General features: G+C 49.5%; 61 protein-coding genes, 1 pseudogene and 2 riboswitches (1 of these 64 cut by a window edge). Of the genes and pseudogenes, 7 read left to right on the top strand and 55 right to left on the bottom strand.

Going from position 1 to position 56,171, the window contains the following annotated elements; genetic code table 11:
• The 36 genes and pseudogenes from ACTQ52_RS02540 to ACTQ52_RS02365 all read right to left on the bottom strand — a co-directional run.
• Nucleotides 1-1,061: the 5' portion of a hypothetical protein gene (locus ACTQ52_RS02540; RefSeq protein WP_441981700.1), read on the bottom strand. 1,000 nt of this gene lie to the left of the window's left edge; 1,061 of the gene's 2,061 nt are visible here — the first part of the coding sequence; the start codon lies at nt 1,059-1,061; its stop codon lies beyond the left edge, outside the window.
• Nucleotides 1,062-1,430, bottom strand: coding sequence for a hypothetical protein (locus ACTQ52_RS02535; RefSeq protein WP_441981699.1), 369 nt, complete (start codon nt 1,428-1,430; stop codon nt 1,062-1,064).
• The gene (locus tag ACTQ52_RS02530) at nt 1,427-4,495 is read right to left on the bottom strand and encodes a phage tail tape measure protein (RefSeq protein WP_441981698.1); all 3,069 of its coding nucleotides are present in this window, start codon (nt 4,493-4,495) and stop codon (nt 1,427-1,429) included. The genes ACTQ52_RS02535 and ACTQ52_RS02530 overlap by 4 nt, the downstream gene beginning before the upstream one ends.
• Nucleotides 4,496-4,712: 217 nt before the next feature.
• Nucleotides 4,713-5,126, bottom strand: a complete 414-nt coding sequence (locus tag ACTQ52_RS02525) for a hypothetical protein (protein ID WP_441981697.1) — start codon at nt 5,124-5,126, stop codon at nt 4,713-4,715.
• A gap of 216 nt (nt 5,127-5,342) precedes the next feature.
• Nucleotides 5,343-5,690, bottom strand: a pseudogene (locus ACTQ52_RS02520) (flavodoxin family protein); the annotation flags it as partial.
• A gap of 32 nt (nt 5,691-5,722) precedes the next feature.
• The gene (locus ACTQ52_RS02515) at nt 5,723-5,995 is read right to left on the bottom strand and encodes a type II toxin-antitoxin system RelB/DinJ family antitoxin (RefSeq protein WP_441981696.1); all 273 of its coding nucleotides are present in this window, start codon (nt 5,993-5,995) and stop codon (nt 5,723-5,725) included.
• Between the two features lie 85 nt (nt 5,996-6,080).
• Complete coding sequence (locus tag ACTQ52_RS02510) at nt 6,081-6,248, bottom strand: hypothetical protein (protein ID WP_441981695.1); 168 nt, start codon at nt 6,246-6,248, stop codon at nt 6,081-6,083.
• Nucleotides 6,245-6,622, bottom strand: coding sequence for a hypothetical protein (locus ACTQ52_RS02505; protein WP_441981694.1), 378 nt, complete (start codon nt 6,620-6,622; stop codon nt 6,245-6,247). Before ACTQ52_RS02505 ends, ACTQ52_RS02510 begins: the two co-directional genes overlap by 4 nt.
• A 4-nt stretch (nt 6,623-6,626) precedes the next feature.
• Nucleotides 6,627-7,244 (bottom strand): major tail protein, encoded by a 618-nt coding sequence (locus tag ACTQ52_RS02500; protein ID WP_441981693.1) that lies wholly within the window; start codon nt 7,242-7,244, stop codon nt 6,627-6,629.
• The gene (locus tag ACTQ52_RS02495) at nt 7,237-7,560 is read right to left on the bottom strand and encodes a hypothetical protein (protein ID WP_441981692.1); all 324 of its coding nucleotides are present in this window, start codon (nt 7,558-7,560) and stop codon (nt 7,237-7,239) included. Before ACTQ52_RS02495 ends, ACTQ52_RS02500 begins: the two co-directional genes overlap by 8 nt.
• Nucleotides 7,557-7,937, bottom strand: a complete 381-nt coding sequence (locus ACTQ52_RS02490) for an HK97 gp10 family phage protein (RefSeq protein WP_441981691.1) — start codon at nt 7,935-7,937, stop codon at nt 7,557-7,559. The genes ACTQ52_RS02495 and ACTQ52_RS02490 overlap by 4 nt, the downstream gene beginning before the upstream one ends.
• A complete protein-coding gene (locus tag ACTQ52_RS02485; protein ID WP_441981690.1) occupies nt 7,934-8,266 on the bottom strand; it encodes a phage head closure protein in 333 nt (110 codons plus the stop codon). The genes ACTQ52_RS02490 and ACTQ52_RS02485 overlap by 4 nt, the downstream gene beginning before the upstream one ends.
• Nucleotides 8,266-8,535: a head-tail connector protein gene (locus ACTQ52_RS02480; protein ID WP_441981689.1), complete on the bottom strand. Its 270-nt coding sequence runs from the start codon at nt 8,533-8,535 to the stop codon at nt 8,266-8,268. The genes ACTQ52_RS02485 and ACTQ52_RS02480 overlap by 1 nt, the downstream gene beginning before the upstream one ends.
• A 17-nt stretch (nt 8,536-8,552) precedes the next feature.
• Nucleotides 8,553-9,737: a phage major capsid protein gene (locus ACTQ52_RS02475; protein WP_441981734.1), complete on the bottom strand. Its 1,185-nt coding sequence runs from the start codon at nt 9,735-9,737 to the stop codon at nt 8,553-8,555.
• 14 nt (nt 9,738-9,751) lie between these two features.
• Complete coding sequence (locus ACTQ52_RS02470) at nt 9,752-10,498, bottom strand: head maturation protease, ClpP-related (RefSeq protein WP_441981688.1); 747 nt, start codon at nt 10,496-10,498, stop codon at nt 9,752-9,754.
• On the bottom strand, nt 10,495-11,784 hold the full coding sequence (locus ACTQ52_RS02465) for a phage portal protein (protein WP_441981687.1): 1,290 nt from the start codon (nt 11,782-11,784) through the stop codon (nt 10,495-10,497). Before ACTQ52_RS02465 ends, ACTQ52_RS02470 begins: the two co-directional genes overlap by 4 nt.
• Nucleotides 11,785-11,794: 10 nt before the next feature.
• On the bottom strand, nt 11,795-13,381 hold the full coding sequence (locus ACTQ52_RS02460) for a terminase large subunit (RefSeq protein ID WP_441981686.1): 1,587 nt from the start codon (nt 13,379-13,381) through the stop codon (nt 11,795-11,797).
• Nucleotides 13,368-13,871: a phage terminase small subunit P27 family gene (locus tag ACTQ52_RS02455; protein WP_441981685.1), complete on the bottom strand. Its 504-nt coding sequence runs from the start codon at nt 13,869-13,871 to the stop codon at nt 13,368-13,370. The genes ACTQ52_RS02460 and ACTQ52_RS02455 overlap by 14 nt, the downstream gene beginning before the upstream one ends.
• A gap of 131 nt (nt 13,872-14,002) precedes the next feature.
• On the bottom strand, nt 14,003-14,188 hold the full coding sequence (locus ACTQ52_RS02450; protein WP_441981684.1) for a hypothetical protein: 186 nt from the start codon (nt 14,186-14,188) through the stop codon (nt 14,003-14,005).
• A 199-nt stretch (nt 14,189-14,387) separates the two neighbouring features.
• Nucleotides 14,388-14,600 (bottom strand): hypothetical protein, encoded by a 213-nt coding sequence (locus ACTQ52_RS02445; protein ID WP_441981683.1) that lies wholly within the window; start codon nt 14,598-14,600, stop codon nt 14,388-14,390.
• A gap of 456 nt (nt 14,601-15,056) precedes the next feature.
• The gene (locus ACTQ52_RS02440; RefSeq protein WP_441981682.1) at nt 15,057-15,320 is read right to left on the bottom strand and encodes a DUF7678 domain-containing protein; all 264 of its coding nucleotides are present in this window, start codon (nt 15,318-15,320) and stop codon (nt 15,057-15,059) included.
• A 182-nt stretch (nt 15,321-15,502) separates the two neighbouring features.
• Nucleotides 15,503-15,823, bottom strand: coding sequence for a hypothetical protein (locus ACTQ52_RS02435; protein ID WP_441981681.1), 321 nt, complete (start codon nt 15,821-15,823; stop codon nt 15,503-15,505).
• Between the two features lie 232 nt (nt 15,824-16,055).
• Entirely contained in the window at nt 16,056-16,283 is a 228-nt protein-coding gene (locus tag ACTQ52_RS02430) for a DUF7678 domain-containing protein (protein ID WP_441981680.1), read from the bottom strand.
• A 13-nt stretch (nt 16,284-16,296) separates the two neighbouring features.
• Nucleotides 16,297-16,734 carry a DUF7698 family protein gene (locus ACTQ52_RS02425; protein WP_441981679.1) on the bottom strand — a complete coding sequence of 146 codons (438 nt, stop codon included), beginning with the start codon at nt 16,732-16,734 and terminating at the stop codon, nt 16,297-16,299.
• A 126-nt stretch (nt 16,735-16,860) separates the two neighbouring features.
• Nucleotides 16,861-17,079: a DUF4314 domain-containing protein gene (locus tag ACTQ52_RS02420; protein ID WP_441981678.1), complete on the bottom strand. Its 219-nt coding sequence runs from the start codon at nt 17,077-17,079 to the stop codon at nt 16,861-16,863.
• On the bottom strand, nt 17,066-17,812 hold the full coding sequence (locus ACTQ52_RS02415; RefSeq protein ID WP_441981677.1) for a virulence protein: 747 nt from the start codon (nt 17,810-17,812) through the stop codon (nt 17,066-17,068). Before ACTQ52_RS02415 ends, ACTQ52_RS02420 begins: the two co-directional genes overlap by 14 nt.
• 111 nt (nt 17,813-17,923) lie before the next feature.
• A complete protein-coding gene (locus tag ACTQ52_RS02410; RefSeq protein WP_441981676.1) occupies nt 17,924-19,174 on the bottom strand; it encodes a site-specific DNA-methyltransferase in 1,251 nt (416 codons plus the stop codon).
• 593 nt (nt 19,175-19,767) lie between these two features.
• Nucleotides 19,768-20,127, bottom strand: coding sequence for an HNH endonuclease (locus ACTQ52_RS02405; RefSeq protein WP_441981675.1), 360 nt, complete (start codon nt 20,125-20,127; stop codon nt 19,768-19,770).
• A 255-nt stretch (nt 20,128-20,382) separates the two neighbouring features.
• Nucleotides 20,383-20,835 (bottom strand): hypothetical protein, encoded by a 453-nt coding sequence (locus ACTQ52_RS02400; RefSeq protein WP_441981674.1) that lies wholly within the window; start codon nt 20,833-20,835, stop codon nt 20,383-20,385.
• A complete protein-coding gene (locus ACTQ52_RS02395; RefSeq protein WP_441981673.1) occupies nt 20,832-21,068 on the bottom strand; it encodes a hypothetical protein in 237 nt (78 codons plus the stop codon). The genes ACTQ52_RS02400 and ACTQ52_RS02395 overlap by 4 nt, the downstream gene beginning before the upstream one ends.
• Nucleotides 21,065-22,450: an SNF2-related protein gene (locus tag ACTQ52_RS02390; RefSeq protein WP_441981672.1), complete on the bottom strand. Its 1,386-nt coding sequence runs from the start codon at nt 22,448-22,450 to the stop codon at nt 21,065-21,067. Before ACTQ52_RS02390 ends, ACTQ52_RS02395 begins: the two co-directional genes overlap by 4 nt.
• On the bottom strand, nt 22,447-22,689 hold the full coding sequence (locus tag ACTQ52_RS02385; RefSeq protein WP_441981671.1) for a hypothetical protein: 243 nt from the start codon (nt 22,687-22,689) through the stop codon (nt 22,447-22,449). Before ACTQ52_RS02385 ends, ACTQ52_RS02390 begins: the two co-directional genes overlap by 4 nt.
• Nucleotides 22,690-22,700: 11 nt before the next feature.
• Entirely contained in the window at nt 22,701-22,985 is a 285-nt protein-coding gene (locus ACTQ52_RS02380) for a VRR-NUC domain-containing protein (RefSeq protein WP_441981670.1), read from the bottom strand.
• A 182-nt stretch (nt 22,986-23,167) separates the two neighbouring features.
• Nucleotides 23,168-25,438, bottom strand: a complete 2,271-nt coding sequence (locus tag ACTQ52_RS02375; protein WP_441981669.1) for a phage/plasmid primase, P4 family — start codon at nt 25,436-25,438, stop codon at nt 23,168-23,170.
• A complete protein-coding gene (locus tag ACTQ52_RS02370; protein WP_441981668.1) occupies nt 25,435-25,797 on the bottom strand; it encodes a hypothetical protein in 363 nt (120 codons plus the stop codon). Before ACTQ52_RS02370 ends, ACTQ52_RS02375 begins: the two co-directional genes overlap by 4 nt.
• The gene (locus tag ACTQ52_RS02365; RefSeq protein ID WP_441981667.1) at nt 25,782-26,207 is read right to left on the bottom strand and encodes a DUF7768 domain-containing protein; all 426 of its coding nucleotides are present in this window, start codon (nt 26,205-26,207) and stop codon (nt 25,782-25,784) included. The genes ACTQ52_RS02370 and ACTQ52_RS02365 overlap by 16 nt, the downstream gene beginning before the upstream one ends.
• Before the next feature lie 331 nt (nt 26,208-26,538).
• On the opposite strand from ACTQ52_RS02365, the gene ACTQ52_RS02360 reads away from it, so the two are divergent.
• The 4 genes from ACTQ52_RS02360 (at nt 26,539) to ACTQ52_RS02345 (ending at nt 31,949) form a co-directional block, all read left to right on the top strand.
• Nucleotides 26,539-26,937, top strand: a complete 399-nt coding sequence (locus ACTQ52_RS02360) for a hypothetical protein (RefSeq protein WP_441981666.1) — start codon at nt 26,539-26,541, stop codon at nt 26,935-26,937.
• Nucleotides 26,930-28,054 carry a DUF2800 domain-containing protein gene (locus ACTQ52_RS02355; RefSeq protein WP_441981665.1) on the top strand — a complete coding sequence of 375 codons (1,125 nt, stop codon included), beginning with the start codon at nt 26,930-26,932 and terminating at the stop codon, nt 28,052-28,054. Before ACTQ52_RS02360 ends, ACTQ52_RS02355 begins: the two co-directional genes overlap by 8 nt.
• Nucleotides 28,055-28,071: 17 nt before the next feature.
• Nucleotides 28,072-28,626: a DUF2815 family protein gene (locus ACTQ52_RS02350; RefSeq protein ID WP_441981664.1), complete on the top strand. Its 555-nt coding sequence runs from the start codon at nt 28,072-28,074 to the stop codon at nt 28,624-28,626.
• Nucleotides 28,627-28,694: 68 nt separating this feature from the next.
• Nucleotides 28,695-31,949, top strand: coding sequence for a DNA polymerase (locus ACTQ52_RS02345; protein WP_441981663.1), 3,255 nt, complete (start codon nt 28,695-28,697; stop codon nt 31,947-31,949).
• A gap of 83 nt (nt 31,950-32,032) precedes the next feature.
• Here the strand turns inward: ACTQ52_RS02345 and ACTQ52_RS02340 are convergent, their stop codons facing one another.
• From ACTQ52_RS02340 to ACTQ52_RS02325, 4 genes are all read right to left on the bottom strand, one after another.
• Nucleotides 32,033-32,242: a hypothetical protein gene (locus ACTQ52_RS02340; protein WP_441981662.1), complete on the bottom strand. Its 210-nt coding sequence runs from the start codon at nt 32,240-32,242 to the stop codon at nt 32,033-32,035.
• A 15-nt stretch (nt 32,243-32,257) separates the two neighbouring features.
• Nucleotides 32,258-32,602, bottom strand: a complete 345-nt coding sequence (locus tag ACTQ52_RS02335; RefSeq protein WP_441981661.1) for a hypothetical protein — start codon at nt 32,600-32,602, stop codon at nt 32,258-32,260.
• A gap of 1 nt (nt 32,603) precedes the next feature.
• On the bottom strand, nt 32,604-33,077 hold the full coding sequence (locus tag ACTQ52_RS02330; RefSeq protein ID WP_441981660.1) for a helix-turn-helix domain-containing protein: 474 nt from the start codon (nt 33,075-33,077) through the stop codon (nt 32,604-32,606).
• Between the two features lie 156 nt (nt 33,078-33,233).
• Nucleotides 33,234-33,899: a helix-turn-helix transcriptional regulator gene (locus ACTQ52_RS02325; RefSeq protein ID WP_441981659.1), complete on the bottom strand. Its 666-nt coding sequence runs from the start codon at nt 33,897-33,899 to the stop codon at nt 33,234-33,236.
• Between the two features lie 380 nt (nt 33,900-34,279).
• Between ACTQ52_RS02325 and ACTQ52_RS02320 the strand changes: the two genes are divergently transcribed.
• Nucleotides 34,280-34,915 (top strand): hypothetical protein, encoded by a 636-nt coding sequence (locus tag ACTQ52_RS02320; protein WP_441981658.1) that lies wholly within the window; start codon nt 34,280-34,282, stop codon nt 34,913-34,915.
• Nucleotides 34,916-35,169: 254 nt separating this feature from the next.
• On the opposite strand, the gene ACTQ52_RS02315 is transcribed toward ACTQ52_RS02320, so the two are convergent.
• The 6 genes from ACTQ52_RS02315 to ACTQ52_RS02290 form a co-directional block, all read right to left on the bottom strand.
• Complete coding sequence (locus tag ACTQ52_RS02315) at nt 35,170-35,349, bottom strand: hypothetical protein (RefSeq protein WP_441981657.1); 180 nt, start codon at nt 35,347-35,349, stop codon at nt 35,170-35,172.
• 247 nt (nt 35,350-35,596) lie between these two features.
• The gene (locus ACTQ52_RS02310; protein ID WP_441981656.1) at nt 35,597-35,860 is read right to left on the bottom strand and encodes a hypothetical protein; all 264 of its coding nucleotides are present in this window, start codon (nt 35,858-35,860) and stop codon (nt 35,597-35,599) included.
• A gap of 235 nt (nt 35,861-36,095) precedes the next feature.
• Nucleotides 36,096-39,230 carry a type I restriction endonuclease subunit R gene (locus tag ACTQ52_RS02305; RefSeq protein WP_441981655.1) on the bottom strand — a complete coding sequence of 1,045 codons (3,135 nt, stop codon included), beginning with the start codon at nt 39,228-39,230 and terminating at the stop codon, nt 36,096-36,098.
• 15 nt (nt 39,231-39,245) lie between these two features.
• Nucleotides 39,246-40,475: a restriction endonuclease subunit S gene (locus tag ACTQ52_RS02300; protein WP_441981654.1), complete on the bottom strand. Its 1,230-nt coding sequence runs from the start codon at nt 40,473-40,475 to the stop codon at nt 39,246-39,248.
• Nucleotides 40,472-42,331, bottom strand: a complete 1,860-nt coding sequence (locus tag ACTQ52_RS02295; RefSeq protein WP_441981653.1) for an N-6 DNA methylase — start codon at nt 42,329-42,331, stop codon at nt 40,472-40,474. Before ACTQ52_RS02295 ends, ACTQ52_RS02300 begins: the two co-directional genes overlap by 4 nt.
• 328 nt (nt 42,332-42,659) lie before the next feature.
• Nucleotides 42,660-43,487, bottom strand: coding sequence for a type II secretion system protein (locus ACTQ52_RS02290; RefSeq protein WP_441981652.1), 828 nt, complete (start codon nt 43,485-43,487; stop codon nt 42,660-42,662).
• A gap of 280 nt (nt 43,488-43,767) precedes the next feature.
• Here ACTQ52_RS02290 and ACTQ52_RS02285 point away from each other — a divergent pair, with 280 nt between their 5' ends.
• A complete protein-coding gene (locus tag ACTQ52_RS02285; RefSeq protein WP_441981651.1) occupies nt 43,768-44,118 on the top strand; it encodes a hypothetical protein in 351 nt (116 codons plus the stop codon).
• Between the two features lie 105 nt (nt 44,119-44,223).
• On the opposite strand, the gene ACTQ52_RS02280 is transcribed toward ACTQ52_RS02285, so the two are convergent.
• From ACTQ52_RS02280 to ACTQ52_RS02270, 3 genes are all read right to left on the bottom strand, one after another.
• Nucleotides 44,224-44,649, bottom strand: coding sequence for a type IV pilin protein (locus tag ACTQ52_RS02280; RefSeq protein ID WP_441981650.1), 426 nt, complete (start codon nt 44,647-44,649; stop codon nt 44,224-44,226).
• 241 nt (nt 44,650-44,890) lie between these two features.
• Complete coding sequence (locus ACTQ52_RS02275) at nt 44,891-46,108, bottom strand: type II secretion system F family protein (protein WP_441981649.1); 1,218 nt, start codon at nt 46,106-46,108, stop codon at nt 44,891-44,893.
• Between the two features lie 296 nt (nt 46,109-46,404).
• The gene (locus tag ACTQ52_RS02270) at nt 46,405-47,460 is read right to left on the bottom strand and encodes a type IV pilus twitching motility protein PilT (RefSeq protein WP_441981648.1); all 1,056 of its coding nucleotides are present in this window, start codon (nt 47,458-47,460) and stop codon (nt 46,405-46,407) included.
• Between the two features lie 318 nt (nt 47,461-47,778).
• On the opposite strand from ACTQ52_RS02270, the gene ACTQ52_RS02265 reads away from it, so the two are divergent.
• The gene (locus ACTQ52_RS02265) at nt 47,779-48,576 is read left to right on the top strand and encodes a TraX family protein (protein ID WP_441981647.1); all 798 of its coding nucleotides are present in this window, start codon (nt 47,779-47,781) and stop codon (nt 48,574-48,576) included.
• Between the two features lie 175 nt (nt 48,577-48,751).
• Here the strand turns inward: ACTQ52_RS02265 and ACTQ52_RS02260 are convergent, their stop codons facing one another.
• From ACTQ52_RS02260 to ACTQ52_RS02235, 6 genes are all read right to left on the bottom strand, one after another.
• Entirely contained in the window at nt 48,752-50,443 is a 1,692-nt protein-coding gene (locus tag ACTQ52_RS02260; RefSeq protein WP_441981646.1) for a GspE/PulE family protein, read from the bottom strand.
• A gap of 69 nt (nt 50,444-50,512) precedes the next feature.
• Nucleotides 50,513-52,747 carry an EAL domain-containing protein gene (locus ACTQ52_RS02255; protein WP_441981645.1) on the bottom strand — a complete coding sequence of 745 codons (2,235 nt, stop codon included), beginning with the start codon at nt 52,745-52,747 and terminating at the stop codon, nt 50,513-50,515.
• A gap of 136 nt (nt 52,748-52,883) precedes the next feature.
• Nucleotides 52,884-53,336 carry a hypothetical protein gene (locus ACTQ52_RS02250; RefSeq protein WP_441226067.1) on the bottom strand — a complete coding sequence of 151 codons (453 nt, stop codon included), beginning with the start codon at nt 53,334-53,336 and terminating at the stop codon, nt 52,884-52,886.
• Between the two features lie 289 nt (nt 53,337-53,625).
• The gene (locus ACTQ52_RS02245) at nt 53,626-53,823 is read right to left on the bottom strand and encodes a hypothetical protein (RefSeq protein ID WP_410042579.1); all 198 of its coding nucleotides are present in this window, start codon (nt 53,821-53,823) and stop codon (nt 53,626-53,628) included.
• 372 nt (nt 53,824-54,195) lie between these two features.
• On the bottom strand, nt 54,196-54,633 hold the full coding sequence (locus ACTQ52_RS02240) for a CAP domain-containing protein (protein ID WP_410042578.1): 438 nt from the start codon (nt 54,631-54,633) through the stop codon (nt 54,196-54,198).
• Between the two features lie 11 nt (nt 54,634-54,644).
• Nucleotides 54,645-54,719: riboswitch (cyclic di-GMP riboswitch) on the bottom strand.
• A 107-nt stretch (nt 54,720-54,826) separates the two neighbouring features.
• A riboswitch (cyclic di-GMP riboswitch) is annotated at nt 54,827-54,903 on the bottom strand.
• Between the two features lie 258 nt (nt 54,904-55,161).
• Entirely contained in the window at nt 55,162-56,040 is an 879-nt protein-coding gene (locus tag ACTQ52_RS02235; RefSeq protein ID WP_441981644.1) for a class B sortase, read from the bottom strand.
• Between the last annotated feature and the right edge of the window lie 131 nt (nt 56,041-56,171).

The raw sequence follows: 56,171 nt of genomic DNA, 5'->3' as shown, positions 1-56,171 counted from the left end.
CTACGTGCATTCGATAGCGCTGGGTCCTGCCCGACACCCGTCATCTCATAGGTTCCATGGAAATTGAAAACGTACTTTGTGATGCAGTACTTCTTCGTCCCATCTGCAAGGCCATTTGAAAAGACTAAAACGTCCCCTAGATCATAGGCCGGGTTTCCGATCGCCTTCACCTTAAATGGCACATAGTTAATCTTCTGGATGCCTTCGAGGATCGCATTCCGCATCTCTTCCTTCGTAGAATCAAGGCCGTACTGAAGAAACGGGTTCGATCCTAGATTCATGGTGAGTCCGTCATCTGGCTCGATGCCGTAGTAGTTCGTCATACTGTCTGCCATATTGACGACGGAAATACCGGTATAGCGGGTGACGAAATCAGAGAATGAAGCGCCGGTAAATCGGTGCCGATCATCGATCGTGTCTGAGACTTCATCCGTGTACATACGAAATACGATCTTCCCCTCCCGGTCTGCAGTTGCAAACGCACAGATCGTCTGCGCGAGCCATGCGACCAGGTCTCGCCAAGTTTCTACATCATTTGTCGTGGTCTCAGAGATTAAGTGCGTGCCATTCGGGAAGTGCTCGAAGTCCTCTTCCGTATTTGCAAAAAGCACACCGGTCTCTTCCTCGATTTTCTTAACGAGTGTATACGGTGTCACTTCCGTCATCGTCTTGTTGCACTGCTCATCAAGGAGTGCCATGTGATCGTATGCCTTCACAACCACACCACTTGAGGTCCACTCTGCCGTATCGACGGTAAACACACCGAGTGGAATAAACTCGCGGGTTCCATCCTCAAGCTCCATCCCGAAGAATGGCGTGATCGTCGACCCTTTCCACTGATAGCGCTCAAGAGGAATATTTAAGAAGGTCGCGCTAAGCTCCCCGACATACACCTGTCCGATCTGGACATTCTCATTTCCAGAGCACTGATTCGTGATTGAAAACGATCCAGCTAAGATGTTCTCTTCCGTAAAATCATTTTCTCCGATCGTACCCTTTAGGAAGTGCCGCTGTACCGGACGCTTCATCGCCTTCTTATATTCCTCTGAAACGCTGTACATTTATAGCTCCTCCATCTTCACACTGATCTTATAGAGACCATTCACTTTAAGTAGATCTCTTGAATATCGAATGTGCTCCTCCTTTTCGATCGACAGCTGACACTCATGATCGGACAGTTCCGTCTCGGAGGGATAAAAGCAAGCGACCGTTACGGTCGATGCTCTCTCCCATGCGCGAAACTTTGCGAGCCATTCGCCCGTCACCGTCCAATCTCCACTTACCGTGATCTTTGAAACACGCGTAACGGAGACCTGGGTGGTCCCGGCCTCCGTTTCATACTCTTCTTTCTTTTTCGCATTCTTGAAACTTAGGTCATCATCCGGTCGCGGCAGGACGATGCCATTTACTTTAAGTTCCTGAAACATCATCTACCTCCTGAGCGATAATCTGCTCTCTTAGATGCGGTCACGACGATCTCATCAATCCGGTCCTGCCCGATGTAGACAGGGATCATGATGTCCCCGGTCTGGCCGGTCACTCCGGAAAGCGCTTCCTTAATCGCTGTAGTGACTGCTGATAAACCGCTGGCGCTTCCGGATGCCCCAAGGACGGTCTCCGTCTGAGACAGCTGTGGGCTAAGGATCAGATCCGAAGTAACGCCATCCATCGCCTTCGATACAAGACCACGGCTCTCTTCGATGCCCTTCGCAAGTCCCTTCATGAAGTCCGGCATCCAGGATTCATAATCCGTAAGCGGTCCTTCATCAGGAACTGAGAAGTGAAGTACCGATCGAATCTTATCGGCTACCCCGTTTACGGCATCCGTCACGGCGCCGACCGCCGACTTAATACCATTAACGATCCCCATGATGAGGTCACGGCCCCACGAGAACGCCTGGGATGCGAGTCCCTTGATGTAGGAAACCGCATTATCAAAGCCAGACTTAATCGTGTTGTAGATCTCCGTGATTGTCGTAGAAACGGACTGCTTCACACTGTTCCAAATATTTGAAACCGTGTTCTTTATGGTATTCATCACCGACGTGATAAAGCCGCTGATCGAGTTCCAGATGGAGCTCACCACTCCCTGGATCGCCGTAAGCACGGTACTGATCACCGAGTAGATCGCATTCCAGATCGTCGTGAAGATTCCCTGCAGCGTGGTGAGCGCTGCCGTAAAGAAATTGGTGACCGCCGTCCAGATCGTTTCAATGAAACTCTGAAGGGCTGTAAGAAGCGGTGTCAGGAAGGCGACGATCCCGTTCCATATTTCCTGGATCTTTGTGCTGATCGCTTCCATCGCCATCCCGATAAGGATCTGAACGGCCTGGAAGATCGTCTCAAAGAGATACCGGAAAGCTTCAAGTAGCGGTCCGAATACAGAAATGAATCCGTTCCAAACCGCTAGAATCTTATCGACGATACCTTGAACGATGCCACCAACCGTCGTGCTGATCGCGGACCAGATGGTAGACGCGGTCGTAGAAATGTTCGTCCAGATGCCGGATAAAAACGATCCTATTCCGGAGACGATGCCCCCGATCGTATCTGAGATCGCCTGCCAAACGGAGCCAGCGAGTGCCTTGAGGTTCTCCCAAAGGCCACTAAGAAAAGAACCGATTTCTGTCCAGTGCTCTTTGATGACGATCACTAGATTTGCGACGGCATAGACGATCGTAGCAATGACGCCGGCAACCGCCGCAGGGGCGCCAAGGATGACGGCTCCAACCGCTGCAATCGCAATCCCGATACCCATCAAAATATCTTTGACGACCGAGAATCCATTCGTGAACATATCGATGAAGTTCTTTACCGCAGTTACAACACCGGCGATCACAAGACCAATCCCGGAGAATGCCTTCAGCACAGCGCCAACACCAGAGGTGGCAGCTCCAATGCCCTTCACCGCGCCCGTGATTCCATTCACAGCGCCTGCAAGCTTCGGCGCCATCGTCATGATCGTACCGACCGAGCTCATGATCTTACCTACAAAAATGAGGACTGGACCAAGCGCTGCAACAAGAAGCGCCACCACCAGGATGATCTCCTTCACAGGCCCTGGGAGCTTATTTAAGAAATCGACAAGCCCCTGCAGCATGGATACGAGTTGTCGGATGGCCGGCATCATGAGGTCTGCAAAAGAAATGGCCAGCTCCTGTAACTGAGACATCAGTATCGTGAGCTGACCTTGTAAGTTATCCTGCATGGTTTCCGCCATTTTCTCAGCGGTACCATCGCAGTTCTTGATGGCGGTATCTAGTTTTGAAATGTCACCCGGCGCCGCATTCATGAGCGCAAGGAAACCAGACATTGCATTCTTACCAACAAGTGCTTCTGCATTATTCGCCTTCTCAGATTCTGAGAGCTGTCCGAATGCCGTCCGGCAATCTGCAAGAATGTCATTTAGGTTTCGCATCGATCCGTCGGCATTTGTCGTCGCAATCGTCACATCACCAATCGCATCACCGGAGAGTTTCACTTCACCGGTAAGATTATTCATGATGGTACGAAGGGAGGTGCCGGCCTGAGTCGACTTGATACCTGCGTTAGCCATGAGGCCGATCGCTTCTGCGGTGTCCTCTGCTGAGAAGCCAAGGGCGCCGGCGATCGGTGCGCAGTACTTAAAAGTTTCGCCCATCAAAGCGACGTTCGTATTGGCATTCGAGCTTGCAGCGGCAAGGATGTCTGCAAAGTGACCAGAGTCTGCAGCTGTTAAACCAAAGGCGGTCAGTGCATCGGTCACGATATCCGATGTCGTCGCGAGGTCCTCACCGGAAGCCGCTGCAAGGTTCATGATGCCTTCAATACCAGAAAGCATGTCATCCGTCTTCCAGCCGGCCATTGCCATATAGGTCATGGCGTCGGCAGCTTCCGATGCAGAGAACTTCGTCTTCGCGCCCATCTCTCTCGCCTTATCCCGGAGTTTATCGAAGTCATCTCCGGTTGCGCCGGAAACGGCTGCGACCTGGCTCATGGAAGCATCGAAGTCGGAAGCGGTCTTCACAGCAGCAACTCCTACGGCCGTCACCGCTGCGCTAACTGGAAGAAGCTTCTGGCCAGCCGATGAAACTGTATCACCCGCGGACTTTAACTTCTCACCGCTTGATGCGATCTTCTGCACCGCCGTCGCGGACTGGTTTGCCTGCTCTTCAAGCTTCTTTAAATCCTGCTCGGTTTCGATAATCTCTCGCTGAAGTGCATCGTACTGTTCCTTCGAGATGTCACCATTCTGAAGCGCTTGATTTGCCTGCTCGGCTGCGGTCTTCAGTGTTTCAAGCTTCTCTTTTGTTTCACTGACGGCACTGGAAAGGAGCTTCTGCTTCTGACAGAGAAGTTCCGTATTTCCAGGATCAAGTTTTAAAAGTTTCTCGACATCCTTTAACTGCGCCTCAGTGTTCTTCACTTCTGAATTTACCTTCTTTAGCGCAGTCTGTAGTTTTGTGGTATCGCCGCCGATTTCGACGGTAATACCTTTAATACGGCTTCCTGCCATGAGGGCCTCCTTTCCTTAAAAATGGGTATAAAAATTGCCCGACATTTCTGCCGAGCATAAAGAAAGCACCGATCAGATTTCTCCGACCGATGCTAATAAACTGCTATTCTATTGAGATTTACAAACTGAAGATTGTAGTGAAAAAGCAGTTATTAACAAATGTAAAAAATGGTCACCATATGCCACTACTGCTAATGAACACCCCTACTAAACTGCTTTATTTTGGAACACATCCTCCACCATTAACACTATGAACATAACCAGAGACTCCTGCATGATTGGCTACTCCCGTAAAACCTCCTCTCTGTGCCTTCGGCGGTCTTAATCCTTTCATAACATAGCTAGGTTTATCATCCCTTGGTATTCTAACACCAAGTTTCCGTGCCACTTTATAATACTTTTCATATTTCATATAATCATATCCGTTCGTTTCTCTATATGAAATAATCCTGATCCAATCCTCCTTAGGGATTCCTTCAAGATTCAATGGCTGTTTCCTTAATACACTAGTTAGGCATTTTGTACAGCCGCATTTTGCACAACTTCTCTTTATACTGTAATGGTAATCCATACATCTTGGACATACATATAATTTCTTTTGAGGTGCATATGTTTGTTTCTTTTTTTTCATAGCTTCAACCTTCCATATTATGCTTGAAACTAGTCATCATGCTATTCCAATTAAATTTATTCTTTTGAGGACAAGTAATCATAGTACTCATCCGTGCAGTATAACTTCTCGTGGTTTGTAGTAAATACTCTTATTTGCCCTGTTTCTACTAAAACATCCAGCATATGTTCTAATTCTTCCAGACTTAACTCTGCAAACTGGAATTTGGAACGTGCTTTATAAATTTTTTCCGATCCCCTCAAGTTCGTTCATGGAATCCTTGTTTTTTTCAAGTTCATCTCTGGCTGTTGCGTAATATGATTTTTTGAAAAGCATATCCCATGAAAGATATTTTGCCATACAGTCAAACTGCTTATCAATCAGCTCATACTGGATACTGTCTACGGGAGAACCGCCTACAACAATCGTGCCAACTTTTTTATTTTTTAACTGCAATCCACGGCAGTAGCACTTATCAATGATAAGTTTCAATTGTGCTGACATTCCCCACCAATAAACTGGTGTAGCAAAAAGAATCCTATCTGCGGCAGCAATTTTATCAATTGTAGGATTTGTATCATCCTTTTTAAACTGATTGGTAAACTGAATGTCGTATTTCATACGTCGAGAGCTGCCTTAAGCGCATCCATACTGGAATAACGCGGAGCAGAAGGATCCTTCATCATTTTTCTGCCTCCCTCAATGGCAGCGGCTGTCGTATCATTCGGTACTTCCAGTTTTAATTCAAAAGGAATACCATGCTCCCGGATAGCGGTTCTCAGGAACATATTTACAGCAGTTGTCATATTCAGACCAAGCTCATTGAAGATTTCCTCCGCCTGGTCCTTGATTGCCTTGTCTGTACGAATATTTAAATTAGTTGTTGCCATACAGAACACCTCCATTCAAGTATAGTATACTCAAATGTGTGTCTAATATCAACACACTGTCATTATATAAGACGCATAAATTCAGTTAAAATGCGTCAAAATCTTCCTGAGTCGCAAGCTGCTGATAACCCTTGTAGTCATCATTACTACTCTCTGCGTACATATCGTTCACCATCCCGATCGTGAGAAGATCAAGGTCTCGGATGGAGATGCCGAGCTGCACGCAGCGGAGCAGAAATAATGGGGTCGTCATCTCGCGGTCAGTTCCATGAAGTTTTTTTTAGACTCAACCTGTGTTTCCACGTTAAGTCCCCAGAGCTTGATGATCTCTGGAAGAACCTGGTAGATGGAGAATGTGCTAAACTCGTCAAGCCACTCCTCTGGTGTGTCCGGGATGGAAGGATCAGCATGCTTTGCCATGATATAGGCGATGTTCTCGAACATCTCAAGCGAAAACATATCGAGGTGGGAGCTCTCTTCGTTTCCATCACCAACGGCCTTACTCAGGGTATCGAGGTCCTTATAAATATCACGGTGGAACTTGATGCGGTAGATTCTAGGAATCGCCGCGGATGCCTTAAACGGCACTTCCTTTCCATCGATCATGATCTTCGTTGTCATACTCATCGCTTTACTCCTTTACTGCCTTCACTGCTTTCACGGACTGTGTCTCCACGGTATTTGCTACCGGCGGCATATACACAGCCTTATACCAATCCGCGTAAGTCGTCGCATCCGTGGTGTTACCGGTCTTCGCCTTCACCATACCGTTTGGAAGCGGCACCGCATTGATGGTAAGCTTCTCCGTCTGTACTTCCTTCTTGTCCTCATTCGTCTTACCCTCGATACCCGGGCGGGATGCGGAGCAGTTGTACATGACGTGACGGATATGCTTCTGGTCACCATCAAACTCAAAAAGAAGCGCAAAGGTGCCAAGCTCGACTTCCGAATTCTCGATAAGCACACCCTTCTCATCAAGCTCTTCCTTCAGGATATCTGTACGGAAGGACTCCGGGATAAGCGCAAGCTCAAGGTCGCCCTCGTATCCTGTGTTGTTATTGATTACGTAGTACACACCACCATCGGCGTAGAAGTTCTCTGGCTCGCCATTTGCGTCGAGAGAAAGCGATACGGAACCTGGCATCGGAACCGGCGTTCCATACTTTACGGCGCCATCCTCTCCGACCGTGATCACCGCGTAGTGTGCGTTTTTAAGGTTATACTTTACCTTATTTTCCTTATCAGCCATTGTTAGCCTCCATTTCAAACGTGTATAGGACCTCATAGAGCTTCTCGCTCTCGATCCATGTTTCTGACTTCTCATAAAAAATGGAGGCAGCATCTAGGCTGTCCTCCAGTCTTTCCTCTAGTTCCGGATCTTTATAGTCCGTATAGAGCTCGATATGAAACTCATTTATTTTGTAATAGACCTTTCCATCGGCAGCGAAGTTGTCGCTACCAGGGGAAAGATAACAAATAAACGGTGTTTCTGGACTTTCGCCTTCCGCGAAGTGATCGTAGGCGAAAGGAAGTCCAAGCTCCTCTAAAATCTTTGTCACCATCATTTCCTTAGCGCCCTCTCGATCTCATCTTCTAACTCCTTCACACCGACCTCTTCTGCAGGTGCGATATGTGGGATCGCCCGTACTCTTCCACCACCGCGCTTTGCATGGCCGAACTCTAAGAGGTGGGCGAGCTGATACCGGTTCCGAGAATGAACGGTGAGCTCGATCGAGTTTGCATCCTCTTTTGTGGTTTTCACCGCCCAGCTCTTCTTATACTTCCCGGTTCTCTTCGGCGCATTCTTTTCGATTTCCTGCTTTACGATTTTCCCTGATTTCTTGACAGACTTCTTCATTTCATCGGTCGCAAGGTCTTTATATTCTTCGAGCCCTTCCATGATCGCATCTGCAAGTTCTCCGATCTTCACCTTCTCCATCATCGATCGACCTTCCTGCACCAAAGTTTCAGCGCCTTCCGTTTATTATTCATATGATCTACGCGGAGGATATTGTAGAGGTCATCCTCTATGCGAATGCGATACCCAGTTGGCGTGATCCTTGCCGTCTCACTTGACCAGCGGACCGTGAAGGCACAGGACGCACGATCATGCGTCGCGCCGGCGTCTTCTGTTTCTTCACCACCCTCATTACTGATCGTTGCAAAGCACCGAAAATACTCCGCCCACTCGGTCTTATGGTTTCCGATTTCATCCGTCGCAACCGAACTTTTCTCGATCGTGATCCGCATGTTTAAAAGTGAAACTTCCATCAGAACTTCGCCTCCCGGACACCAAATAAAAGAGCCCGAAGCGTAAGCATCAATTCATTATGATCCGCTTCCTCTCGGTGCTCATATAAATAGGCGACCGCGTACATCGCGGCCACCTTCATGATGGGTGTGATCGCATCCTCTGTATTCGGGCGACGGCTTACGTCAAAGACGAGGGACTCCGCAGAATCAATAAGACCTTTTAAAAGCTCATCCTCATCCGAGCTATCTACCCGTAGATACTGCTTCACCTCGTCTAGGCTAAGCATCGCGTCACCTTCTCCCTTTAGGCGCCGGCCTTCATGATCTGAACCGCCTCCGGCAGGATCAGAAGACCATCGACTCTCTCCTTCGCCACATAGCCGATCATACCGTTACCGGCGAACAGCTCACGAAGCGGCTGGAAAGAACGGCTACCGCGGTCACCGATGTTGTAGTAGCTATAGTCGCCAAACGCCATCACCGGCTTACCTGCCTCGACGGTCGGTGCAAACGCGGAGGTGTGGATGCCATAGCCACAGAGTCTATCCGGCTCTCCCGCCTGGTAGGACGGCTGCCAGAGGTAGGCGCCATTGTTGTCCTTCAGCTTACGAAGATCCGCCAGGGTCTGGTCGTTCATGATAAAGGATGCCTTCTGGCGGTACGGACGCTTCAGCTTATAGATGAGGTTAAGAACATCATCGCTTACGATCTTCGTACCGCTAAGAGTGATCGCGGTCTCGCCGCCCTTCGTCTCATGGAAAAGACCGACCGGCTTTCCGGTACCATCACCATTCAGGAATGCATCCTCCTCCGCGTTTGCGAGCGCCTTACCAAACTGAGTGGTGATGTACGCCTCAAGGTTAAATGCATTGTCATAGAGGAGCTCCTCGGTGATCTTGATCGCTACATGAAGCTTATGGGCATCAAGGATCTTCTGACCAAACTTTGCATCGGTAAACTGAAGCTCTCCACCCTCCTCGATCCAGGCCGCGGTCGGCTTGGTGGCTGCGATATTGATCTTATGCTCACCAGAGGTCTTAAGCTTCGTCGCAAGACCTCGCATGATGTTCTCCTCATTCAGCACATCGATAAGGCGCTTATCCCACTCCTCCGGAACAAGATATCCACCATCGGTGTCAACGCCCTCCTGCAGGATATCACTCACCTGATGGAAGCCGGTACGCATCGCCTGAATAGCCGCCTTACGGTAGGCATCCGAAGCACGACCAGTCTTCGCCGGCTCCGCACCCGCGCCTGGGCGCTCTGTAAGCGGGGAAGCCATCGGCTTATTAAGCTCGTCATCGATCTCCTTCTGACGGGTTAAGCGCTCGATCTCCCTGGTATAATCGGTCACCTCCTTCTCCATACGATCGTAGGTCTCGCTATCCTCTCTGGACATGAGTCCATTCTCGCCCTGGTGAGCATCAAGGAAGGTCTTTGCTGCCTCCCATGCGGTGGCACGCTTTGTAATTAAATCCTTTAAATTCATCATTGGTATCTCCTTTACATCATGGTTTTAAGAAGGTTTAAACGCTCATAGCAGTCGCTTGCCTTCCTCGTGTTTTCCGGTGTTTCTACCGGAGGTTTCTTATAATGATCGATCACCTTATTGGTGACCGCTTCATCCATACGGCGGCTCTTAAAGAGGGTGCCCTTTGGCGCGGCACCCGTTCCTTCATTCTTAGTTCGCTCGATCATGGCATCTGCAAAGTGAAGCTCGACCGCCATCTTTGCATCCATCCAGGTCTCATCCTCCATAAGCTGTGAAAGCTTATTTCGGGAAAGCCCAGTCTTTACCGCGTAGGCATTAATGATCGAATCCTTCACCGACTCGAGCATCTCGGCCGCCTTCTGCATGTCGTTATGGTCCCCCATCGCGACCGTAGACGGATTATGGATCATGAGCATCGAGACCGGACTTACCAGTACCCGGTCACCGGCCATCGCGATCACGGATGCTGCCGATGCAGCGATGCCGTCAATCTTTACGGTGACGCGGCCCTTATAGTCTCGAAGCATGTTGTAGATCTGCGCGGCTGCAAAGCAATCACCGCCCGGGGAGTTTATCCACACCGTAATGTCTCCTGTCCCCGCATTTAACTCGTCCTTAAAAAGAACCGGCGTGACATCATCGTCAAACCAGCTCTCTGCACCAATCGGTCCATCTAATGTAAGGACGCGCTCTTCTATGGTTTTCTCCGGATCATCCGGAGCGGGTGCCTGATTCGTCACAAAATCCCAGAACTTCATCTTCGTTTCCTCCTCATCGTTTTCTCTTTATCATCCGTTTCCTCTTTGCTTTCGCTTGGCTCCGCCTTATCCCGGTATGCAGCACCGACTTCGGAAAGTTTCTGCATGGTGCCATTTACCATGAAGGTATTTCCACCATCCTCCTCCGGTACAAGATCTAAGTTTTCAAGCATCCGGACATCATTTACACACATGAAGCCGTTATTGATGCCGGTCGCATAGCCCTGCATTCTTGACGCATAATCCCCTCGGAGAAGGCCGTCCACATTAAAGCGTGCGTAGTACTTTCCCTTTTCATCTTCACGAAGAAGGGATTTCCCGATCGCAGACTCAATTCGTACAAGCCATGGTGCCAAGGTGTAGGTCACGAATTCAAGTGACTGCTCCTCAATGTTACTAAAGGTCGCATGATCAAGATCATTGATAAGGTGGCATGGGCAGCGAAAGGCACGCGCGACTTCCTCAAGCTGAAACTTACGGGTTTCCAGAAACTGGCTATCCTGCGGGTTAATGGAAATCGGTGCGTACTTCATGCCTTCCTCAAGGACAACCGTCTTATGCGCGTTCTGGCTACCAGAGAATGCCTGGTTCCAACTTTCTCGTACCTTTTCCGGATTCTTTAAGATCCCAGGGTGCTCTAAAACACCGGATGGTGACGCTCCGTTCGCGAAGAACTTTGATGCGTACTCATCACACGCAATCGAGGTGCCTAGGGCGTTCTTCATCATGGCGATCGGGCTGTATCCGATGAGGCCATCAAAGCCGAGGCCCGGGATATGCATGAGCTCGTCCTGATGAAGGATCACGGTTTCATTTCGCATGGTACCAGCTTCATCGGACTGATGCTGATAGCTATAGTAGAGGCGCCCCTTCTCATCACGATCAACCGTCATTCGATTAGGCATCAAAGGATACAGCCCGACCACTTCCCCCTTACCATTTCGGATAATCTGACAGTAGAAATTTCCCCAGAGGAGAAGATGCGTCATCATGGTCTCCTTAAAGATGAAGCTCGTCATCTCCGGGTTTGGCTCATCATGAAGCAAAAAATAAAGAGGATGCTTCAGGGCTTTTTCCTTACTACCATCCTCTTTATAGTGATAGAAATGAAGCGGAAGACTCGCAACCGCTTCCGATAACACGCGCACGCAGGCATACACCGCAGTGATCTGCATGGAGCTTCTCTCCGTCACCACTTTTTCTGCGGTGGAGTAGCCCATATAGAAACGGTACTGATCGCCTGGGAGGCTGTTCTTCGGTCGATTCTTAGAAAAAGGCCAGTTCATATTTCTCCTTTCAAAATGTGATGAGTCCACGGCTGTTGTAGACACTATCCGGATTTTCATGCCGGACGCAGCGGTCGAGGGCCATGATACTTGCGACGATGCCATCGATCTTCTCTGGTGACTTCGCCTTCGTCGGCTTAATATTGTCTGCAGCATCCCGATCGACGACGACATTTAATGCCATCCACCTTAGGACTGGATTTCCTGCATGCACAATCTTTCCCTCCATCATGAGTTTATAAAACTCCTTTGTCGGTGGGCTCATGCTCGAAAACCCCTGGCCGAAAGGAACCATGGTGAATCCATCATTTTCAAGATTCTGGATAAGCATGGTCGCATTCCATCGATCGACGGCGATTTCTTTAATGTCATAGATCTCATGAAGGTCATTGATGAAGGCCTCGATGAAATTGTAATCAATGACATTTCCTTCGGTCGCCATCATGTACCCTTGTCTTACCCAAGTGTCATACGGGACTGATGCGCGCCTAACTCTTAAAGGAATCGTGTCCCTCGGCACCCAGAAGAACGGGAGACACACATAGCTCTCCTCCTCTTGTCTTGGTGGAAACATGAGTACAAGTGCCGTAATATCCCCTGTACTCGATAGATCGAGGCCGCCATAGCACTCGCGTCCGCGAAGGGATTCTAGGTCAATCGGCTGATTTCCTTTATCGAATACCTGCTCCGGGATAAAGGCGGTCGTAGAGGATACCCACATGTTTAATCGAAGCTGCTTAAAGATCGCCTCCTCTGCAGGATTCTCTAACGCCTGCCGGTAATGCTCACGCACACGCTCTGGATCGATCGTCACCCCGAGGCTCGGGTTTGCCTTATACCAGTTCTTTTCATCATGCCAGTCGTCTTCCTCCGTAAGGCCATACACCACAGGAAAAAACGAAGGGTCCACCTTCTGACCGGAAAGAATGTCACGTGCCTTCTGATGGAGCTCATAACAGATCGAATTCTTATCGGTTCCCGCGGTCGTGATGAGGAAGAAGAGCGGCTGCTCTCTCGCATCACCAGAGCCCTGGGTAAGAACATCGTAGAGTTTACGGTTTGGCTGTGCATGCACCTCATCAAGAACGAGGCCAGAAACATTTAGTCCATGCTTCGTACCAACTTCTGCAGAGAGGACCTGGTAGAATCCTGCATTTTGATAGTTTACGATTCGCTTTGTCGCTGCCATGATCTTTGACCGCTTCATAAGCGCCGGCGACATACTGACCATCTGATGCGCAACATCAAAAACAATCGATGCCTGCTGACGATCCGCTGCCGCGCCATACACTTCGGCCGATGGCTCGTGATCTGCATAGAGAAGATAGAGCGCGACCGCTGCCGCAAGCTCAGACTTACCATTCTTCTTTCCGATCTCGATGTAGGCTGTACGAAACTGCCGGCAGCCGTCTTCCTTCACCACCCCAAAGAGGTTACAAATGATCTCCCGCTGCCATGGGAGAAGGATGAATCGCTTTCCGGCCCATTTACCTTTCGTGTGTCTTAGCTGCTCAATAAAGCGCACGGCACGCTCAGCTTTTTCAGGATCATAGTGCGAGGTTGGCAGCATAAATCTTGTTGGCTTAAACTCCTCCATCAATTACCTTCCCCCATCGATCACCGTCACCAAGTAGCTTATCCATCTCATCCATCGATCCGTTTGCAGGATCGTCTGCAATAAGACGAGACCGTGATGCCGGCGTCAAACCAAACTGCTCTGCAAACCGTCCCATCTGTTTTAAATACTGTTGTGCGATCGATACCTGCGGTACCTGCTGCCAGTATCCAGATGGTGTACGCACAAGCGATCCATTCTTTGTGATGAACTCCTCGTTCTCCTTCCACCTTGAATACGACTGGCAATAACCTGCAAAGGCCGCCATATCGACTTCGGTGAGAATGCCTAAGCGCTCCATTTTGGAAGCAAGGCGCTTCCACTCCTTCTTCGCATCCGGATCAAGCCACTTCGGGCACAGCGGCGCCTTCTTTATAGGCTTCGGTTCCTTCTTGTTTAATGGTCTCTTACCAGGATTTCCTTCGAGGACCTTTAGTTCTGTCGGGACCGGCTTTCTTCCTCGTACGGCCATGAGGCCCTCCTTTCTCGTAACAAAAAAGACAGCTCCTCGCTGCCTTTAAACTTATATGTGAACGGGAATTCCTTCCCGGGATTTTCATACTACTATGGTATCAAAGCCATGGGCCTTATGTGTCCATGATATTACTTCATGAGGCGCCGGTTCAGTTCCCGAATTCTTCTTGACTCCTCATCCTCGATGGAGAATCGATTCTCGCCTGTCTTCATGCCAGCTGCCCAGATGGCGATCGCCTGCTCCTCATCGATCTCCTTAAAAATAAGTGTCCATCTTCCGTCCTCGCCGCGTGCGTATAAATCAACCTTCTTCATTTTGCTTCCTCCTTCATAGGTTCTTTTTCTTTTGTGACTGTAGTATCGCTCTACCGGAAGGATGTAGCAATACACTTACTATACAAGATACAGTGGTGCTAATTGTGTAGTTTACAGTTTCATCTGCATCTAGTGCTCACCTGTCAATTAGAAAAGCGCCGGGGATCTTCTCCCTGACGCTTCATGGTGTTTGTTCCTCTTAGATGTATTCCACCGCAATGTCCTCTCGGATGTTGAAATCCCGGATGTCAAGGTGCCGGCTTCTCACGTAGTCGCATAACCAATCGTCTGCCTCGTTGAAGTCTTCGAAGAATTTGAAATCCACCCATCCTTCAAGTCCCCGGTAGGCTCTCACCATGTAGAATTTATGTTCCTTCCGCTGCAGTTCCTTTTTCTCGGTATTCTTTCTCATGCTCTTTCCTCCTTGGCCGTATGGCTTTTCCTTTTGTTGTGTACATATTCGCTCTACCAGAGCTCTATATCCAGTTCATTCGAGCCCATATATGTACCAAAGATTCGGAGGACGCTTCGTGTACTTCTATTAATCTATGGCATCAAAAAAGCCATCCGTTTCCGGGTGGCTATTGATACGCTAATCTCTATTTTTCTTAAGGTACCCACTAGAAAGAAGATGGTCCAGCTCTTCGTCTTCTAGAACACTAAACGGATTTTCACGTCTGTCATCTTCCGTTCCGCTAAACGTCGGATTATACGTTCTAGGGTCAAACCCGAGCTTGTCGCAAATGGCTTTAATGCGCTCGTCCATATAAATACCTCATTCAACTCTTTGCTTAAATGAATAGTAGGTCTCATCAAATCATTTTGTCAAGGTGGTTCCTACGAGAAAAAGCCCTTTCGGGCTTCCCTCTTAGTTATAATCTTTCATGCAGATCATGATGGCAAGTTTCGTAGCTTCATCTTCCGGCTCAGTGGCCCAGGTGCCTTCGTTGTATTCAGCGGTGCATTCACCGTTTATCTTGATCTGGAGCTTCATGATCCGGCCTCCGTCAAGCCCGCGGGTTTTTGATGACCTCTTATTGTGTCTCACAATGTAATGGCAAATGCTCTGCTTTTCTCCTGTAACCGGGATTCCAATAACTCCTTTACTCCACATTTTTCTTTCCTCCTTCATGGGTTCTTTTTCTTTTGTGACTGTAGTATCGCTCTACACGGAGGATGTAGCAATACGATCAGTACACAAGATGTACGGCGTTTTCTTGTGTACATCTACCGCACACGGATGGCTTCACAAGTGACGTCTGAGGGCCCCCGTACCGTAGGTACAAAGGCCCTCAGACGTCCGTTTCTTTTCTCTTAGGCTCTTTCGACATCCATGATCCATCCGGCTTCCGGGTGTGCCTCGCCGGTTGCCTTCTCGATGATCATGGACTCTTCATCGATGTAGCAGAGGGCCTTTCCAACCTTGATGAATCGAACCTCTTCGTATCCCGGTATGCTCGTGCGGTAAACCTTCGCGTTCCGGCTTTCACCGTTGTAGCTCTTGCCATCCCAGCCGTTAAATGTGAATCTGACCGATTCCTTCGTCTTCGTGAAGGATTCTTCGAATTCCTTTCTTGTAATGCTTGTGTTGTAGTTTCCAAGGATAAAATGGTTTCTGATGAAGTATGGGTGCATGGTGTTTCCTCCGTTTGTTCTTTCCTTTTGTTACTGTATTAATCACTCTACGGGACATACATAGCAACCAATATGTGTTTCATATATGTAAAAAAAAACCGACGGAGATGTTGTGTGGATTTGACTCTGCATGGGAGGCTCACAAGACACACAAAAAAAAGGAGCCGTTCCATCACGACTTCGAAACATGCCCCTAACGAGGAACACGCCCTTTCGGGCGCTCCTCCGGTCTTTATTTGTATTCCTTCAAAAGGATAGAAAATGCAAGCGCGGTTTCCTCATCAACCGGCTCAATGTCCGGTCCCCGGTCATAGTTGTAGGCGATCTCGCCGTTTCTCTTCAGCATGAGTTTTGAAATCCTGCCGCCGTCAATGCCGTAGTCCCCGCTCGGCTCTTCGTAGTGCTTCACCCAGTAATGGAAAATGCTGTCTCCCACCTTAATGCTTCCTTCTGTCCACATGGCCCTGCCCTCCTTAGTTCAGCTTGAAAAGGTATCCATGTGCCTTTTCATACTCGTCGCTCATAAAGGCTTTGTGCTGGCTGTTGATCTCGATGAGTCCTGACAAGGTGCATCCGGCTTTCTGGAAAAGCCATGCAGTTTCAACTGCGCTGCTCCAGGTGGAGGAGAATGTGAAGGCTTCAATGCCGCATTCCTTCATGCAGGCTACCAGGTCTTCGACTGTGTCATCGCGGATGGTGTCGTTCAGGTCGAGGTACTCGTTGCCGCAGTCCTTGGCGGTTTCATAAGCGCTCCAGATGCGCTTCTCTGTGTTGCTTAAGCCATCAAGCTTTGCGGTTGCCTGCTTGTAAATGGCTCTTGCTGCATCCTGCTCAGCCTCGCTGGTAGCTGCGGCGTAAGCCTTCTTTGCTTCCTGGATTCCTCTGTAAGCTTCTTCAAAAATGTTCATCATGGTGTGTGCCTCCTTGTTTTCTTTTGGTAGTACATATATCACTCTGAAAGCACATAATAGCAAGCGAAGTAAGGACGATATCTGTACCAAAGATCGGGTACCATGTGGTGGAGAAAATTGTGTATATTACAGCTTTTTCACTCGGTCTACACCGTAGATTACATTGAGTCCGGAGCCATTATCCCAGTCCACCAGGAGGGAGCCAGTATCATCTACACCGATGACCGTTCCCAGTGTGCCGATGGGCGGTGCCTGAGCATCGTCCATCTTTACAAGCTCCACTCTGGTTCCGATGGGATAGCGGAGGCGCAGGCGTTCAACCTGCGCTCTGTTAGCGAGCTTCATTTCTCTCCTTCTTCATCCCGTTCTTGAACGCGGCGGAACCCGAAAGGTTCTTCATGAGGATCTTACGGATCTTCTTTGTGTCATCTCCGATCATGCCGAGCCGAAGAAGGAAGCAGCGGAATTCGTACTTCTCATTTGTGATCGGCTTCTCCTTTGCAGAAATCCGTTTCCGGTCGATCGCCATCTCACCGATGGCCCGCACGAAGGCCATGTAAGCTTCGGTCTCATCCGCGGTTCCGAGCCGGAACCAAGGGAAGATCACCTGCTCGTCCGTCACCTTAAGCGGAAGCTCGTCTACCTGGAAGGCGCGCTTCATGAGCGTGCCCTTTCCTGAAATAAGGTCCTTCAGGTTTTGAATGGCGGCCTCGCTAAAGCGAGCTCTTGGAAGGCTGATGCATAAGGTATGTTCTTCCGAATCCGCCGGTCCCGAAATGGCAGTTTCTTCAAGATGCTCGCCGGTTTCTTCTGGGCGGGATGCCGGCTCCGGAAGGTTAAGCTCATCGGCATGAAAGCCTGCTTCCTGAAGATTCGCGATCAGGGTTCTCGTTTCTTCGAGCAGCTCCTCTCCCACGTCTTCAAAGGAAAGGGCGCCGTCCTTTGAAACCGTATAGCTTCCAACTTTAAAAGCGCAGCTCGGAACACCGAGGTACTTTGCACCAACTCCGAGATGCTCGCTTATAACCTTTACTAAAGCCTTCCGCTCCGGGCCTGTTACGTTAAAATGATATGTCATGGAAATGTCCTCCTCTTCTTTTGTATGGACATATTCGCTCTACAGCACATTTATATCCACTAAATTCTTCGGTGTAATACCACCAAAGATGACTGGAATACGCTGTACACTTTACGGTTCCTGCACGAGCCTTGCGGCCTCCTCGAAGGTAAGCTTCTGGCCGTCCCGGATAAGATAGACATCGTCTGCCTTTCCTTCCTTAAGCTCGATATAGCGCTTCACGATGACATCCACAAACTTTGGATCAAGTTCTACGCCGCGGCACACACGATCGGTCTCTTCACAGGCGACGAGCGTTGAGCCAGATCCTAAAAATGGATCAAGCACGATCCCGTTTGTCATCGATGAGTTCCGGATCGGGTACGCCATCAGCTGCACCGGCTTCATGGTCGGATGGTCCTTCGACGCCTTCGGACGATCATATTCCCAAATGGTCGTCTGCTTCCGATCGGAGTACCACTCATGCTTTCCGTTTGCCTTCCACCCGAAAAGGCATGGCTCATGCTGCCACTGGTACGGGCTCCGTCCAAGAACGAGGGCGTTCTTCTTCCAGATGCAGCATCCGGATAAATAGAAGCCGGCATCTTTAAATGCCTTACGGAAGTTAAGGCCCTCGGTATCCGCATGGAAAACATAGATGGAACCATCATCCGCAAGGTTCTCATGCATACGGGTATAAGCCGCAAGCAGGAACTTATAGAAATCCTGATCGGCCATGTTGTCATTCATGATCTTCCCGGCGGTCTCTTCGACGTCTACATTGTATGGAGGGTCCGTCACAATCACATTTGCCTTGACGCCTTCCATCAAAACTTTGTAGGTCTCCTCTCCGGTCGAGTCTCCGCAGATCACCCTGTGTCTTCCAAGATGCCAAAGGTCTCCAAGTTTTGAAATGGTCGGCTTTTTAAGTTCCGACTCCACATCAAACTCATCCTCGCTCACTTCCCTCGAAGCAACCTTATTAAAGAGCTGCTCCATCTCTGGCGGCTCAAATCCGGTCATCATCGGGCTAAGGCCGCTTGCTTCAATATCCTTTAAGAGCTCTGCAAGAAGCGCCTCATCCCATGCGCCCGTGATCTTATTGAGCGCGATGTTTAATGCCTTCTCTCTTGCCTTATCGATATCCACAACCGTACACGGTACTTCCGTATAGCCAAGTTCCATCGCGACCGTTAAGCGCTGGTGGCCACCGATGATCGTCATATCTTTATTGACGACGAGCGCATCTGCAAAGCCAAACTCCTCGATACTCTTTTTGATCTTCTCATACTCGCTATCCCCGGGCTTCAGTTTCTTTCTCGGGTTATAGGCTGCTGGCTTCAGATCCTGTACGGGAATCACTCGTAACTCTGGTGTCTTCATTTTTTAAATCCTCCTTCATCTTCTTTAGCTCTTTTCGCTCTTTTCGCTTTTTCCGTTTATCAAAGGCCCATCTACACTTTTCAGAGCAGAAGGTCCGGCGCCGCCCAGGCGATGCACGCGTATCCGCAATCGGTGCACCGCATTCTGGGCAGAACTTTTTCGAGCATGCTTTTAAAAATTCTTCGATGCCTTCCTGCATGTTTCCTCCATGAAATCTTTGAAATTCCGTATTTTTTGTCCACGAAATGAAATGAAACATTGTTTCAAAAGTGATCTCTGTATCCGGAAATTAATTCTTTTTCATCATCCACCATGGAAATCCTGCTCCCCATTTCGCGGACATAAAAAAGCCGTAGAACACGCGGGTTTCTGCGCACTTCTACGGTTTTATGGGTTATCATTTTGCAACCTAGGTATTTCGTGGACACCCCGGGCCTCGAATTTCGCGATTTTTTACGGAAAAGGGGGCACCGGTCTACGCAGATAAGCGTATAGGGATTAGGACCCGCCCCGGTTCCCGGGCTTTTTCCTATTTCGACCTGTCCACGAAATGGGGGGTCTATCGTTTTTTTCGCAAAATAATTCATTTTCAGTTAATAGTGGTACGTCGGTCTCGAGTCCTCTCGGCCAGTCTTCACATCATGGTGACGCTTACATAAAGGGCGCCAGTTGCTCCGGTCCCAGAAGAGCTTTGGATCACCGCGGTGTGGCACGATATGGTCTACGACCGTCGCTCGAACGTAGCGTCCTTCTTTAAGACACTCTACGCAGAGCGGATTCGCCTCGAGAAATGCTTTCGATGCCTTCTGCCACTGCCTGCCGTATCCACGCCTTGCTGCAGACCTTGACTCCTCCGGATGCATCACCTTATGCACCGCACAGTACTTCTCACCTGCTGGTACGAGCTCTGGGCATCCTGGATGCTTACAAGGGATCATTGATTTTACTGGCATGGTGTGCACCGCTTTCTTGTAAGCCGGAGAAATCCCTTCCGGGCGCCTTCCTCGTTTCCGCTTAAATACTGTCCCTTTAAAGTCCGGTACTGTTGCCTTGTAAACGTATGCTTATGGTTCTTTAATAAACGCATGAAATCGTCCTGCTCTTTCATATGACCTCCTAAAAAATAAGCACCAGAGGGGTTTGTCCTCTGGTGCTCTACTCTCATGCTCCCATCGTAGCAGCTCTTCACATCTAATGTGTCCACGAAATTATTCCTTCCCGAAGAGAAGCACCGTCAGGTGATGAAGCGCTTTTCCCTTCTTGTTGTAGGCACTCGACCGCTCGATATGGAAGTGCTCACAGATCTCGTACACGGCGCCTTCCGCATCCGGATCGTAGAAGGTCTCAAGCACATAGCGTTCATCATCACTAAGCTGCTGCCATGCTGGTACAAACCAGTTCATGTATTCCACCGCCTGGCGATACCGCTCCTTCAGGATATCGATCTCCTCGATCCCATTCACGATCCGATCTTCGCCGGCTTTCGGATTATGCATGTGCGGCATGCCATCCATGTTCGGGGAGGCGAGTCCCTCCATCTTTGACTGCTCCTGCTTGATTCTCGTATCGGTGCTCTCGATGATAAACTGCATGCTCCCATAGTCCTTCAGCGCTTCAATCGCAGCGTTTGTCTTATCTAAATATTTCCACAGGATACTCATACTCCTGCCTCCTTCCGTAATTTCTTGATTAAATACTCTCCGTCCACATCGGTTAAAACCTCGTACCACGAGGAGCGAAAGAATTTCTCGCACCGGACCATTTCTTCACTCACTTCAAACGTCCTCCGATACCTCCGAAGGGCTGCCTGGTAATCCCACACTGCCCGAAGAATGATGGCGTTTGCGAGGTTCTCGTATGGATCACCGTGTACTTCCTTTTTTCGATTACTCATTCTCTACCCTCTGTAATATTTGCTTTCACTGCAGCAATTAGTTTCTCCTGCGTCAGATCCTTTTCGTCTAAGGCCTTCATCACTTCTTCATCCACCGTACCTTTCGTGATGATGTGATGGATGCTCACGACCTCTTTCTGTCCCTGGCGATCAAGACGATGATTCGTCTGCTGGTACATCTCTAAGGACCAGATCATCGAATACCAGATGAGGATGTGGCCACCTTCCTGAAGGTTTAATCCGTGACCTGCCGAAGCCGGAGAAATGAGACCGACTTCGATGTCTCCCTTATTCCAGTCCTCGATATCCTTTGAGGTCTTAAGATCCCTTGGGTGATACCCATCATCCGTTAGCCGCTTCATGATTCTTTCATGATCATGCTTAAACCAATACGCGACGAGGACCGGCTTCCCATTTGCCTGCTCTACGAGGTCGGATAACATGTCGAGCTTCTTCTCATGGATATTCATGATCTTTCCGTCATCGGAATAGATTGCTCCACTCGCAAGCTGCAGTAACTTCCCGGACAGGACCGCTGCATTCGAAGCCGTAATCTCCTCACCCTTCACCGTGGTGACGAGCTCTTCCCTAAGCTTTTCGTACACACTTTTCTCCACCTTATCCATCGTGACCTCATGCTTTACCATCACAGCCTCTGGCATGTGGAGGTAATCTTTCGCCTTCATCGAGATCGTAATATCCGAAATCCGGTCGTAGATTTCTTCCTCGGCGCCAGGCCGTAAGCTGTAGCTATAGACGATCCCGGTATATGGATTCATGCGATCCGGGGTAAAGTACGTCGCTCGGTAGTTTCCGATGAATCGTCCGAGACGCTTTCCACCATCCACCGCAGCGACCTCCGCCCAGAGGTCCATAAGACCATTAGATGCAGGGGTTCCGGTAAGGCCGACGATCCGCTTAATATATGGTCTCACTCTTCGAAGTGCTTTAAACCGGAGACTCTTCGCATTCTTAAACGAGGAAAGCTCATCTAAGATCACCATATCGAAAGGCCATTTCTTACGGTGCGATTCTAAGTAATCCACAAGCCACTTTAGGTTTTCCCGATTGATGGTGTAGATATCTGCATTTCTCTGAAGGGCCGCTTCCCGCTCTTTACTTGTTCCGATCAGCACCGATACCCGAAGGCCGGAGACTTCTTCCCACTTTCGTACCTCGGCTGGCCAGGTGTCTCTTGCGACTCGGAGGGGAGCTACGACAAGCACTTTCGTGATTGAAAACTCCCGGTACATGAGTTCCTTGATGGCCATCAAACAGATGCTTGTTTTCCCGAGTCCCATGTCGAGAAATAAGAGTGCGATCAAATGCGTTTTAATGAACTCGATCGCATACGCTTGATAGCTATGGGGCGTATATTTCATTCCATCTCCTCCTGTATCTTTCTAAGCTTTCGCTTCGTTTCCTTTAGCTCTTCCTCTGTCTCATCGATTTGACTTTCTAGGTCCTTCACATATTCCTGCAAGGATTCGATCTCCTCGTCATATTCCTCCTGCATCCGGAGGACGCCGGATAAGACCTCTTCGCCCATGTAGATACCTATGAGCTCTAAGAGGTCCTCCTCCCGGATGATCGTATGGAGGCTTCCATCCTTTAGTCTCATGACGTGCCCTCTCATTCTGCCCTCCTTATCTCCGCTAAGATTTCTTCGATTTTCTCTGGATCATCAAGGACAAAAACCGGAAAGCCTAAGGCCTTAAGCCTTTGATGCTGCCGTACCTGAAGCGGCCGTGGCTTCTTCTTCGGTGCCTTCACTTCGATGAATCCCATCCTTCCGCCTGGAAGAAGGGCGATCCGGTCTGGCATCCCATTTGTCCCAGGGGACACGAACTTAGGACACATACCGCCTACTTTCTTTACTGCCTGAACGAGCGCTTGCTCGACATCTTTCTCTCGCATATTCCCTCTCTTTTCCATCACGCATTTATAGCGGGTGTGAAGGTCATGAAACTCTCCCCATAAACTCTCTTATAGCTATTTTTTAAGGCCAATTTTCCCCTATAGGAAAGTTATAGAAATGACATTCATGACCTTCACACCTTGGCTATAAGTGCAGATCGTGTAAGCCGTTCCTGTATGGATTACTCCATGAAATCGTTCTTCAGCTTAATCCCTCTTACAAAAACACCGTGCCGATTTCGATGACGGACAAACCCTGCCTGCGTGAGAACAGCATAGAACTCGCCCGTACTTCTCGTAAACTCACCCATCCTGTTGCAGTAGTTCCGATATTCCTGGTAGAGCTCCCCGGACTTCTCTTCGATGGATGGGTCATCGAGATGCACTTCACAGCAATCCATCAAAAACTGCTGGAACCAGTTATTCTGATCCCGATACTCAGAAATTGCCTGCTTCACACATGGCGGCTCTTCGATTTTATAGTTCTTCTCGATCACCTTCTTTGCGCCTTCGATGATCCACGTAAGGACTGCCGGCGCCGCCTTCTCATAAAGGACCGCAGCGAAGTTCTTCGTATCATCCCGCTTTTCGAACACTGCCTTAAACGGGATCACGATAAGTCGTCTCCAGGTACCTTCGTCCGTAGCGCCTACGCGCGGCAGGTGGTTGGTGTAGAGAATCACGGTATGTGATGGAGTGAAGAAAAATGGTGCCTTATACTTCTTTTCGGCAAAGATGTCATCCGTACTACAAAGCTGCTTTACCACGGAGGTATTAAGCCTCGTGCCTTCCTCAAGCTCTGCTGCGATGATGATTCTTTTACCGAATGTTTCTGCGAGCTCCGGCTTCACATTTCGCTTACAGCCTACGGTCAGGGTGTCCGCCGATAATCTGCCTGCATACGATCCAAGCACACGACTTACCGTGTTCCAGAACGTACTCTTTCCATTCCGTCCGCCACCATAGGCAATGATCAGCGCTTCCTGATACACCTTTCCGATCGCGGCAAGGCCGACCACCTGCTGCACATAATCGATAAGCTCCTGATCCCCAAGGAAGGTCTTCTCTAAGGTTTCTCTCCAAAGCTCCGCGCCCTCATCTCCTGGATCAACATCCGTCACCTTCGTAATGTGATCCTCTGCTGCATGCTCCCGACGTCCCGCGATACCCTCTCGAAGATCGTAGGTGGCACTCGGAGTGTTTAAGAGAAACTCATTCGAGTCGAGTGCGCTTAAGTCAATCGTGACGAATGGCTTACAGGTATCCATGGCAGCCTTGATATACTTCCAGTTCCGGCGCTGCATGACAAACGCTTCGTAGTTCTTGGCAGAGAGGTAGTCCATATAGAGGCTCATCTGATCCTCTGAGACATCGCTCTCCTCTGCGCCCTTCGCCTTCTTCTTAGCTGCTTCCTTGCAGTCATCCGGATTCGTGCCTGCGTTTAGGAGTGCGTTCATCGTCTTAAACGAAAGGCGCTTTGCATCCGCAAGCTGCAGATCCGTAAACTCTACGGTTGCACCGAGGGCAGCTTCCTTCGACTCCCGCCAGCAGATACCGTCAAATCTCAGGTAGTCTGTGGCAGGATTAAACCGAAGCTCATCGCTATACTCCTTTGCCAGCGCTTTTGCCTGGCCGACATCCGAGTAATCCTCCGGCATTAGTGATCCAGCAGGGCCCTTTGGCATGGCGCCGTTATAGTTTTCTGGCGGAATGTACCCAGGCTGTGCAGCGACCTCTTTTGCAAACTTCGCTGCGCTATGCCAGATCGTATCGAGCTCTTCATCCGGAAGTGGCGGATCACACTTATTGGCTTCCTCGAGAAAGATATCTCTCGCTTCATCGTTATAGCCGAAGCGCTTCACTACCCTGCCGGCAAAGCGGCTCATGGTAGAGTTCCGGCTACCCTGGCGGATGATGCGCGTAACCGATAAGCGCTTCTTTTCGATGAATACATCAATCGGTGTGAAGCCATCATGCCAAAGGGCCTCTTTATTCTCGGTTCCATAAATGAAGCGGCCGGCGTCGAGTGCGTTTTTATCGAAGAACGGGTACTCCTCCTGGATCTGCTCCTTCATCTCCTTATAGCGATCAGCGTTATCGATCGGCGCGATCATGAAGTAGACATGGAACTTTGGGCGCGCTGCCTTTCCATCCTTTGGGATCATATGGTGACGACTAAAGGTCACCGCATACGGCACATCTTCGAACTCTTCCGCGAGTGCCTCCGGGGTGATCCAATCCTCCGGATCATCCAAATCATCGTTATCGCAGTCCATCACGATGGTGTCTGACGAAATGAAGTTCTTAATGCTACGCCGGTTACCGACGTACTCGGCACATACGTGATCTTTCTTCACGGCTTCAAGAAGATCGTCCTTTGAGTTCACGATCACCTTGTTTGGATACAGGGTGTTCTTCGCATCCCCGGTCACATTAGAAACATAGAGTGTCATTCCTCATCCTCCTTCTCGCATCCCTCGTACCAGTCACAGTTTTCCACCGTGTCCGCTGCCTTATCCATGAGCGTTCTAAAAGTAAACACGAGCGCGCAGATAAAGTTCGTGAGTGCATCATCGCCAGACATCACGATGTCGACACCATTGATGCGGCCCTTCGCATCCTTTGTAGGCTGTGCGTAAAAGTCCGATGCGTACTCGTTTCCGATATGGATATATGTGCGACCTCCCTCCTTACGCTCACCGCCTAAGAAGCCAGTGGTTCCAACCTCCACGTTCATTGCGGAGCACTCCCCGAAAATCTTCTTTGCCTCTACGTCCACAACCACACCATTGATTCTTACTTTCTTATCCATACTTCCTCCTTGAGAAGTTTCTTCTCCTCTGAAAAATGCTTCACCGTTAAGTTTCTCTTTCTTGCTAAGTCGAGCTCCTCCTGCATCCCGCTCGTGATGTTTTCCCCAAACACCCAGAGCTCCTTGCAGTGCTTAAGGATCACAAGATCCATATGCATCGCTAGCTCTCGCTCCGTCCGCTCATTCATAAACTGCGGATACATGAGATGCGGGGTAAGCGGAATGTACCCTTCATCCACCGCAAACCGGCTGTAGGCTCTCGCCCGCTCTAAATTCTTCTCTTTGTCCCCTGAAAATGGTGAGCAGATATAGACGAGCGGTCGAAAGCCGAAGGTCGATGCATGCCGGATCGCTTCCGATGCGGTCGGGTCATAATAGCCTTCGATGTTTCGATTCTTTTTCTCCTCCATGCGTTTTCTCCTTTCTCGAAAGGCTTTCCTGCCCTTCTACATAGAAGCCGACACAATTCAGGTGTTTTTGTTTCGAGAATTGAAAATTTTTTGATTTTTTATGCGTGACTCGTTTTGCTAAATTTTCCGACAGGTACACGTTCGGACCTTTTTCGATTGCATTTAATAGGAAGCTAAAAATTTTTTTTGATTTTTTAAACAAAAACAGCCGATTTGTGTCGGCTACTTAGTGAAGGCGATAAACGATCATGAGAAAGAGGTAACGAAATGAAAAACACGAGAAGCCCGTAGAACAGAGAGACTGAGCATGACTATTAAGAAAGGAGAACAAATGAGTAAAACAGAAAATGCTATCCTCGCGGATAGTTTAAGAAAGATTGCTACTGCCCTTACAGCGATCGCAGATGTTTTAGATGCGCCGGCTAAGGGAAGTGCGAAGAAAGGAAAGAAGGTAGAGGCGCTAGAGGATACAGCACCTACCGAGGAAGCATCCGCTCCGCTTCCGGACACTAAGGAAGTCCCGGAGGAAGCCGCCATAGAGGAGGCGCAGGCTGCAGTTCCTACCTATACAAAGGAAGAGGTCCGGAAGATTCTCGCTGCGAAGGCTGGTGAGAACTTAGGCCCAGCGGTAAAGGCGATCATCAAGAAGCATGGTGCTGACAACTTAACCGGGCTCGACCCGAAGGAATATGCTGCGGTCGTTAAGGAAGTGGAGGCACTCCATGCCTAACGTACATGCTTTCCTCTCCGCATCGAGTGCGGCTCGCTGGACCAACTGTCCACCCTCCGCGAAGCTCTGTGCTACGATGCCGGATAGCTCAAGCCCCTACGCGCAGCAGGGAACCGATGCACATAGTCTCTGTGAGCATCTTCTTTTAAAGGCGCTGCACCGTCCGACGAAAGATCCTACCGAGGACCTTCAGTTCTATGACGATGAGATGCAGTCCGCTGCAGAGGGATACCGGGATTTCTGCTTAGAGCAGATCGAAGACGCGAAAGATGGAGATGAGGCACCCTTCGTTTCTGTCGAGCAGCGGCTTAATTTCTCCCGGTGGGTCCCGGATGGCTTTGGCACCGGTGACTGTGTGATCGTAGGTTCCTGCCTTCACATCGTCGATTTTAAATACGGCGTCGGCGTCCTCGTAAGTGCAGAGAAGAATCCGCAGCTCATGTGTTATGCGCTCGGTGCGTATGACGCCTTCGAAGCCCTGTATCCGATCGAGCGCGTGAAGCTTAGCATCTACCAGCCGCGGCGTGAACATGTCGACACCTATGAGATGCCGATAAGTGAACTCCTCTCCTGGGCGGAAAACATCCTCGCGCCTGCTGCCGTACTTGCGAAAGAAGGCCGCGGAGAATTTAAGGCAGGAAGCCACTGCCAGTTCTGTAAGGTGAAGGCCAACTGCCGTGAACGGGCCCGCTACAATATGGAGCTCGCGAAATACGACTTCATGAATCCAGATCTTCTGAGCACGGAAGACATCGCGGAAATCCTCCCGCAGATTGATTCCCTGGTATCCTGGGCATCCGACGTGAAAGACTTCGCGCTCGAGCATGCGTTAAGTGGTACACACTACGCGGGCTTTAAGCTCGTAGAGGGCCGGAGCACTCGGAAGTACACAGATGATCAGGCCGTGATCGAAGCGGTTGAGAAGGCCGGCTTTGATCCATACGAAAAGAAGCTTAAAGGCGTCACCGCGATGACCTCCGAGCTTGGTAAGAAGAAGTTTAATGAACTCTTAGGTGGTCTTATTTGTAAGCCACCTGGAAAACCCGTCCTCGTTCCTGAAAGCGATAAACGTAAAGAACTTACGACGAATGATTTTATGACAGCCGATGAAGGCTAAAGAAAAGGAGAATATCTATGAGTACAAAAGTAATTACTGGAAAGAACACCCGCTTCAGCTACCTCCATGTAACGGAGCCAAAGGCAATCAATGACAGCACCCCGAAGTATTCCGTTTCACTGATCGTTCCAAAGTCCGACAAGGTGACGGTCGAGAAGCTTAAGAAGGCGATCGATGAGGCGTACATGGAGGGCGAGTCAAAGCTTCGCGGCAATGCAAAGTCCGTGCCTCCTCTTAAGGCCATCAAGACCCCGCTTCGCGATGGCGATCTCGAGCGCCCGGATGATCCAGTCTACCAGAATGCCTACTTCCTGAACGCAAACAGCACAACGAAGCCTGGCGTGGTAGACGGAAACAACCAGCCGATCCTCGATGCCTCTGAGCTTTACTCCGGAATCTATGGCAGAGCATCCATCTCGTTCTACGCATTCAACACGAACGGCAACCGCGGTATCGCCTGTGGCCTTAACGCCCTCCAGAAGCTTCGTGACGGCGATCCTCTTGGCGCTCACATCGATGCGGAGACGGAGTTCGCTGGCCTCGATGATTCTGACGACGACTTCCTCGCGTAATCATACCTTTCCTTCCATCAGGGCGGCAGGAGGAAACTCCTGCTGTCCTACATTTTTAAGGAGCATTTATGGAACAAATCAAAACGTTATCGATCGACCTTGAGACGAGAAGCGCCTGCGATCTTAAGAAAACGGGTGCCTACCGCTATAGTGAAGACGAAAGCTTCCGCATTCTCCTCTTCGGTGTCAGCATCAATGGTGCGTCGCCGGTCGTCTATGATCTTTCATCCGGTGAGCATCTTCCGGACGATCTCCTGCATGCCCTGGTAGACGATAAGGTCATCAAGTGGGCATTCAATGCGTCCTTCGAGCGAGTTTGTATCTCGAGGTGGCTTAAGAAAAACTATCCGGAGATTTTCCGAGGGTATGGAGATAAGGATACGGTCCTTCACGATTACCTGAATCCGGCATCCTGGCGCTGCTCTCTCGTACTCTCTGCCTATAATGGTCTCCCGCTTTCCCTCGAGATGGCGGGTGCTGTACTTGGCTTTGATAAGCAGAAGTTAAAAGAGGGACACGACCTTATCCGGTACTTCTGTAAGCCAGATAAAGATGGATACTTTCATACGCCGGAGGATGATCCAGCTAAATGGGCGCTCTTTAAATCGTATAACCTTCGAGATGTAGAAGTAGAACTCAAGATTCATGAGCGCCTTAAAAACTACAGTGTCCAAGATTCCGTCTGGGAGGAATACGCCGTAGATCAGGCCATCAATGATCGCGGCATCATGATCGATGAGAAGCTCGTAAAGAACGGAATCGCCATTGACAAAATGGCAAAGGATCAGCTCATGATCTCTATGCAGAATCTGACTGGGCTCGATAATCCGAACAGCGGCGTACAGTTGAAAGGCTGGCTCGATGAACAGGGGCATCCCATGGATTCACTCGGTAAAAAGGAAGTGATGGCTGCGATCCCGGATGCGCCAGAAAAGATCGGAGAAGTACTCTCCCTTCGCCTTCAGGCTGCAAAGAGCTCGGTAAAGAAGTACCAGGCGATGGAGGACACCGTCTGTAAGGATGGGCGCTGCCATGGCATGTTCTTCTTTTATGGGGCAAACCGGACTGGGCGCTGGTGCCTTACGGGGGATCACGAAGTCCTGACACGGGATGGATGGGTCCGTCTTGATGAGTGGCAAGGTGGCGCCATCGCTTGCTGGAATGCATCCAGTGAAGCGGCTTCCTTCCAGGTATCGGAAGCACTACAGTTCCCGTACATCGGCCCCATGTACACCTATACCGATGCCCGCATTGACCAGTGCTCCACTCCGGATCACAAGATGCGTGCGAAGAGAAGGTACACGGCGGAATGGTCAGACATGACCGTTGAAGAAATGGCGCTGTGCCGGCCATCCATTCCAATCACGGGATATCACTACCACACCCATTCAAAGAACCAAATCTGGCTACGCGTACTCATCATGACGCAAGCTGACGGATACTATACGGCAGATGGTCAGATCAAGTATCACTTCAAGAAGCTCCGGAAGGTGGAGCGCTGCAAGCACCTCCTCCGGCAGGCTGAGATCAGTTTCCTTTGCAAGCAGCATGGAGATGCCTTTATCATCACCATTCCAACTCGGTCGGTTCCTTTATGGCTTCGAGAATTCCGGTCCAAAACATTCGGCTACTGGCTCTTTGAAGAGAACCCTGACGTCATTTTTGATGAGCTGCCGCATTGGGACGGATACCACGCTGGACCAAACAGCATTCAGTATTCGACCGTCAACAAGCAGAATGCGGATATACTGCAGGGGCTTGCCCACATGTCTGGGCGCTGCGCAGTGCTAAAGAAAAAGCATCACGCGAATCCAAAGTGGCAGGATAACTACATCCTTGACATCTGGATGGAGCCTACAAACGCACACGAAATAAGAGTGAAGCCAGTCATCACGAACTTTTCTGGCACCGTCTACTGTGCATCTACTCCGACCGGATATTTTCTGGTACGGAGAAACGGACGAGTATGGGTTACCGGGAACTCAGGGCGCAATATTCAATTGCAAAATCTACCCCAGAATCATATGCCTGATCTGGAAGAAGCCCGCACCCTTGTGAAACAAGGGAACTACGATCTTCTCTCTACACTCTACGACAATATCCCAAACGTCCTGTCTGAGCTTATCCGTACAGCTTTCATCCCGCGGCCCGGGTACAAGTTTATCGTGAGCGACTACAGCAGTATCGAAGCCAGGGTCCTTGCGTACCTCTCGAATGAAACGCACGTGATGAAATCGTTCCAGGAAGGGAAAGATCTTTACTGTGCGACCGCTTCTGCCATGTTCGGAGTTCCGGTCGTAAAGCACGGCGTGAATGGTGAATTAAGGCAGAAAGGTAAGATCGCGACACTCGCCTGCATTGCAGCCGGCCAGCTCGTGCTTACAGATCACGGCCTTGTTCCTATCGAAAATGTGACTATGGAAATGAAGGTCTGGGACGGAGAAAACTATGTATCCCATGAAGGCGTTATTTATAAAGGTGAGAAGGAGGTTATAACCTACGATGGACTTACAGCAACAAAAGACCATCTCGTGTTCACAGAAGCACGAAGCGATCCCATCCCCTTTGCCATGGCCAAAAGGTGCGGTGAGAAGCTAAGGAAAACCGGAGATGCTAAGATGTGTGAAAATCAAGCGGAACCGTCACTTCCGAGCACACCTCCGGTCTATGACATACGAAATGCCGGCCCGCATCACCGTTTTACCGTATCGGGCGTCCTCGTCCACAACTGCGGATATGGCGGCTCGGTCGGTGCCTTAAAGGCGATGGGGGCTCTCGACATGGGTCTTAAGGAAGAGGAGCTTCAGTCCATCGTCGATCGATGGCGCGATGCAAATCCTCACATTGTCGCCTTCTGGTGGGCGGTCGATCGCGCCGTAAAAGATGTCGTGAAGTACCGGACAACTACCACGGTTGGATGCCTTAAGTTCTACTGGAAGTCTGGAATGCTCATGATCGATCTTCCATCCGGCCGGCGCCTATCTTATGTGAAGCCTGCGATCGGTGAGAACAAATTCGGTGGTGAGTCCGTCACCTACATGGGGATCGATGCGAAGAAGAAATGGTCCCGTCTTGAAAGCTATGGTCCCAAGTTTGTAGAGAATATCACCCAGGCGATTGCTCGTGACGTCTTATGCTATGCGATGCGGAACCTACGCGATCTCTCGATCGTAGGGCATGTCCATGATGAGCTCATCATCGAAGTCCCGGAAAGCACAGACCTTAAAACCGTCTGCGATATCATGGGAAAGACACCACCCTGGGCGCCGGGCCTCCTGCTCCGTGCAGACGGGTACGAATGTGCATTTTATAAGAAGGATTAAGGAAAGCGGCACCGGATCACCAGTGCACATAAAAAGGAGGCCTTTCGCGGTCTCCTTTTACACCAATACTGAATATGAATGATTTACTCTTGATAAATTCTGTACCCAGTGATCGTTGCAGAACTATAGTCTTCATCATCAAGCTGTCTCATCATTTCCTGGCCAACTGGATAACTCTCCTTCCAGTCGAGATACTCTTCATATGCATCTTCTTCTGTTTCAAAGCTCTCTTCTTCTAGCTCAACACTACCATCGCTAAAAAGAACTTCAAGCCTATACATTTTCTTACTCATTTGTCATTCCTCCTACTATTTAAAAAGTATAGCTACTTTTGTATCCTGATCTTTATTCGACTCATCCGGATGAGTTTTATCGTATTCTTTAATCCCTTCGATAAGCTCCTTTTTAGCGTCTTCAATTTCTTCTGGCGTATACTTATTATTAAAGAGCTTATGCACTAGCTTATCGCCATACGGTCTTATTACTGCTCCGACTAAGAAGCTCATTGCAGAAGCCCCTGCCACTATTGGAAGCATTGACTTTCTTCCTTTTATGACCCCACTATTAATTAATTTCTCCACTAATACTTCTGGCCCACCATTTAATTTGGCCATATGCGATAGTATTGCGTAATTCCAATGTATCTTACCCATATCATATCTCCTCCCGATTCCGTCTAATTATGGCTATGGATCTATTCAGTGCTTCAATTTGTGCCGTCTCATCCTTAATCTCAGACTCTAGCTGCGTAATTGTGGTTCGTTTCTTTTGTATATTCTTTTCAAGAGCCACAATGTTATTCTCTAACTTAGTAATTATTGACTGCGGATTTACTTTTGCATTCTCTGCCTCAACATGCTCTATAAAAGCTTTGCTTAGTAATCCTCCAGCAGCCAATGGAAGTCCTAGTAGTGGTAACGGTAAGCCAGCAATCAAACCACTTATCGCAATAGCCGCATACTTAGGCGTATTTTTTAAAAACTGATTCAGTTCCTCTTCTGTGACCGTATTGCCGCCTTTTCTAGATTCCTGCGTTGCCTTTAATTTACCATCCCGAATCCACCTTCGAACAGTTTCTGGATTCGTTTTCAATAGCTCTGCTATTTCCTTTACCGAATATGTCTTCATATCATCCTCTCTTTTAATACTACATTAGCGCATTTTTGTAGCATTATCAATAAATATTTAGTAGCATTAATATAGCCTTAAAAATCGATCTTTCTTATATTGAGAGCATCAGATCAAGTTCTAAAAGCGGCACCGGATCACCAGTGCCGCTTTTTACTAGTTATTGTTATAATTGATGACCGTCTCTCTGATCCGGCGCATGTCAGTGCCGATGGTATTCGAGTTCAGATGAAGCATCTGTCCGATCTCATCATTGGTATAGCCCGCAAGTTTAAGCCGACAAATGTCTGCGAGCTTCGGCGCCTTCTTTGCGAGCATGTCAAGAATCTCATCATACTCGGCCTTGCCGAGCGCGTCCTGGCTCGTCCGATCCTCACCCGTCACCTCATCGAGCTCTTCGATATAGGTCACCTGCTGAGGAGCCATAGCGGTACCATTCATGTATGGACACCGTCCCTCAGCCTGGGCCTTCCTGCAGGACGACTCTCTACACATGATGAGTCCACCACGCTTTCCTGGAACCTGGCACTTTCCAGCGCGTTCATCTCGCTTATCCGCTGCCTTCTCTGATAAAAGCATCGCGTGGTACATCGCCTCTGGTACTGGAACCAGGTATGACTTACGGCTACTTCTTCCAACCAAACGGTTTACAATTAGCTCTCGATCATACTCGCTCGCGGCCGGATCATTTTCGTCATCAACCTCCATCGGGTAAAGAACGTAACCCTCCGGCGCCTGAAACTCCTTCTCTCCTTCCTCATTAGTGATGATGGTGACTGTGATGACTGTGGCCTGCTGGTAGAACTTAACTTCCTTCTTCATTTCTCTCTCGCTTTCAAAAATGAAGCGGAGAGCCCATGACGAACGAATGCAAAACCAGCGAAAAGCAGTGCGCACTAATTCATCCGAACAAGAGCTTTTATGCCCCGCTTCGGTTTGTTAGTGGCTGCCTTTCGCTGGAAGCCAGATACCTATTCAGTTGTCGCCTTCGCAGTCGGCTACGAAAATCCCTTCATGATCACTCGGGAAGTCGAGGCTCTGGCGGGAGCAGTTTTACGTCATGCTCCGGGACATGGTTTATGACAGCAAATCCTCCATAAGAGAACTTCTGTTGTAATCAGTCTATATTTCGTAGTAAGATATATTCAAATATTGAATAAACATGCTTATTTGATATATTTTTTCCAAAGGAGAATATGCGTATGCCAAATTTTGATAGGGCAATTCTGATTCAGAATATTAATAAGCTCATGGATTCCAAGAAGATGACGCAGAAGCAATTAGGTGATGTTCTTCATATGTCTCAGCCTAATGTTTGCAAAGCCCTGAATCCAAAAGAGAAAAAATGCTTTACTCTTGAGCAAGTCGTAAATATTGCCGCATATTTTCATGTCAGTATTGACAGTCTAATAGCAGGAGACGGTGGGCATTCTTCCATCAAATTAACGCCGAGGAGCATTGCTAGATTCATAGTCAATCTAGTAGAACACCAATACGCCAAGGTCGAGCGTGTAGAAGTTGAGGAAGAGATGTTTAAGCCGTTTATTGACCATGAGGGCATTCCAGATTTTCATCACAAAAAGGCAATCAATAATTATGCTGCATTTTATCTCCCCAGCTATACTCAGATTGAGGATTATGACGATGTCCCAGAAGAAGCCATTGGTTCCATCTATAACATGTTTGAAATGGCTGGAAACGATACAGCAATGCGTCCAGTGAATTCATTTCTGAAAGATTATCTTCGTGTTCGAAAACTATATTTAGAGCACAAACTACCAGAGGATACCTATACAGAAATCATTAACAACTTTCTTAACAAACTCTACGACAAATAAATCCTTACATTGATTCCACTGCCTGCAAATAAATCTGCACTTCATTTTTCACCATTTCTCTTCTTACAGCATTTATTGAATCGCATACGCAAGATAAATGCCACCGACCTATCGATCGCTATCACTGTCTACAGAGAGGGGATTTGCCACTTAAACTGGGACACAAATTTTCTGCAAAAAAAAGCCGGACACGAAGGTCCGGTATGAGATACTCTCTACCAAACCTTCGTGCCCGGCCTTGCTCGCTACTCCGCCTATCCCGCGTGTGCGGCTATTTGCTCGGTGCATTTAATTTTTCTATTCATGATGCTGACTGCCATCACAGCTTTACATCGTGGGCATTTTGTAGTGATGATCCCTTTCGTCATTGGATCAAAATCAAACAACCTTTGTCCACATCTGCATCTAACTACAATCTCTTCTGATTCTGCCATATAAGCCTTCCTTTCTGCCTTCCAATGTTCCGCTGAAAAGGTAGACTTTATGACACACTACAATAATCGGAAATGCGACGACTCTTTAAACGACCACTTTTCATATTCGACTCTGCCCTCCCAAAAGGCTCTGTTCTAACCAATAATCAGAAACATACGTTTGCTCTTGTGATTAAAAATATACCCCGGCTTAACCGGGGTGTCAATAGCGTTTTATAAAACATTCGTTCTTTTTTACATTCTGTTTTTACAGTAGCTCGCTGTCTCCAAAAGGATCATCATCGCCTAAGAAGTCATCATCCATATCCTCGTCTTCGTCCTCATCTTCGGCGTCATAGTCTGAAAGGTCAAACGTTCTTTCCTCTGGCTTCTTCCGATATGTATCGTACTCCTCTACATAATCATCATTGTCATCATCATGATGCCTTGCCTCATACGCAAGTCTGGTCATAAATTCAAGTTCCGGAATATCCAATTTGCCGTTATTGTTGAAATCAAAAGGGTTCTTCATAGTGTTCACCTCCATGCAATTATGTTGTAGCATGGCGAGCATACATATTTTTGTACATCAAAGCGTGTATACAATAATCAAAGTTCTTTGATTCCGATTTCCGAGAATACCTCTGTGACCGCATCGAGCTCCTCTTCCTTCGGTATGAATAAAAGCGATAGATTTTTTGCGACCACAATGGCCTGTCGTGGGGGCCTTCTTATGCCGCCCATATTGCTGCATTTGAAAATACCAGTTACGCTACGCTTCTGTATCTAGTGAAAACATACTCATAAATCTGCATCCGGTACTTGCTGATCGCGTGCTCATCATAGGACTCCGGTAATTCTTCCCACAATGTATCCCGGATCAAATTATCTACGACCGCCTTCGTTTCCGGCTTATCCGTCCAGTGGTCTAGCTGTGAAATCTTATCTTTGATCTTCCGTAAAAGATCAACCGCTACTTTCTTAAGCTCCTTAATTTCATCCTTCGAGAGGTCGTCCTTAAACAGTAGATCATAAAGGGACAGCTCCTCATCGCTATCAAACCCCTCTCGTACATAGCGCTGCTCTTCCTTCGTCATCTGATTCGCGAGGTCCATCAAATCCATGAAGGTCTTCTCTATGGTCGCTCTGTTTTGCTCCCTGTTGTATTCGTCAATAATCGTCATGTAGCGATCATAGTAGTTCACGCGATTCGGATTGTTGCTTAGCATTGACGCAAGACGCGCGGATACCAGATCCTGAATATCATGAAGGACGAGGTTCTTCCGCTTTGCACGTACAAATTCCTTTCGGAGCAGGTCAAAGTCGATCTTACTGATATCAAACTGCTTTGATTCTACGAGTCCAGGTTTCTGCTCCTCGACAAATATGTAGTCTCCAAGAATCCCATTGATTTCCACCATGAGATCCGTATTATCCACATGCTTCCGCTTCTTCTGGAGCTCAGCGTAAATGGCCTCAATCGCTTCTTTCTTCTTATTGTCGTCATCACTAAGATCACTCTTGTTGATGAGTTTTGTAAGACGAATGATCTCGGAGGCATACGTAGTGAATTGCTTCTTAGTTTCCTGGCTCTCCGAAACAATGTTTGCAGCATCCTGCAGCAGCGCGAGCTTTGCAAAATCCTTTGCTTCCATCAGTTTGCGAAGTTCAAAATCCCGGCCTTTTAGGAATGCCTCCGCTTCTCTTATGGCATCCACTACTTTCCGAATCAACTCATCCTTATCAAACGTAGGATCGCAGCCGCCTGCCTTATTTGCTGTGTAATCTGCCAGGGCCTTTCGTAATGCTTTGACGATACCGATATAGTCGATGATCAGACCATTGCTCTTCCCTTCCGCCACTCGGTTTGCTCTCGCGATGGTCTGCATGAGCGTATGCGCCTTTAGTGGTTTATCCAGATAAAGACAGGACAGGCATTTCACATCAAAGCCGGTCAGCCACATAGCGCAAACAAAGACCACCCTGAGCGGATTATCCTTATCTTTAAATTCTTTATCGAGCTCGCGCTTTTCCATCTTTGCGCGATGCGGCAGAATATCGAGGCCCCACTTCTTAAAGGTCTGAATTTCATTCTGCTCCTGGCTGATAACGACCGCCATCTCGGTCTGCTCCATCCACGCGATCTTTCTTTGAAGCTCGAGCGATTCCTGCTGCGACGTTATGGATTTCAGTTTTTCCTTTAAGGTAGCGATTTCTGCTTTCCAGTATTTCTGTACGTAGTCGTACATACGAACGCAAGTGACCTTATTCAGGCACACAAACATCGCCTTGCCACTCGTCCATAGATCTGAATAATGACCAACAAAGTCCTTCGCGATCGCTTCGAGTCTTCCAGGCGCTGTTAAGAGGTGTATTTCTTTTTCGAACTCGTGCTCCAGCTTTTCCTGCTGGGACGGATCAAGATCGGCTGCTTCAATCGCATCGAGGATCTTTTGCGTGATGTCTGGGTTCTTAATCTCCTTGATACGCTCACCCCGGTTTTCATAGTAAAGCGGAACCGTAGCACCATCTTCTACTGCACGCTTAAAGTCATAGATCGAAATATAGCCACCGAAGGTACGCTCGGTGATATTGTCGTTTGACAGTAATGGCGTACCCGTAAAACCGATTCTCGAGGCCGTCGGCAGCAGCGCCATCATGTTACTTGCGAACACACCATACTGGCTGCGATGCGCTTCATCCGACATGATGACAATGTCGTGGTCCGGGTAGATCGGCTCTTGATTTGGCTTATTAAATTTCTGAATCAGGGTGAAGATGAAGCTCGGGTTTCCATGAAGCTTCTGCACCAGGTCCTCACCGCTGGTTGCAATGAAGCGACTTGCTTTTGCTTTACCGAGTAAGCCGCAGCTTTCAAAGGTATCCGAAATCTGCGTATTTAATTCATCACGATCTGTAAGCACAACAATCGTCGGAGAACCCGTAAACTTCCTCCGAATCTTCTGTGCGAGAAACAGCATAGAATAGCTCTTGCCTGATCCCTGGGTATGCCAGAACACACCGAGCTTTCCATTTCTAAGCTTTCTCTCTTCGTATGCTTTTACGGCTTCATTCACGCCCAGGTATTGATGATTACGGGCAAGGATTTTTGCTGTATGACCGCCGCTATGGTCGTAAAGGATAAAGTTCTCAAATAGGTCGAGAAAGTTCTCCTTCTTACAAATGCCGCGCAGCATCGTTTCAAGCGCAACACTTCCCTCTTCGTCCTCTTTCAGTCGCTTCCACTCATGGAAGAATTCGAACTTACTCCCCAGTGTACCGACCTTTGCCTCAAGGCCGTTCGAGAGCATAAGGAGCGCATTGAAATAAAAGAGCTGTGGAATGGTATCCTGGTAATCCGTATAATTGTCCGTATACGCATTCTGGACATCCACCGTATTCTTTTTTAATTCCACAAAAAGAAGCGGGATGCCATTCACAAACCCGACAATATCCGTTCTCCGACGATACAGGTCACCATGAATTTTCAGTTCCTTTATCGCGAGAAAATAGTTATTGTCTACATTATGAAAATCTATGATCGAAGCTTTCTTTTCATCGATCTGCCCGTTTGGCTTCTTAACCGTAACCGGGATACCATCACGGATCAAAAAATACTTCTCTTCATTGATCTGGAGGGCCGATGCCGTCGATAGATGGCTTTCCAGTTTCTTCTGTGCTTCATCCATCTGGACCGGCGTGATCCATGGGTTTAATCGCTTTAAGGCTTCCCGGAAATATCGTGTTAACAGTATTTCCTTATAGCTTTTCCGGCCGAAGGTGCCATTTTCGCCCAATACTTCCGTGTTGTATGCAAACTTAACATCCCAGCCAAGTTCATCGTGAAGCAGATTTCCTGCACTCTCTTGCACGAGGATATTCTCGGAATAATCGTAGCTCACAACAGCACCTCCTTCTTATACTTCTATTTCTCCGCTCATGAGCTTTGGCAATAAACGGTCACGGGCCTCTGTAAGTACTACAATTTCTTTCTGTAGCAACTTTGCTTTGTTGATATACGGTGTGATATACAAATCAAATTGTTTTCTTGTTTGCTTATCAGGCAGATTAAATTTGTACTTCTTTAAATCGGCCATTCGTATACCTCTTTGTGCAACACCATGAGCATTTTGATCACAATATGTTTGCATATCATTAGAAAGTAAAATCATGTATAGTAGCTCTTTTGATATTTGCTCATTTGCGCGAATAGTAAATACAGATTCACTGACATTCCAGTTATCAGTAGAAATATCAATCAAGTAGACTCTACCAATTGTTCCGATACCCGAAAAAAGGATATCTCCAATTTGCAAGTCTGAACGCTTATTGATTTTTTCTAGGGCGTCATCATCTACTCGATCACATCTGGAATCAAGATAAATTGTATTTTCACCCATATTCTTTATGGTTACATAGTAATTACTACCATTACCGAGCACAAAGTTTTTTCTAGGATTCAATCCAGTTGTTATCTTGGATATAACATCCTGCAGTTCAACTTTCTTCCATCCTTCCGGCACACCATCAACAATCTCCACATCCTCATACCCAGGGAACCGCAAATCTACAAACCATTCCTTGTACAGGCGCTGTGCCGCTTCTTCCAGAAGTTTAATCTGCTTCTGGTTGTTTTCGATGAGGTCGTCATAAGCCGAAAGAGCTGACGCTATTTTTCTTTGAGTTTCTAACGGCGGCAGGGATATTGAAAAATCCGGAAACTTTGCAATCGGTATCCTGTCAACTGTCGCTCCTACAATGGTATTACTTGCTACTGTTGCTCTCCATTCTTCTGAAAAGAAATAGTAAAACAAGAACTTTCCGATAGCCTTTCTTTCATCTGGTCGTATAAGAGCCATTCTTCTACCCAGGCATCCCCAAAAGCCATCCGGAATCATAGCGTATAAATTCAATGTAGCCTCATAGGAGAAGACTATATCACCAGCTTGGGGCGTAACTCTTTTGGTCCATTTAGGTAGGTCCTGTTCAGCAATATACTTAATATCATCTAAATTCAAATGCCCATCAGGTGTAACATTTGATATCCCTAAAAAAATGGCACCTCTTTCACTTCTGGGCGGAGTGGCATGTGGTCCATCATATAGACCTTCATATATGTCGCCAATTCGTCTTTTCTCCCAACTCATAACCCCATCTCCTTCATGTTCCGTGAGATGGCATCCATCAGATCGTTTGATTCAGCCTGCAGTTCTATAAGTTCCCTATGGATTTCAGTCATGCGCGTTTCAAAATCCACTCCGTCATCTTCCACTGGCGCAACTCCTACATACGCACCAGGTGTTAAAGACCAGCCTTTTTCTTCGATACTGATACCGTCTTTATCATTACCTTTGGCTTCATCGGTCGTATACGCGACCTTGCAAAGTCCGAGAATATCGTGGTATTCACCGTCACCAAACTTCTCGTATAACCAGTTTGCTTCCTTTGCTACTGTCTGTAGATCGGAAAGCTCTGCAATCTTAGACTCGTATTCCGTCTGAACCTTTTTCTTATCTCGCTTTTCGGCGTCGTCAACTGCTTTCTTTGCTTCCGCTCTGAGTGCCGTTTCTTTTTCAGAAAGTTTCTTCACCTGATCCGCAAACGGCTCGTCACAGCTAAGCGCACTACGGTACTCTTCCAATAATGCAGCGTACTTTTCAGTTTCTCCGCGATAGAGCCATACGATCGCATTCAGATTTTTAAGCTGCCAGTCCGACCACTCATTCAGCGTACGGTCAACCACTGTGTAGTAGTTACGAGCATCGATAAAGAGAACCTTATTCTTAATATCCTCTGCTTTTCCCTTATTAAAGAACCAGAGCGAGCAAGGCAATGATTTTGTGTAGAAGAAGTTATTACCCACACTAATCATCACATCAACATGTCCGGTCTTTACAAGGTTCTCACGAATGTCTTTATCCTTCCCCTGGCTGTCGGTAGCAGATGAAGCCATGACGAATCCAGCACGGCCGTTTTCATTCAGATAGCTATAGAAATATGAAATCCAGAGGTAGTTCGCGTTACCAATTTCCTTGTTCTTATTTACAGCCGGAAGTCCAAATGGTAATCTGCCAGCATCTTGAGCGTCTCCTGCTTTTACCTTATCCACATTGAATGGAGGATTCGCCATCACATAGTCGCAGCAACCATTTAAGTTATGTGCATCATAATAAAAGCTATTTGCTTCGTCCCCTGATTTGATGACGCCAGTAAGTCCATGCACGGCCATATTCATCAAACAAAGCTTCGCATTATACTCAACCTTTTCCTGTCCATAGAAGGTCATAGTGCTGTTTGCATTGGCCCCTGCTGCGTTCACAAAATCGCCGGACTGAATAAACATACCACCCGATCCACATGCCGGATCCAGAAGTATGCCGCTTTTAGGCTCAATGATATTTACGATCATTTTTACCAGGGATTTCGGTGTGAAGAAGACGCCATCGTCAGAAGCGATGTTCTTCGCAAATTTATTCAGGAAATACTCGTATATTCTACCCATGATGTCACCACCGACATCATCGATCGCCTTATTATTAAAAATGCGAAGCAGCTCACCGAGAAGCTCATCAGAAAACGAGGTGTAGTCTTTCGGCAGAACACCCACAAGCTGTTCACTCTGAATCTCTACCAATTCCATCGCATTATTTACAGCTTCACCAAGGCTATTCACCGGCTGGCCATTGATTCCGGTCAATCCAAGTTTCTTAACGTCCTCCGGTAAATTCACAAGATATTCATACTGAGCCTCTTTCGGTAAAAAGAGCGCAGACTTCTCCTTGAAATCACTCGCCTCCACCGGCATTACAACCCCTCTACGCATAGGGCGGTCTTTCAGAATCTCTGCCTCCACCATCTTGAATCGGCTATACGCATATCTAAGAAACAAAAGGCCTAATACTGGCATGCAGTACTGATTCGAAGTAAGTTTCGATCCAGCCCTTAAAAGATCCGCTGACTCCCATAAATCAGCCTCCAACTTTTTTAACGCTTTGTTATCCATTTATTCTTTCAACCCTTTCTAGGCTATTCAGCAGTGCAAGTGGCACATTTCCGGAGCATATAATCTGCTCACATTCACCTAAGATTTTACCATAAATTGACGTCACATTATATCGGAAGATCGCTCCCTTCCCTATAGGCAGACTACCATGTAGACCAGACAAAATATTGTACACAAAAAGGCTGCCATCACTGGCCGGTACCTTTATGTATGCCGGAAAGTGGGCGATCTTCTCAGACAAACGTAAAAAAGCGATGCAGGAATGATCCCACACCGCTCAACCATATTTGCCGCTGATGGCATCCAGAAGATCCCGACTGCTATGTTGTCAGCTCTTTTTCTTATAGATTGTCTGCCCATTCTGACTTTTGCTTATTCTGGTTCCATTTCCATTACCATAGTACAGAGAATGATTCCAACTTCCATCTGCTGTATACCATTTTCCCTGGATATCGTAGCCACCTTTATCAGTACTTGGAAGAACAATCTCCTCGACAGAATCCGGCATATTGGCATACATATCATAGCTTGAATTCGTCAGTGTTGCCTTGGACAAATCCACCTTTTTCAGATTAGTAAAGCCGCTAAATAGGCTCGTGGTATTATCACTGATGCTTGAGCCAGCTGGAGCCACAATCTTCTTAACATCGGTTGCAGAAACACCGATTCTGGCTAACTCATCTTTGATGGACTGATTGTTGAGATTCTTTTCCGAGAATGTCAGTGTTTGCGTTTCTGAATCATAAGACATAAGCCCCTGGACCCAGCTGGCAGAAATGTTAGAGCCATTGATCGTCACTTCTACAACAGAGTCCCTAGGTGTACCAGTCGCACCGGTAATCGATCCATCATTATCTTCCTTGGTGGACTTCCCATATCCAGAGTTTGCCGCAACTTTATCAAGATCCATGGAGTTTGTGAGGCTAATTTTCGTCACTGTTCCGGAGGTGTACAGATAGGAAACTGAGCCACTCTCCCCACCACTCATATACGCAGCTGCGGCAGCGGCTTTGGCTGATCTGACGTTAGCCTGATCGGTTGCTATCCTTGCCTTCTCCAGCTGCTTACTGAAGATCGGAATAGATACCGCTACGAGTACACCAATTATGGCAACCACCACTAAGAGCTCTGCCAGGGTGAATCCTTTCTTCTTCATAAAATACCACCTCCAGTTTTCACATTTCCACAATCATTATACGCAAGCGGATACAAATCTCAAATGAAATCTTTATAAACAGAGCAACAGCTTGCGCTTTCCCGTTTTGCTACACAGTCCCCGTTTATGTAGTGAAAAAACCGCACTTTTCGAAAAAGCGAAAAAACGGCCAAAATTGAAAAAAGCACTGTAAAGCAAAACTACAGTACGAAGAAAAACGAGTGAATTGGCAGCGAACGTGCGCGCGGAATTGAGCTGTTTTAAAAGTAGCAGTCAGCGGATGGCGGGCGTTTTAGTCGCTATTAGTATCCCAATCTTCACAGCACAGTTGAAGAAGGCTAGACTGGCTACAAACCAGGCTAATGCTAGAGCTGCATATGCCATGGCAGTTGCAGAAACACTTGATGACAAGAACACCGCTACTACATTTACTTACACCGTAGATGGAGCAAAGCTTGAGGCTACAGGAACAGCGGTTACTGGCAATACTGATATTGCAAAATGGACTGTTGACGATACCATTGGAAGTGTAAAAGTTGGCGATGCAGTAGCAAAAACTTGGGTGGTTTCCTTTACAGCGGGAACAGGCACCACAGATTCCGCTCTTGCAGGTATTTCTGCAGCATCATAAATCTGATACAACCTATAAAACCCATCCTCCCAGCGAGGATGGGTTTTTCCATGCACTAAAATACCCATCCTCGCGTGGAGGATGGGCTTATATTATTGTATAATTTTACGGAGTTGTTTTTCCAGCAGCATTTCCACCGAATGTCACTGCCTCATCACCTGTCTTATCACACTTTTTAACTTCAACTTTTGGCTGAGTAGTGCTTGTTCCAGCAGTAAAATCAACCTCAACAATGCCGCTAAACTTATAAGTGTTTGCGCTTCCATCCTGTTCAGTAATAGTAATTTGCTGTGAAGCGCCAGACGCCTCGACCTTCCCTGGTACTGTTAACTTCTGCTGCCCGTTTACAAGATAGTCTGCCTGCAGTTCTGCATAAATCGAACGAGCATTAGCAAGATCCGTTGCGTATTTAGCCTTGTTAAGCTGTGCTGAGAAAATTGGGATGCTAATAGCGACTAAAACGCCGATGATTGCTACTACGACGAGCAGCTCAGCCAGGGTGAATCCCTTTTTGTTTAACTTCTTGAACATGATTTTTTCCTCCTAGATATGTTCGTTTCCCCTTGATAGGTATGTTTGTTTATATAAAAGTGTCTTGCACGGATCACTTTCATATCGTATTGGGTGGTTCAGGTTGCTGCACACATCTCGTTTTGCTTCGCAAAACTCGATTTGCGCGGGCGAGGCGCTCCGCGCCTTGCCCACATGACGGGTTCAAACGTAAAAGCGAACATGCATGCTCGTTTTACGTTTGAACCCGTCATGTGCAACCTTAAAAAAGGTTGTACATGGTAAACATCGGCAGATAGATCGAGATCACCAGGAATCCTGCGAAGATCGCCATGAGGATCAGCAGTGTCGGCTCCAGCATGGAGATCGCCTGCTGTATTCTTCGGTCCGTCTCGCCTGTGAAGTACTCGCCGATGACGTTCAGTGTCTGATCGAGTTCACCTGTCTGTTCGCCGACGGAGCACATTTCCTTCAGTGTGCCCGGGAAGTACGCGCAGTTTTTCATGCAGTCCCCGAGCTGTTTGCCCTGCTCGATCTGTGAGATCATCGCGGCGACATCCTCCTGCAGGAGGTAGTTGTCGAGCACCTTCGAGGTGACGGAGACGGCGTTGTTCAGAGTCAGTCCGGACGCGAGCATCGTCGACATCGTATTCGCAAATTCCGCTGCGCCGTTCATGATATTGATCTTACCGATGACCGGGAGATGCAGCTGGATCTGACCCTTCAGCTTCATGCCGCGTTCCGTCTTCGTGAAGAGCTTCCACGCGACCACCAGCGCCAGCACGACGATGACGAGCAACATCCACCACTTCGCGAAGAAGTTCGCCATCGCGATCATCATGCGTGTCATCAGCGGCAGCTCACCGCCGAGGCCTTCGAAGACCTGCGCGAGCGTCGGGATGACCTTCACCATGATGATGATCAGGACGACGACGGCGACGCACACGACGAAGATCGGATACGTCAGCGCGGCGCGCACCTTCTCACTGTTTTTCGCGCTGTTCTCGTAGTAGCGGTGCATCCGCGCGAAGGAGTTATCGAGTGTACCGGACAGCTCACCCGCCCGCACCGTCTCGAGGAAGGTCAGCGGAAAGGCTTCCTTGTATTTTTCGAAGGCATGCGCGACGGTCGAACCGCCCTGCACGTCCTCTGCCGCATCCAGCAGAATCTTTCGAAGCTTCTTATCATCCGTCTGTCGGGCGATCATTTCCATCGCGCGGCCGATCGGCATGCCGGATTTCAGCGTAATCGCAAACTGTGAGCACATCAGCGCCAGCGACCGTGTCTTGACCCGTGGGCTTCCGATCTCCATGTTCAGGAGTCCGCTCGCCGCGCCGCCTGTTCTGACCGGGGTGATACTCGTGATGACCGGGCACTTCTGCCGGATCTGCGCCACCGCAGCATACTCATCCACGGCCTGCACGACGCCTCTGGTTTCGCTCCCGTCCGCGGTCAGTGCTTTGTATGAATATGTAACCAAGCAGCTCCCCTCTCTCACTGAAAAATCGTTTTTCCGCATGCACATTATGCTGCAGAAACCACGGTTTTTGATTGCTAACTAGATTCTATCATGCTTCAAACTAAAGTCAATATCGCTATTTAGAATATTAATAATCATTCTCGATATTCTTAAATATGATGCGTATACTGCAAAAGTTCGATGCAATTTAACATTTTCGGACAATGTCTACGCCGCCGCTTCGTCACATTCTGTTTCGTTACATAAACGAAGCTCCGTCTCTTCCGCGGCGTGCCCGATGGAGGCATTGGCCGCACTCACCACGCGAGCTGCAGCTTCTTCCGGATGTAGTCGCGGTCGACGCCGGCTTCCTCGGCGGTCTGTGGGAGGATCTTTCCGTCCATCGCCATCTGGATGAGGCAGTTGTCCATCGTGATGGCGCCCTGGTCGGCGCTCGAGAGCATGAAGCTCTGCATCTGCGGGGTCTTGCCCTCGCGGATCAGGTTCTGGATCGCCTGGGTGACGATCATGACCTCCGCCGCTACGACGCGGCCGTGGCCGTTCGCACGCACGAGGAGCTGCTGGCTGAGGACGGCCTTCAGGGTCGTCGAGAGCTGCAGGCGGATCTGGCCCTGTCGTGCCTCCGGGAACACACTCACGATTCGGTCGATCGAGTCCACGGCGCTGTTTGTGTGCAGCGTCGCGAAGACGAGGTGGCCGGTCTCGGCGGCGGTCAGCGCGGTCTCGATCGTGGCGAGGTCACGCATCTCGCCGATCAGGATGATGTCCGGATCCTCACGCAGGATGGCGCGCAGGCCCTCCGCGTAGGACTGTGTATCGGTGCCGATCTCGCGCTGATTGATGATGCACTGGTCCGGCGTGTAGACGTACTCGATCGGATCCTCCAGCGTGATGATGTGCTCGTTCCGCGTGTGGTTGATCTGATCGAGGATCGCCGCCAGCGTCGTCGACTTACCGGAGCCGGTTTCACCGGTGACCAGCACGATGCCCTTCTGCAGTGACGGGAAGCTGCTCACTACCTTCGGCAGGCCGAGCGTGTCGAGCGCCGGGATGTGGTTACTGAGGATGCGCAGCGCCGCCGAGACGTGGCCCTGCTGCCGGAACAGATTGATACGCACACGTTCCCCCGCGATCGTCGCCGCGCAGTCGAGCTCGCCGATCGACTCGATCTTCTCGTAGTCCACCCCGGCCATCTCCCGCGCGAGGCGCTCACAGTCCTCCGGTGCCAGCACCTCCTCGCTCAGATTCACGATCTGGCCGTCGAGACGGCACTTCGCCGGCAGCCCCGCGATCAGATGAATATCCGACGCACCACGTTCCGCCGCCAGTGAAACATACTCCGCTATCTTCATAAAGCCCCCTGTTATCAATCGTCTGTAATTGCTCAGTCCGGTGCCGTCAGACCAGCATCAGAAGCACAGTACTCCGATATCGGAATCCTGTGTTTTCCTGCTACTCTCCAAGCTCACTGACTAAACTGTCACGAAAAATCACTGACATTAATGGTACAACATTCAAGCCGAAACAACAATTAAAGAATTGAGTGAATCCGACACAGCAAGTATCTAAATGATAACAGCTCAGCTGGATTTCACCGCATATTTCCGGTACTCATGCATGGCTTCCAGGGAGTATAATGGTTTCTGATATTATTTTTGAGGATGAAGAATATGGGTGAAAATAAAACAGATATGCGGTTCATGACGCGTGATGCCATCAAATATCTGGCAATCGTGGCGATGACGCTGGATCATGTCGCATATATATTTCTGGAGCCGCAGTCGCTGCTCTACCGGCTGTTTCTCTGCATCGGGACGTTTACAGGGCCGGTGATGATCTACTTCCTGATCGAAGGCTACTTCTACACACATGATGTGCGGGGATATGCGAAACGTCTGCTGCTCTTTGCGCTGCTGTCGCAGCTGCCGTTTAGTCTGGCGATCGGTTGCTTCTTCGGGAATATACTATTCACGTTGCTCATCTGCCTCGGCGTGTTGTATGTGCCTGACCATGTGACCGACGGGGGACTTCGAAAGCTTCTGTATGTACTGCTGTTCTTCGCGAGTCTCTTCACGGACTGGAATTTCCTGTCCGTACCGCTCGTGCTGTTCCTGCGCCCGGCGTTTCATCCGGCGGCGCCTATAGTGGATCACTCTGCCAATCAGTATCAAAACGGAGAAACTATTCTGATGAAGAGTCAGGCAAAAGAGCAGCAGTTTTACATGGCCCCGACGGAGCAGCGGCTAGGCATGCTGAAGTGTGTCGCATACTTTCTTCTGGTATCCTGCCTCACGAATGGGATGTTCGAGGGCCTGACGGAGGCGCTCGGCATGGTGCTGGGCTTCGTGTGCATCGCATACTTCTATAACGGTCAGCAGGCGGCGACCCACCGGAAGTTTCATAAATATTTCTTCTATATCTACTATCCGGTTCACCTTTTGGTGCTGTGGGCGCTGCACGCGATGTAAAACTTCTGTGAAACAAAACCGTAACCGTTCAGGCAGGGGACCCCGGAGGGACGGCAACGGAGGCCGAACCTCATCCACATAAAAAACGCCGCCGGCCATGCTTTTCGCACAGTCGGCGGCGTTCGTTTATCGATACCTGTAATCTCCTGATCTGTCGATTCCATTCATCACCCGCTCAGTCGATACCGGTGATGGTCCGCATGACTTCGTCGACGGTGGTGATGCCTTCGTCGACGAGCTTGTCGGCGTTTTCGAGCATGGTGATGTAGCCGGTCTCGTGCGCGAGGCGCTGGAACTCCTGCTTGTCGGCGCCGTCGGTGATGCACTTCCGGAGCGCGTCGTTCATGACGAGCACCTCGAAGTCACCGATTCGTCCACGGTAGCCGGTGTTGAAGCAGTTGTCGCAGCCACGGCCGTGATAGAAGATCCGCCCCGGGCGCGACGGCAGTCCCGCGGCCGCAAGCTTATCCGGGGGCATCTGCTCGACCACCTTACAGTTCGGGCAGATCCGGCGCAGCAGTCGCTGCGAGATGATGCCACGTACGCCCGCCGAAATCAGATACGGCGCGACACCCATATCCTTCAGTCGGTCGATGGCCGACACCGCGTCCTCGGTATGGATCGTCGTGATGACGAGGTGTCCGGTCATCGCGGCACGCATCGCGATCTCCGCGGTCTCACCGTCTCGGATCTCACCGACGCAGATGATGTCCGGGTCCTGACGCAGGATCGCACGCAGACCCGACGCGAAGGTCAGTCCCACCTTCTCGTTGATCTGCACCTGGGTCGCCCCCTGGATGTTGTACTCGACCGGATCCTCCAGCGTGATCAGGTTCGTCGTCTCGCTCAGCAGCTCGTTCACGAGCGCGTACATGGTCGAGGACTTACCGGAACCCGTCGGGCCCACGATCATGATGACGCCGGACGTGAGACTCAGCAGTTTATCGATCTTCGCGTCCTCGCCCACCGGCAGTCCGATGCCGCGTCGGTTCAGCTGACTGCCGTCCCGGCGCAGGATTCGGATGACGATCTTCTCGCCGTAGATCGTCGGCAGCGTCGATACTCGGAGGTCAATGTCTTCGCCCTTCAGGCGTACCTTGGCACGGCCATCCTGTGGCACGCGCCGCTCGACGATATCGAGATGCGACATGATCTTCACACGGGAGATGACCGACTCCTGCAGGTTCCGCGGGATCGTCAGAATCTTATGCAGACGTCCATCGATACGCATGCGGATGATCATATCCTTCTCCGACGGCTCCCAGTGGATATCGGAGGCGTTTTCGATGAAGGCTCGCTCGATGATGGAGTTGACGAGCCGGATCGTCGGTGCCGCCACGTCTCCGCTCTCGGTGATGGCGGACGCCTCACCGGACGTCACCTCATCCTCGCCGAGGCCGGCTTCTGCGCGCATCTGCGCCATCGCCTGCGCGGCGCCTTCATTGCCATACAGCGTACTGATCGCATGGTCGACAGCATTGCCCGCCGCGATCATCGGCACGATGTTCTTCTTGCTGACCATCTTCGCCTGCTCGATCGCCATGAAGTTCGTCGGATCGGCCATCGCGAGGAAGAGCATATCCTTCGATACGGACACCGGCACCATACGGTTCTCGCGGGCCAGCGCCTTCGGGATATACTGCGACATCTCCGGCTTGATATCCGTCTTCGTCAGGTCGATGTAGTCGATACCCAGCTGCAGTCGCAGCGCGTCGACCATCTGCGCCTCCGTGATGAAGCCGTGCTTCACCAGCGTCGCACCCAGTCGGTCGTGCTCCTCCTTCTGTATCTTCAGGGCCTGCTGGAGCTGCTCCTCGGTGATGAGGTTCATCTCCACCAGCATATCGCCCAGTCGTTTCGTTCTCATATTTCGTTCTCCTTCAGCGCGTCGCGCACAGATACTGTCCTGTCCGCGTTCCGGCACACGGCCGCCCTGTTACGACTTCCGCTTCGCCGACGCGACTGCACATCCCGGGCGCCCGGTTTCCCCCTGCCCGATTTCTGCCGTCACTTCTTTCCGTATTTTATCATACAATACGGTGAAATTTCGAAGACTTACGAAATATCTTCCGATCCCATCCGAGCTCTTCGATATGAAGAAGGCATGCGCATGAATCATCATGATCTTCCCGTCCGCACGCTTATACAGGATGTCCGCCTGACTGCCGGTGAGTGCATCGACCTCCGCAGCCTCCAGGAGATGAACGATATCCTCCTTATTGATGACATAATCCGTGATGTGGTTGCGGTAGTTCTCATCCACCAGGGCTTCGCTGCCCACGATGCTGTAGTAGAGATCATTGACCCGCACGAGCTCCACATGCTTCTCGGGATCCATCTCATAGAACGCCACCGGTCCCAGGATATGATTGAGGAGCGTATCGCTGTAGACATTGTCATCAAACATCTCTACCATGTGAATACGGTTCGCCGGATGCAGACGGATCCCCTCCGTCTCGACACGGCCGCCCTCCCGCAGGATCTCTTCCATGCGATCGTACGGGAACGGGCGGTAATAGTAGTAGCCCTGCACGTAGTAGATGCCGAGCGCCTTCACCATCCTGAGCTGGGCCTCTGTCTCCACGCCCTCACAGACCACCGGCAGATTCAGAAGATGCGCCATGTTGATGATGGACTCCATGATCTTGATCGTCTTCTGCTCGTCCTTCCCCTGCACGAATTTCATGTCGAGCTTCAGGATGTCGAGCTTCATGTCGCTGAGGGAGTTCAGGTTCGAGTAGCCGGAGCCGAAATCGTCGAGATAGATCCGGAAGCCGAGCTCGTGCAGGCGCGAGACGGTCTTCTGCACGCGGTCATAGTTATCCACATAGGCAGACTCCGTCACCTCGATCCCGATCATCTGCGGATCGATGCGGTACTTCTCCTTCAGTGACGCGAAAAGCTGTGCTACGTCGATGAGCTCGAAGTCGATTCTCGAAACATTGACCGAGCAGGTGATGGTTTCGACACCCTGATCGAGCATCGCGCGCTGCCGCTCGAAGACCCGCTCCCAGATGTACTGGTCGAGCATGACCACGTAGCCGCTGCGCTCGAGGAGCGGGATGTACTCGCCCGGCGAGATCACGTGACCGTCCTTCACCCAGCGCACGAGCGCCTCCATGCTGACCGGCTTACCGCAGCTGATATCCACGACCGGCTGCGTATAGAAGGTGAATTCCCCGGCCTGGATGCCGCGGATGATATCCTGGATCATCGCGGCCTCCCGGTCCTTCGACATAAACATGTTCGGGCGGAATACCGCGATGTTTTCCTTATGGTTATAGCGCACGGTGTTCAGCGCGAGCAGCGACTTATCGTACATATTTTCGATATGCTCGCTGCGGTCGGTGATTTCATAGATGCCGACGGACTCGGAGAAGCCCATAGTCGCATCCGCGAGCTGCTGAATCGTCTTCTGTACGATCTCTACGACTTCCCGCGTGTCCCGCTCCGTCGCGAACATGTAGCAGAAGTAATCACCCCCCAGGTAGCCCGCGGTGCCGAGCGTCGTCTGAAGCTGCTTCTTCAGCTCGTCCGCTGCCATCATCAGCAGCGCCTCGCTCTTTTCCTCGCCATAGATCGCCTCATAGAGCTTTAAATTATTGATATCCGTGGTAAACAGGAGGAATTTCTTCTCCGGATACTGTGCGAGCAGTGCTTCTGCGTTCTGATAGAAGGTAAAAATATCCGGGAGACCGATCTTCTCTCGCTGCAACCGATCCTTTTCATTGAGCGCATCCATCCGCTCACCCTTCGCATCCGTGATATCGCGAAGCAGGACCATGAGTCCGCCCTGCCGCCCCTCGTCAGACGCAAAGAACGCGACCTGCTCTACCCAGCGGAGCCCCTTCTTCGTGTGCATGCGGAACTCGATTTTCTGCATCGCCGGGAGGCTTCCGTTGCCGAGGAAGGTCCGCACCTTGTCCCCGTTCCAGAAGTTCTCGACACGATCCGCATCCTCGCCATACACCTCCTGCCGCAGGAAGTGCTCCCGTGCCTCATAGTAGCCGAACGGCGTGGTCGGGAAAGCAAAAAGCGCCGGATTCTGGTAGGTGATCTGCGCAAACCCCTCACGAATATGAAGTTCTGTGATCATGTCATAAAACAGCTTCTCCACGTTTCTCCTCCCTGACTGCAGGTTCTTCTTATCGCCCGCCATTTCTTTCTTCACGGGCCGGCGTCTCCGCTGCACCATCGCAGTCGGTCTCTTCTATCCTGTGCCAATGCAGTCGCTCTCTACATCGTCACTGCGCGTCTGCTGCAGATCCTGCCTGTATCCACTGCGGATGTGTTCGATCTCTACATCGTCACTGTGCGCTCACGCTCTGATCGATCGCCCGGAACAGCTCCAGTGTGCTCGAAAAAGCGAAGCTGCGATCGCCCTCGATCCAGGCGGCAACACCCTGCCAGCTCGCATGCTGGCGCATCTCCGTCCGCACGAAAATGCTCGCGAGACGGCCACGCTCTCCCCAGATGTCCCGCGGCGTCTGTTCCTTCGACAGCTCCGTCAGCCGTTTCTCTGAAACAAACGCCCGTGGTGCCGCATCACTTCGATGACGGATAAACACCCGCATGCCCTGTGCCGCCTCCGGATAGTCCCACGCATCGTAGAGCGCCTCCATCTTCGTCATCAGCTCCATGCAGGACGCAAATGGAATCGCCTCCGCACTCCACGGATGCATGAGACGCCCGCTGAACTCCTGGTTCTCATACGCATCGATGAGCACCGCGATTAGATTGATGCCATACAGTCTGTCCATTTATCCACACCTCTTCTGTCGTGCCCACGCTGGTAAACTACTTTACAAAGTCACTTGTATTCTACTTGTTCCGGCCAAAAAAGTAAATCTGCGATATTTAAATATCTTCGCGCTTCTTACGAAATCGTTCTCGAAACACAATCAAAAAAAACCAGAAGCTGGACTTCCGGATGTTTGTACTATATGAAGATTCCTGGTCTGCTTTTCGAAGCCCCGGTGAAATGCCTAACATCCACCCTGTCTGCAAACCGCTCTTGAAAAGGAGAGAAGAGGCATCCTGCGAAGCAGCTCACATCTCTTCGTCGTCTTTTGGATCGCTCTCATCCAGCGCCTGGTCCATCATCTTGAGAAGCTCCAGCGCCGAACGGAAGTGCTGCGACCGTCCCTTATCTGCCCAGGTCACCTTTCCCTGCCAGCTCGCATTCTCGCGACAGCAGACCTCGACGATAAATGTCCCCCTGTGTTTCTTTGCTCCGTTCTCTTCCATGCTGCATCCACCTGTTCGATCGTCATCTGCGAAACCATCTGTGCCTATCCCATAAACCAGGATTCATATCCCCCGAAAAGGATCGCTTACGCCCGGCACATCCTTAATATGATTAGTATAACTTATCTTCTCTTAAAAAATCCATTAAATCATGCTCAATCTTTGCAAATTTATGGGGTCTGACCCCATAAACTTCTGTTTAGATTCTGTTTAGAAAAAATTAATGGGGTCAGACCCCATTAATTTTTTCTTAAGATGGCGGTCCGGCACGCAAGACGGATACGCAGACATGAAGAAAGCGCCCATGGCTTTTATCAGCCATGGGCGCTACAGTTCGTTTTTTTTCACTTGTCATGCGACTCGTACCGGCGATCAGTCCATGCCGAACTCCTGTGCCCAGTAGGTCTTGCCGTTCTTTACGGCTGTGCTGACAGCGACGGTTGTGAAATCCGGCTTTAAGATGTTCGCCTTATGCTCTGGAGATGCCATCCACGCGTTTACGACTGCGTCTGCGGTGTTATAACCATCTGCGAGGTTCTCACCATACATGAGATCCGGATTTGCAGTGTACCAGTCAGATCCATCTGGTCTTGTGTGAGAGAAACGGACGGTAAGCTCGTCTGCTCTTACATCTGCAGATGCTTCGAGAGAAGCATCATAGCGAAGTGTGTTTAAACCGTTTGCTACGCGGATTTCGTTGACCTTTGCAATCACCTCGGCTTCGGTGTTGTTCTGTGCGAAACCGGTCATGCTCATCATAATGCCTAAAAATGCAACAACGAATAAAGTTCTAAGAAGCTTCTTCATCATTTTGTCCTTCCAAGTGCAACTGGCTACCCGCGTGGGGCCCTGTAGCTTTGCGTCGCCGGATTGCTCCGGGTTTGCTATTTAAATGAATCAGGTACAAAAAACGGCACCGGGAACTCTCCCGCTGCCAGTTAACCTAGAACCTTCTTTGAATTAATTCTTGATTCGAGAACTAACCTTCGGATTTCTCCATGAAGATTGCAACTGGCTGCCCCACTGTGGGGCCCTGTAGCTTTGCGTCGCCGAATTACTTCGGTTTTGCTCAAATGAGAACCTAGGTCGGATTCTCACCGTTAAAGAGACGCGAGCACGAAGCTCCTTTTTTTCCTCTTCACCTCTTTACATTCTTTATTTTATCATTAATTTGATTTATAGCAATACTTTTTCTTGATTTTCGAAGATTTTTCTGACAGGGGCCCTCCGGAGCTCATGTCAGAAAATTCAGACTAATCCTGCTGATACAAAGAAGCTGTGCCTAAGACACAGCTTTGAATACGTTCGCCACTAAGGCATCACGGGGACCCCCGCGCCCTACGGGCGGCACTCCCCCGTGATATTATACGCGCCCTCGAGTGCCGCATGCACGACGAAGCGCTGATTCCCGCCGGAGCGTCCGATACAGGTCGACAGGGTGAGCAGTGCCGGGCGCTTCGCGAAGTCGATGGTATGCTCATCGATGGCGAGTGTCGACTTCGAAAGACAGCGCTTCACATACTGATCATAGCCATCCGTACCCTCGAAATCATCGTAGGTAGCACTCCCATCCGTCGTTTCATAGAAGGAAAAGATCCGGTACTTTCGCACATGTCCCTTCGTATAAACATAGATATACGGATTCGAAGCGCAGAGCCCCGGTTCCTTTTCAAGCTTTTTCAGCGTACCGAACATCGAGCCGTTTTTCATATTGTGACCGAAGAAAAAGGTATTCTTCGCACGGAAATCATGCGGACTCAGACAGTCATAGAAAATCGTACCGGCGAAGTTCTGCTTTCCCTCGAAGGTCTTATGGAGATAGTCGACATTGTCACTGGAGTATACGACCGGATACCTGAGCTCCAGCACCGGGATGTACAGAACACAGGCAAAATCCGCATTCGTATTCAGCAGCGCATCGTAGTCGATCTGAAGAGACGGATACGGCAGTGACTTCACGCCCACACTCTCTCCCGCAGCGCCATCTGCGTTTCCGGCGACTGCATTGGCCTCATCCGCATCCCCGCCACGGATATAGTCCGCCGCGAGATCCGCGTACTCATCCCCCGCCGCCTTATACCCCATGTAATCACGCAGGAACAGCCCGCCGAAAATCAGCATCGCCGTCACCGCAACCACCGGCACCATATAGAACAGAAGTCCCCCGATCCCGGACGATTTCTTCTTTCCTCCCTCACTCATCTCACCCGAAGCCATCACACATCCCTCCTGGTTTTCAAGGCATAAATCGATAACATAAGAATACGTCTATCTCCAGTTTTACGTCAAGCCAGCCATTTATTCACGACCTCACATCCAACGACGAATTACTGTTCAAACGCAGTTAA

Origin of the sequence: Oribacterium sp. Sow4_G1_1 (assembly GCF_052116105.1) — a bacterium.
Classification (GTDB): domain Bacteria; phylum Bacillota; class Clostridia; order Lachnospirales; family Lachnospiraceae; genus Oribacterium.
Note: the sequence above shows the minus strand (reverse complement) of the source record. Positions and strands in the feature narration are given on the sequence as shown.

Bases quoted from the DNA above. Each gene is read 5' to 3' on its own strand.
- ACTQ52_RS02335 (WP_441981661.1), bottom strand. From the start codon at position 32,602: ATGGGTAAGATACATTGGAATTACGCAATACTATCGCATATGGCCAAA.
- ACTQ52_RS02495 (WP_441981692.1), bottom strand. From the start codon at position 7,560: ATGATGGTGACAAAGATTTTAGAGGAGCTTGGACTTCCTTTCGCCTAC.
- ACTQ52_RS02345 (WP_441981663.1), top strand. From the start codon at position 28,695: ATGGAACAAATCAAAACGTTATCGATCGACCTTGAGACGAGAAGCGCC.
- ACTQ52_RS02415 (WP_441981677.1), bottom strand. From the start codon at position 17,812: ATGACATATCATTTTAACGTAACAGGCCCGGAGCGGAAGGCTTTAGTA.
- ACTQ52_RS02480 (WP_441981689.1), bottom strand. From the start codon at position 8,535: ATGCTTAGCCTAGACGAGGTGAAGCAGTATCTACGGGTAGATAGCTCG.
- ACTQ52_RS02510 (WP_441981695.1), bottom strand. From the start codon at position 6,248: ATGACGACCCCATTATTTCTGCTCCGCTGCGTGCAGCTCGGCATCTCC.
- ACTQ52_RS02250 (WP_441226067.1), bottom strand. From the start codon at position 53,336: ATGGACAGACTGTATGGCATCAATCTAATCGCGGTGCTCATCGATGCG.
- ACTQ52_RS02530 (WP_441981698.1), bottom strand. From the start codon at position 4,495: ATGGCAGGAAGCCGTATTAAAGGTATTACCGTCGAAATCGGCGGCGAT.
- ACTQ52_RS02280 (WP_441981650.1), bottom strand. From the start codon at position 44,649: ATGTTCAAGAAGTTAAACAAAAAGGGATTCACCCTGGCTGAGCTGCTC.
- ACTQ52_RS02450 (WP_441981684.1), bottom strand. From the start codon at position 14,188: ATGAAGAAGGTTGATTTATACGCACGCGGCGAGGACGGAAGATGGACA.
- ACTQ52_RS02440 (WP_441981682.1), bottom strand. From the start codon at position 15,320: ATGAAGGAGGAAAGAAAAATGTGGAGTAAAGGAGTTATTGGAATCCCG.
- ACTQ52_RS02245 (WP_410042579.1), bottom strand. From the start codon at position 53,823: ATGGAAGAGAACGGAGCAAAGAAACACAGGGGGACATTTATCGTCGAG.
- ACTQ52_RS02465 (WP_441981687.1), bottom strand. From the start codon at position 11,784: ATGAACTGGCCTTTTTCTAAGAATCGACCGAAGAACAGCCTCCCAGGC.
- ACTQ52_RS02390 (WP_441981672.1), bottom strand. From the start codon at position 22,450: ATGAAATATACGCCCCATAGCTATCAAGCGTATGCGATCGAGTTCATT.
- ACTQ52_RS02320 (WP_441981658.1), top strand. From the start codon at position 34,280: ATGCCAAATTTTGATAGGGCAATTCTGATTCAGAATATTAATAAGCTC.
- ACTQ52_RS02505 (WP_441981694.1), bottom strand. From the start codon at position 6,622: ATGAGTATGACAACGAAGATCATGATCGATGGAAAGGAAGTGCCGTTT.
- ACTQ52_RS02525 (WP_441981697.1), bottom strand. From the start codon at position 5,126: ATGAAAAAAAAGAAACAAACATATGCACCTCAAAAGAAATTATATGTA.
- ACTQ52_RS02325 (WP_441981659.1), bottom strand. From the start codon at position 33,899: ATGAAGAAGGAAGTTAAGTTCTACCAGCAGGCCACAGTCATCACAGTC.
- ACTQ52_RS02460 (WP_441981686.1), bottom strand. From the start codon at position 13,381: ATGGAGGAGTTTAAGCCAACAAGATTTATGCTGCCAACCTCGCACTAT.
- ACTQ52_RS02380 (WP_441981670.1), bottom strand. From the start codon at position 22,985: ATGCGAGAGAAAGATGTCGAGCAAGCGCTCGTTCAGGCAGTAAAGAAA.
- ACTQ52_RS02235 (WP_441981644.1), bottom strand. From the start codon at position 56,040: ATGGCTTCGGGTGAGATGAGTGAGGGAGGAAAGAAGAAATCGTCCGGG.
- ACTQ52_RS02395 (WP_441981673.1), bottom strand. From the start codon at position 21,068: ATGAGTAATCGAAAAAAGGAAGTACACGGTGATCCATACGAGAACCTC.
- ACTQ52_RS02290 (WP_441981652.1), bottom strand. From the start codon at position 43,487: ATGAAGAAGAAAGGATTCACCCTGGCAGAGCTCTTAGTGGTGGTTGCC.
- ACTQ52_RS02420 (WP_441981678.1), bottom strand. From the start codon at position 17,079: ATGAAGCTCGCTAACAGAGCGCAGGTTGAACGCCTGCGCCTCCGCTAT.
- ACTQ52_RS02470 (WP_441981688.1), bottom strand. From the start codon at position 10,498: ATGAAGTTCTGGGATTTTGTGACGAATCAGGCACCCGCTCCGGATGAT.
- ACTQ52_RS02355 (WP_441981665.1), top strand. From the start codon at position 26,930: ATGCCTAACGTACATGCTTTCCTCTCCGCATCGAGTGCGGCTCGCTGG.
- ACTQ52_RS02475 (WP_441981734.1), bottom strand. From the start codon at position 9,737: ATGAATTTAAAGGATTTAATTACAAAGCGTGCCACCGCATGGGAGGCA.
- ACTQ52_RS02340 (WP_441981662.1), bottom strand. From the start codon at position 32,242: ATGAGTAAGAAAATGTATAGGCTTGAAGTTCTTTTTAGCGATGGTAGT.
- ACTQ52_RS02435 (WP_441981681.1), bottom strand. From the start codon at position 15,823: ATGCACCCATACTTCATCAGAAACCATTTTATCCTTGGAAACTACAAC.
- ACTQ52_RS02400 (WP_441981674.1), bottom strand. From the start codon at position 20,835: ATGAGTATCCTGTGGAAATATTTAGATAAGACAAACGCTGCGATTGAA.
- ACTQ52_RS02405 (WP_441981675.1), bottom strand. From the start codon at position 20,127: ATGCCAGTAAAATCAATGATCCCTTGTAAGCATCCAGGATGCCCAGAG.
- ACTQ52_RS02295 (WP_441981653.1), bottom strand. From the start codon at position 42,331: ATGGATAACAAAGCGTTAAAAAAGTTGGAGGCTGATTTATGGGAGTCA.
- ACTQ52_RS02455 (WP_441981685.1), bottom strand. From the start codon at position 13,871: ATGGCCGTACGAGGAAGAAAGCCGGTCCCGACAGAACTAAAGGTCCTC.
- ACTQ52_RS02515 (WP_441981696.1), bottom strand. From the start codon at position 5,995: ATGGCAACAACTAATTTAAATATTCGTACAGACAAGGCAATCAAGGAC.
- ACTQ52_RS02360 (WP_441981666.1), top strand. From the start codon at position 26,539: ATGAGTAAAACAGAAAATGCTATCCTCGCGGATAGTTTAAGAAAGATT.
- ACTQ52_RS02430 (WP_441981680.1), bottom strand. From the start codon at position 16,283: ATGTGGACAGAAGGAAGCATTAAGGTGGGAGACAGCATTTTCCATTAC.
- ACTQ52_RS02265 (WP_441981647.1), top strand. From the start codon at position 47,779: ATGGGTGAAAATAAAACAGATATGCGGTTCATGACGCGTGATGCCATC.
- ACTQ52_RS02375 (WP_441981669.1), bottom strand. From the start codon at position 25,438: ATGACACTCTATGTTTCTAATGTGACCGGGGATGCGAAGAACACCCTG.
- ACTQ52_RS02330 (WP_441981660.1), bottom strand. From the start codon at position 33,077: ATGAAGACATATTCGGTAAAGGAAATAGCAGAGCTATTGAAAACGAAT.
- ACTQ52_RS02490 (WP_441981691.1), bottom strand. From the start codon at position 7,937: ATGATGGAGAAGGTGAAGATCGGAGAACTTGCAGATGCGATCATGGAA.
- ACTQ52_RS02270 (WP_441981648.1), bottom strand. From the start codon at position 47,460: ATGAAGATAGCGGAGTATGTTTCACTGGCGGCGGAACGTGGTGCGTCG.
- ACTQ52_RS02350 (WP_441981664.1), top strand. From the start codon at position 28,072: ATGAGTACAAAAGTAATTACTGGAAAGAACACCCGCTTCAGCTACCTC.
- ACTQ52_RS02285 (WP_441981651.1), top strand. From the start codon at position 43,768: ATGGCGGGCGTTTTAGTCGCTATTAGTATCCCAATCTTCACAGCACAG.
- ACTQ52_RS02410 (WP_441981676.1), bottom strand. From the start codon at position 19,174: ATGAAGACACCAGAGTTACGAGTGATTCCCGTACAGGATCTGAAGCCA.
- ACTQ52_RS02500 (WP_441981693.1), bottom strand. From the start codon at position 7,244: ATGGCTGATAAGGAAAATAAGGTAAAGTATAACCTTAAAAACGCACAC.
- ACTQ52_RS02370 (WP_441981668.1), bottom strand. From the start codon at position 25,797: ATGGATAAGAAAGTAAGAATCAATGGTGTGGTTGTGGACGTAGAGGCA.
- ACTQ52_RS02310 (WP_441981656.1), bottom strand. From the start codon at position 35,860: ATGAAGAACCCTTTTGATTTCAACAATAACGGCAAATTGGATATTCCG.
- ACTQ52_RS02260 (WP_441981646.1), bottom strand. From the start codon at position 50,443: ATGAGAACGAAACGACTGGGCGATATGCTGGTGGAGATGAACCTCATC.
- ACTQ52_RS02425 (WP_441981679.1), bottom strand. From the start codon at position 16,734: ATGATGAACATTTTTGAAGAAGCTTACAGAGGAATCCAGGAAGCAAAG.
- ACTQ52_RS02445 (WP_441981683.1), bottom strand. From the start codon at position 14,600: ATGAGAAAGAATACCGAGAAAAAGGAACTGCAGCGGAAGGAACATAAA.
- ACTQ52_RS02385 (WP_441981671.1), bottom strand. From the start codon at position 22,689: ATGAGACTAAAGGATGGAAGCCTCCATACGATCATCCGGGAGGAGGAC.
- ACTQ52_RS02240 (WP_410042578.1), bottom strand. From the start codon at position 54,633: ATGATGAAGAAGCTTCTTAGAACTTTATTCGTTGTTGCATTTTTAGGC.
- ACTQ52_RS02315 (WP_441981657.1), bottom strand. From the start codon at position 35,349: ATGGCAGAATCAGAAGAGATTGTAGTTAGATGCAGATGTGGACAAAGG.
- ACTQ52_RS02485 (WP_441981690.1), bottom strand. From the start codon at position 8,266: ATGGAAGTTTCACTTTTAAACATGCGGATCACGATCGAGAAAAGTTCG.
- ACTQ52_RS02300 (WP_441981654.1), bottom strand. From the start codon at position 40,475: ATGAGTTGGGAGAAAAGACGAATTGGCGACATATATGAAGGTCTATAT.
- ACTQ52_RS02535 (WP_441981699.1), bottom strand. From the start codon at position 1,430: ATGATGTTTCAGGAACTTAAAGTAAATGGCATCGTCCTGCCGCGACCG.
- ACTQ52_RS02365 (WP_441981667.1), bottom strand. From the start codon at position 26,207: ATGGAGGAGAAAAAGAATCGAAACATCGAAGGCTATTATGACCCGACC.